The following is a 57671-nucleotide window of genomic DNA, read 5'->3' as shown; positions in this document are numbered from 1 at the left end:
GTATGTTGTGGATAAAAAATAACTCGCTTATGTGCGGATATAACACATAAGCGAGTTATTGTTATGAGCTCTTGCCAAGCTAACAAAGCTGATTAGCTATTGAGTTATTCAGTTATTCAAGCTCACTTCTTACGTGGCACGTAAATAACCGTGTCGATGAGCTTCTTGTAGTGGTTGACGATCTGTGCACGACGCGTCTTCAGCGAAGCCGTGATCATGCCGTTCTCGGTCGTCCACTCATCAGGCAGAATCTCAAACTTACGGATCGACTCTGCACGAGAGACGCCTTCGTTTGCGCGCTTAATAATGCGCTCAACTTCAGTACGAATAATTGGGTTCTTCGACAGCTCTTCGAGCGAATTTGCAGGAGTTGCGCCGTGGGATTCAAGCCATGCGTTAGCATCGGCAAGATCCAGCGTGACCAGTGCTGCTACGAACGGTTTGCGATCACCAATAATCAGCGCCTGAGAAACGACCGGAGAAGTCATCACTGTTGTTTCAAGAACGGAAGGGGAGACGTTCTTGCCACCTGCAGTAATAATCAAGTCCTTCTTACGGCCGGTGATCGAGATGAAGCCCTCGTCGTCGATGTCACCCAAGTCACCCGTGTGAATCCAACCGTCGCGGATCTGCTGAGCCGTGATCTCTGGCTGGTTGTGATAACCGAGGCACACGCAGTCGCCCTTGAAGCACAGCTCGCCGTCGTCAGCGACGCCAACCGTCGTGCCACACAGAGGCTGACCAATCGTGCCAATGTGGTTGTTTTCTGGCAGGGAGACGGAAACAGGACCGGAAGTCTCAGTCATGCCGTAACCCTCGAGCACAGGCATGCCAATACCGTTGAAGAAATTGGACAGGCGAGCGTCCATAGGAGCGCCACCCGTAATAGCGAAGTCAGCGTTAGGGCCGAAGATCGTGCGGATCTTCTTGTAAATGACCTGCTCGTAGAACGAGTGCTTCATGCGCAGCGACATCGAAGGCTTCTTACCAGCCTGCTCAAGTGCTGACCATTCAATAGCGCACTCAGCGGCGGCGGCAAACATCTTGCCAGCAACGCCAGTACCAGCGCGCTGAGAAGCAGCGTTGTACACCTTCTCGTACACACGTGGCACAGCGAGCAGCAGCGTAGGGCCGAACGACTCGAAGTCCTTGACAATCGTCTTCATATTGCTGCTCAGGCCCAGCGTCAGCGTACCTGCGAAGCCAACAATAGCCATGAAGCGTGCGAACACGTGGCTCATTGGCAGGAACAGCAGCAGACGGCGATCTGGAATGTTAATGGCGCGAGGCATGTACTGCAGAGCGTCCTTGCACTCAGCGGCCATATTGCGGTGCGAAATCTCAACACCCTTTGGCGTACCCGTGGAACCAGACGTGTAAATAATCGTGGCCAGGTGATCGCCGTGGCAAGCGTTCTTGCGCTCCCAGAACTCGCTCTCATCAACGTTCTCACCGAACGCGATGATGGCGTCAATAGCGCCACCAGAAATCGTGAATTCACCACGAAGCGATGGAATATCCTCGTTCACCGTTTCGATCTTGGCGGCCTGATCGTCATCTTCAGCGAAGGCCAGCACAACTTCGGAATCGTTGAACACAGTGCGAATCTGCGAAGGGGAGTTCGTCTCATACACAGGAACGGTCACGCAGCCAATTGCCATAATGGCCAAATCGAGTGCAACCCACTGCCAGCTCGTATGCGCGATAATTGCGATCGACTCACCTGGACGAGCACCCCAGCCAATCAGGCCGCGTGCAATCGACTTAATGAGATCGCGGAATTCGGTTGCCGAATAGGACTGCCAAGCGCCGTTCTCGTCCTTATAGCAAACCATGTCGGAATCAGGAAGACGCTTAACGCGATCTTCGACAAAATCGTAGAGGTTGATATCTGCGTCAACTGGCTCCCTAACAGGCGTGGTGTAGCGCTTCACAATGCCATCAGCGGCGTCTGGAGTCAGCATAACTTCTGCAGAATTTTCGTATGCATCTACCGAAGGATCTGCAGACGAAATCGTGGTCATTTCATCATTTGCCATACTGTATGGAATACTCGAAACTCCCTACAAAATCCAGCGTTTTCGCGAAGAAGAATCTTTACATTTCGCCCCCAACTTTTGCTGCGTGGGGCTTAAAACCTACGATTGCGTAGGTCTTACCTTACGTTTCCGTAGGTTCGGCTCGGAGTGTCCACTAAGTGACCATTTACGCCCGTCACTGAAACATAGTCGCGAACGTTGTTGCCGAATGCAAGACTTATGCCATAAAATGACGCTAGGTTCGTCTAACCCCTTGAGTTCAAGAACTTGGCTTGAGTTCAGGCTTCAGAATCAATGTTTGAATGATTTCTGAGAGAATTCCAGTAAGGTTCTCCTGCTTCGCGCATGGGATTGGATGCTATAAGGAGGAGCACATGATGACGCGTGACCGTTGCATTTGCGGCGCCTCGCTAAAAGGCCTTGATGTTGAGGGTTCGTCGCGCTTCGGGTTCATTCCTGCCTCATCGCTTGCTCACTACAATTACGACATTCCTTTTAGTACTGGTGTAACGCTGCTTGGAGCGCGCGTATTTGAGCGCTGCCCAAATTGTGGCGCATTAATTGAATGCGAGTATCCAACGTTGGAGGGGCAGACTCGCGTTGATGATCCGCTGATTACGTATGGGCCAGGCACGGTATATGAGGAATGCGATATTTCTTCGGTGCCAACAACGTACCGCTCATTTAGGGCATTAATTACGTCTGGTGTTACGGGCGGCCTGATGTATTCAGGCGTGTTTAAAGAGCGTCTTGCTGAGCTTTATAAAACGACAATTCTTGATTTGCCTGGTTGGAAGGTTGTACGAGACACGATTCTTGACCCGGCATATCTGACGCTTGATGAATGGTGGAGTGCAGCAATTGGCCGCAACTTCATTGTGTTATATGAGAACACCAAGGTGTTGCGCCTTGTGGCTGCTTGGCATCGCGTTGAGGGTACGCAGCCTCGGAATGAGCGCATTGAAAAGTTGCAGCGTATGCGTACCGATGAGCTGTCGGATGATGCAACCGATACCGATGAGGTTAGTGAGTTTAAGTCGCAGCTGATTTTGCCGGATGCTAAGAAGCATTTGCTGCGCATTGGTAACGAAGCACGTGAACGTCTGATTGATAATTCGGTTACCGTTGGTCGCCACTTGTTTGACCTGCGCTTGTGGGCTTCGCAAAACGTGGTTGCCGAAGGCAATGCGCTGTTTTCAGCCAATGCTGTACACGACGCGAATGAAACGCGCTACGGCATTTGGCATGCCGAAGTTGATACGCCTTCCTCAGATGGTGAGGGCAATAGCGTTGATATGTTGTTCCGCCACAATCATGTGGTGCGCGTGACATGCTCGTGCGAGCAGGGTAGTAACGGTGAGATTTGCCCGCATATGGTTGCTACTGCTTTGGAAATTGCAAGGCATTTGCAGATCAGTGTGCGACTGCCTGATGCAACTTCTTCGCGTTCAGTTGGCATTATGTCGGCAACTGATGAAGTGGATAGCGAACGCTACCAGCACTATGCCGATGTCATTGCGATGCTGCGCCAAGTGCAACCAACGGAGCCTCGCTACGAATGGTTGACGAGCTTTATTCAACCATTGAAAGAACCAGCAGAGCCATTACATCGTGTTGAATTTGCGCCTGTTGATTCCATTGGCATGCAGCGCATTGGGTATTCGGTGTACTCCGAAACGGTGCTGTCGTTCGTAGAAGCATTGCTGCATAACAACAATGACGAGCAGTATCAGAAGGTATTGCATCGTTACGGTCTTGATAAAGATGTGCCGATCGATATTTTGAATGCGGACAACCTTGATGACACGTTGATTGTGGCATTGCTGACGATGCTCGTACATAAGGAACGTCGTCATGAAGGCGTTATTGCAGAGGCTCTCGAAGACGGCTCGATCGTACGCTTGCTTGAGCGACTCAAAGACGTGGATGATTCGCGTGGTACCAGAGAAGTCAAACAAGAACGACGTCGTCATCTGGTCGAAAGCCCAATCGGTCCGCGCGGCCTCGATGCACCAAGCTGCAAACTCGAGGATTAAGTACGGCGTGAGTTGCGGGGGCTCTCGAACTCGAGTCTTTCGCAACTTAAGTCACCAGAACTTGAGTACTTGAGCCTTGAGAGACCCATAACCTGAGGTACCCGGGACTTGAGAGACCCATAACCTGAGGTACTCGGGACTCAAGCTACTCAAAACCTGAGTTAGTCGAGACTCAAGCTACTCAAAACCTGAGTTACTCGAAATCTGCTTCCTCCATGACCCCCCGAAAGATGTGGGGAAGTGGCTTAGTTCCTACGGAAATCTGATGACTAATTTCGGGAACTGTTGTGCCGTGCGCTAGACGCGTGTCGCATAGGTGTGCGTTTTCTTATGATGAAAGTATGACACAGAACACCTCGACAGTCTCATTCCGCTTGCTGGAACGCGACGATTATCCTGCACTTATTGAGCTCGTGCGCCAAGCTTGGTTCTCCGATGTGGAAGACGACAAGCTTGCTGAAGAGTTAGCTGAGCTCGACTTCGAACACTGCCTTTCGCGCGCCACGCTTGCTCAGGTGGCTGTGCGCAATGGTATTCCTGTTGGTCTGATTTTGGGTCGTGTGGACTCGAAGGAGACTCGTTCGATTATCAACACGCACCACACGAACGTTGTGCGCTTGACAATGAACGTGCTGCAGACTGCTGAGGGTCGTAAGGAAATGCGCAAGCTGCGCCACATGCTGAGCGAGCAGATGAAGCTCATGCGTCAGGCAAAGCAGCAGGGTCGCGCATACGACGCTGAAGTGGTTATGTTCATCGTGGATCCAACGCTGCGCGGTTACGGCATTGGTAAGACGCTGTTCGATTGGCTGCTGGGCGAGTTCGACGCTTCTGGCGTGAAGAACTACTTCCTGTGGACTGATACGACTTGCGACTATGGTTTCTATGAGCACCGCGGCCTGAATCTGGCTGGCGGGCAGGAGCCACTGCCACAGTCCCCATCGGAGAACATGTCGCTCGATGATCACCTTCGCGTGCTCATGTACGACAACGAAACCGATTTCGCAAACGAAGGTGTGAACCCTCTCGGTCGCGACTGAGGTAGTAAGCGCGAGATGGCAATAGTCATCAAGCTGAAATGAGGCTTAGAGCGAGTTAGCAATTTTTTACTCGCACCATAAAGGCCGCGGGTGGGCAGAATAACTGCTCTTCCCGCGGCCTTCCATTTATATTTCCGGGTCCATTGATTTAGGACCTGTTGTCTAGAACTTTCTACCTAGGGTCTTTCACTCAGGATCTGTTATTTAGAACCTTCAACTTGTTCCTTTGATTTACTTAGCCCACTGGCGTTCGAGCCAGGTCTTGAGTGCGACAGCGTTGTTGTGCTCGGTATCCTTGGCACCGAAGAGCAATGTGACGTTACCGGTCTTGAGGTGATCGGCAATTTCTTGTGCAAAGGCCTGAGCATCGTCGCGCTCATCGAGTTCATTCCAGAAGCGTTCCTCGAACTCTGGGAACTTTTCAGGATCATGACCGAACCACTTGCGCAGATCGCTTGATGGGGCAACCTGTTCCTTATCCCATTCATCAAGATCGGCACGATCTTTAGAGATGCCGCGTGGCCACAGGCGATCGATCAGAACGCGGAATCCATCATCCGGTTCTTCCTGTTCGTAAATGCGCTTAATACGCAGCTCGTGTGCTGTTGCTTCTGCCATCGTGCATGCTCCTGTCATACGTATTACCAATACGTAATCTCGATGCACGCTTGCAATGCGTACCCTCGATACGTGTCGTGTATACGTATCTTCAATGTATGTTCTCACCGGTTACCCGGAACTCGTTCAATGGCTTCATTGTGCATCGTTTCTCTTTGGATATGCAGAACGTTCGCGAAGGGAACAGCAAAAAGGTCACACACTCGTGAAATAGGGAACAGCACAAAAGTTGCATACTCGGGAGAATAGGGAATAACAAAAAGGTCGCACACTTGGGAAAATGTGCGACCTCAAAAGTCTTGATGAGCTTGAGTATTTGTTCTCAGTGCTGTTCAGATAGTGCAGTCAACGGGGATTTGCGTATTGACTGCAGCCAGGGTCTCGTAGCTCTTGTGTGCTGGACGAGCGTAGAACATTGCGCGAAGGCCTGGCTCACGCTTCTGGAATCCGAGCGAAGTGTAGACCTTCTGACCGGCTGGTGTGGCGTTGAGACGAACAGCTTCGCAACCAAGTGGTCCGGTTGCATCGTCGATAAGCCTCTGCATAACCTGGCGGGCAAGTCCCTGTCCGCGATACTCAGGCAGCGTCAGCACATTAAACACTTCGCCAACGTGGCCGGTTGGGAATTCTGGACGTGGTGGCTTACGCTCGATCAGCAGCCATGCTGTCGAAGCAATTGCGCCAGTCTCGGTCTCAGCGATGTAAATGTACAGATCCTTAGTGAGGTGTTCCTCCATATAACGAGGAATAGCCTGCTGCATAAGGTTGCGCTGATCTTCAGTTAATGAACCATGTTCCGCATCCATGTATGCCATACGCAGTGCGGTGAGCTGCTCGATATCAGCGGGGGTTGCGAGCCTGATTTGCATGTAGCCTCCTAGGAGAAGTTAGAGAAGTGAGCATACTCGCGTTGTTCTTAGTGCGAGTGGTTCATGTCCACAGTTCAACCGATGAACAATAACAGATGTTCCGGCGACACGCGAAGAAATCGTGATTTCTTGTTTTCGTGTTTGGCTGCTGTAAGAATTCGCACAAATTCCTAGTATTTTCAGGCTTCGTTAGCTATGTTGAAGCTATGCATATGACTGAGGATGAATTCGCGAATACTGTTCACGAGGCTCTTGAACTCGTTCCCGATAAGTTCCGTAAAGCCATGCAGAATATTGCCATCACGGTTGCTGATGAGCCAAGTCCTCAACAATTGGCCGAATCGAACTGCACACCGCGAGGCGAATTATTGGGCTTATACCAAGGCATTCCACTACCAGAACGTACAACGGGATACGCGGGTGTGATGCCTGACGTTATTACGATTTTTAAGGGTCCACACGAGCGTGTGTGCCGCACTCATGATCAAATGGTGCATCAAATCGAAATCACTGTGTTGCACGAGCTTGGTCACTACTTTGGCTTCGACGACGAATACCTGCATTCGCATGGATATTAGAGCACGTCGAGTCGCCTACGTGTAGCTAAAGCTGGCTCGTCCGGAATACGAGAAATAAATTAAAGAACCTGAGCGCCGAACGGCCACAAAGCGAGCTTGGCCATCTTAAATGACTGAATACCGAACGGGATTCCAATAATCGTGATGCAGTTCAGGAAGCCGGCAGCAATGTAGCCGAAAGCCAGCCAAATACCAAGGAAAACAACCCAAATGATGTTGGCGATCGTGGACGCAGCGCCGCCACCGTAGATCACCGTCGAGCCGAATGGGGTGAGTGTGAGACTGGCCATTTTGAAGGCCTGGATGCCGAGCGGGATACCGATGATCGTGATGCAGAGGGCAAGGCCGATGATGGCCCATGCCAAGGCGAGTACAAAGCCGCCAAGAATAAGCCAAAGAATGTTGCCTAAAAGTCTCATAATGCTGAGTATAGAGCGGTTTTGGCGGGTTGGGAATGTCGCGTTCCTATGATGGCATAAATCGAGTGAACCCTCGAAACCCACGGAGGAACCCCCGATGAGTGAAATCAAGAGAGCAACAATACGCGAGGCAGTGCGAGAAGCGGTGCGCGAAGAAGTGCTGGGAGCAGTGCACGGAACAGTGCACAGAACAGTGTTGAGCGAGGAGAAGCTGCGAGAGATGCTGCAGGATCCGAGCGCGGTGGAGACGCTGCCGCCATTCGCGCGAAGGCTCCGCAAGGCCGCGGCGGACGTCTGGCAAGAGGGCTACGAGCAGCCGTTCGTGCAAGAGCTCGGCGCGGGAACGCTGACGTCGGATCGATTCGCGTTCTACTTGATCCAAGACAACCTGTATCTCAACGATTACGCGAAAGTGCACGCGCTCGCGGTGACGAAAACCGACGACGTGGATGTTATGCGATTCATGGCGCAAGTGCAGATGAATATTTTCGCGGTAGAGCAGGATCATCACGATGAGACGCTGCGACGCTTTGGCATGGATCCGGTCGCGGCGGCGAAGGTGGGGCAGTCGGCGTTCGCGAGGGCGTATACGTCGAATATCATGCAGATCGCATATGAGAAGGATTTGATCGACATTCTCGTGGCCGTGCTGCCATGCGCGTGGGTGTACGCCGATTATGGCAAGAGGCTCAAGAAGGATTTCGCGGAGGAGCTGGGTGCGAACCCGTATGCGGACTGGATCGACATGTACGCGGCGCAGTCGTTCTGGGAAGGTGGCATATGGCTGCTCGAGCATATTGAGCAGATGGTGCAAGGTCTGCCAGAGTCGAAGCTGGCCGAGCTTGAGGCGATTTTTGTGCGTGGTGTGCAGAACGAGTATTTGTTCTGGGCTACGGCTTATGACAAGCAAATGGGATGGAAGCCGGGGTGGCGGTGAGTAATTGAGTAAACAAAAAGTCTGCAGATTCCTTGTATGTATCTTGTATGTATCCCCGGATCTGCAGACTTTTGTTATAAAGCGCCTTGTTTGGCGTAAGTATTACTCGCGGACGAGCTCGATGTGCTTAATGTCGGTGCGAGAAGACTTACGGAACAGCACGAAGCGGTTGCCGATAACCTGAACGATCTCAGCACCAATCTGGCCTGCGAGCTTCTCCGCGCACTCAGCAGCATCGTAGCCAGCGCCATCCATCACCTGGCACTTGATGAGCTCGCGCTTGTTAATCGTCTCAGCAGCCTGCTTGACGACATTGTCGGTGATGTCGTTCTTACCGATCTGCACGAGTGGGTTCTCGTGGTGAGCGAGGGCGCGCAGCTGCTTGATTTGCTTCTTAGTTAATGCCATTCCTAATCAATCCTTAACGATCGTAAAGCTATCGCTTTAGTGCTTAAAGTCTTCGAATGCTTCTTTGTAGTGATGCCTAATGGTGCTTAATGCTTGGGGCTAAGCATGAATTAAGCGTTGTTAAGCGTTGAAGTCCAAACAAGCTGATTGTAGCCGTCGGGCAGGCCATCGATTTTAGATGACTCGGGCATAGTGAAATTACAGGCAAAAAGCATTGTGTGCGTGAAGGCATGTTTGCACGTATATGGCGATACAACATGCGCTAAAATCCATGAATTTTGCACGGGTCTCGGAAAATCAGCACACTGCTATGAGGTTGTGCGTTCGATTCAGTGTGATTCAACGGAACTGGAATGTTGATATTCTGCCTTTTGCGGTGACTGGTAGCGCACGGCAAACGAATATTGCGCCGTAACAGTGTGAATCGAAAAACACTGTTACGGATGGGATTGTAGTAGCAGTGAAGATCGTGATTATAAAACCGCAGAACTCTTAATCTTAGGTGATTCTGGAACACACGCTTACGGAAATTAAACACCGTAACAGTGTGCCAATTTTTGGAGACTAGATCAGTTTGAGCATGTTAGGGAAGCAAATTGACGTGAATTTGATGAGCAGATGGGGAAGTGGATCTGCTAGGAGCTATCGATGGCGGGCTGATATCAGCAATTGCTCATGGTTTGGAATAGAACGCGACACGGGATCTATTTGAAAGTTGCTGTGGAGACCGTTTAATGTCGAACCATGTATAGGCAAGAAGTTCAACGTAGACGCAACCAGACATACAACGATGTACAAGCTAGGTTGCCAAAGTCAGCATCGCGAGCAGTGATCTCGCATGTGACAGCAATGAAGCTATATGGGGCTGATGCACCAGAGTCACTGAAACTATCCAACGAGAAAATACATGTGACAGTGCCGCTTGAGAAACAGAAGTTCTCTCATATGGGTGATGTTGTGTATCACTCTTGGTCCCATGAAATGTGGGCGGTAGATTATGAGGGGCTCAATGTCATGGCACCGGAGCCATTGGTGGCTCAAATGGCTCGGTTTATGCATGTAGGAGAGTTGGTAGAACTGGCGAGCGTGCTGTGTTGTCGCGATAAAAAGTTTCGAGTTACTAGTGTTGAGCAGATTCGCCAGTATGCATTGCGAACGCACAAGTTTCATGGCCGTCGCACATTGCTGGAAGCGTTGAAATGCATGCCGGATAATACTGATTCACCGCAAGAGGCAGCGGTGATGTTCTGGCTGGTCTCAGAGGGGAATCTACCAAAGCCGGAAGTGAATCATAAGGTCACTGATACACAAGGAACGATGTATATCGATTTGGCGTATGTCAAGGAACGCTTGGCAATTGAGTATCAAGGTGAACATCATTTCCGCGGAAAGTATCCGCGTTTGGATGTTGAACGGTATAAGCGCTTGCAAGCCTTGGGCTGGGAAGTCGTGTATGTGACTGCTGATGATTTGCGCAGTAGTAAGGCAATCTCACAACTGATTGCTCGAATCCAAATATTGTTACAGCAGCGGAGTTCTATTGCATATCTGTTAGGTCAAGAAGTTGCATGTTGAACAGCCGAACGATCTTAGAAGATAAATCTTTTTAGAAGAGTACGGTGCCTACGAAATCTTCCAGCGACTTGATATTGGAGTCTAAATCGGTGGGCGCGTTTGCCTGAATGAGTACTTCCTTTAAACATTGTCTATGTTCTGCGAATGCATTGGCATGAATCGTAAAACCAAGATGACGGAAGTACGTGATCATGAATGTGGCGATTGCACACGTATTGCCTTCGTCGAAAGGATGTACGCGCCAGATGTTGCTCATAAATACGCAGAGCTGGTGTGCGACTGCACGTTTATCTTCGTGGAAGTATGAAAATTGGCGTTCCTTCTCTTGACGGAATAATGAACTTAAGGACGGTTCGATGAGAGGAGAAGGAACGAAGTTGGTGGATGGTTCTGCTTCTCCACTACGTGGTTGTTCTGGAGCTAAAAGGTCTTCTTGACGCCAATGACCGAGCTGGTCGTGAGGCAAAACATCTTGGAATAGTAACTGATGAATAACTGCAAGTACCTTCGGGGCAAATGCGAAGGTAGGGGTTTGTAGGAATTCACTAATACGCAAAGCAACTAGATCTGCTCGACGGTGTGCGGATTCATATGGATGATTAGCGTGATATTCCGCGATGCGCTGTTGCGCTTGAGCGTAATCGATATGGCCTGCAATATTTTGTTGTGCAATTTCACGTGCATATTGAGAAGGGGAGAGACCTTCAACTTGCTGCAATTCGAAGCTGATAGTCCAACCGAAAGAACGACTTGCCGTGTCACCGTTGCCGTTAATAACTTCGTAAGTACTCGCAAATAGCAAGTTTGTCGTTCCTCTCAATGGTTTGCACCCGAAGAGCTCTATTCATTGAGCTTGTAAGCATGAAATATAGCAATGGGTACCGCTCTGGTAGAGCAGTACCCATTAAATCTTTACTGGTTCAGGAAGCTAGTAAGTATTGACTGCGAGAACCTTATATTGATCAGAAGTCGAAGTCGTGGCCAGAGACACCAACGCGCTTGTTGATGCACAGGTTCGAAACTTCGTGCATTTCTTCTGGCGTGAGCTCGAAGTCGAAGACATCGATGTTCTGTGCGATGTGAGAAGCGGACGTCGACTTTGGCAGAGGGATGACGCCGCGCTGCATGTGCCAACGAACGATGACCTGAGAAGAAGACTTGCCGTACTTCATGCCAATGTCGATGAGCTTCTGGTTGCTCAGCAGCTTCGTGTTGAGACCACCCAGTGGGCTCCAAGCTTCGACAGCGATACCCTGCTCGTGCGTGTAATCTACGAGCTCCTGGTTAGGGAACTGTGGGGAAGACTCGATCTGGTTAACAACTGGCTTGATCGAAGAGTGCTTGAGTAGCTCCTCGAGCTGATCCATCTCGAAGTTGCAGACACCGATTGCCTTAACGCGGCCCTCGGAGTACAGCTCCTGCATTTCGTCCCATGCCTGCTGCCAACCGTCAGCTGGCCAGTGAATCAGGTACATGTCAACGTAGTCGAATTCCATCGTCTTCAGGCTACGCTCGAAAGCTTCCTTCGTCTTGCCTGCACGAATGTCATCGTTCCAAAGTTTCGTGGTAACGAACACATCAGAACGATCAAGGCCACTGTTACGAATACCGTCAGCAACATCGTGCTCGTTACCGTAAATCATTGCCGTATCGATGTGGCGATAGCCGCAATCGAGAGCAGTCTTTACAGCTTCAACGGTGGTGCCACCTTGCTTAGTCTGGAAAACGCCAAATCCAATTTCTGGAATCTGAACATCATTGTTAAGCGTGACTACGTGTTCTTCGAATGCCACGGGTTCCTCATTTCTATATACCGTGGGCGCCTTGTGCGCTCGTTGGTTCTTATACACATCGTAAAGGAGCCAGCTGGGCCCTGTGAGAGGTTGTGCTGAGAAATAACTGGGAAAAAATCTGTACAATATTCGGTTTATTCGTCATATTCACAGCGTTCTCGTAAAAAACGCACACTGATATTGAGCGAAAACAACGTAACCGTGTTTCTAAATCGCTGAGAAACCGCAGAGTTCCACTGCTATTTATTGTCAGAAACACACGGCAACAAAAAGAAGCTTCGTAACCGTGTGAACACTTACACACTGCTACAAAGCTTCTCTGCGTAAGCGTGTGATGAGCATACTCAGGAAGCGCAGTAATACAACGAAGTTGAGATTACGAAATTCACGCTTACTGGTTTCAAAAGCATTAGCAGTGTGCTAATTTTTGGAGACCTCTCTGCACAGGACTCTTACTTGCTCACCAGTAATGATGAAAGTACAAGCAATTACAGTGCAAAACCTCGGCACAGCCACAAGGCCACACAAATAACAACAACACCACCAAGTAGCACCCAGTCACGAACACGCATACGCATTACACGCCAATGCGTGCGCTGCAGGCCTTCTTCAAAGCATCGAGCATCAAGCGCAAGACTCAGCGTATCCGCATGGCGCAAAGCCGCCGCAAAGACTGACATAATGATTGACAACAGCGCTCGCAAGCGTGCCAAGAGATTGCCAGACTCAACAGCGCCACCTCGGCAAGCCTGTGCAGTCCTTACAGCAATGGTTTCTCGAGCCAGCGTTGGCAGAAAGCGCAGTGCAAGAGACATAACCAAAGCGACTTCTTGAACATGCCAACCTAACCGGGCGAATGGTCTCATTAATGATTCGAATGCGTCAGTCATAGCAACTGGGGTAGTAGTTTCCAGCAGTACTGCGCCGAGCACAACCACGATCGTAAATCGCAGCGCATAAAGCACACCAAGCTTGACGCCTTCATCCGATATAACGAGCGGACCCCAGTGCAACAAGACTGTACCTGAATGCACAACGAGTACATTGAGCAATGCCACAAAAATGAACATGGCAACAAACCAGCGAATAGCATGCCACAGCCGAGCAGGCGTAATACGAGCTGCTGCAACAAGCCCCAGCGCAGCAACAAGACCAATACCAAGTTGAACCCAATTGGTCATCGTGAATGCTGTGCACATCAGTACAAGCAAGCCCAACATCTTGGATCGAGCATCAAGTGAAGCTACCCAGGAATACTTCGCATTCGTACTGGATGGCGCACCACCAACGTTTTCGCTCGGTGGCGTTGGAATACCGATGGAATCCCATGGAATACCAACCAGTTCGAGCTGCTTATGAAGATTATCCTCAAGCCAGCCAAGCACCAGTGCGTGATCAGTTGCCTGCTTTGCAAGCGCAACATTATGCGTAATCAGCAGAATGGTTATGCCTTGTGCCTGCAGCTCGCGAAGCACTCGCACAATAATGGCCGATGCCTGATCATCAAGTCCAGCAGTTGGCTCATCCAGAACGAGCACACTCGGCTTGCATGCCAGCACGCCAGCAATGGCAGCAAGACGCTGCTGACCTCCTGAAAGCTCGAAAGGAGAGCGCTGAGCCAGATGCTCAATACCTAATAGCTGCAGCGTTTCCGATACCTGAGCCTTAATCTGGTTTTCGTCTAAGCCCTGATTGCGCGGGCCAAAGGCAACATCCTCAAAAACAGTTTGCGCAAAAAGCTGCTGCTCAGGATGCTGCATCACAAAGCCAACCTTACGATGCAATTCCCTGAGCTTCTTTGTATTAGCGCGTTTCGATGGTTTCTTCGTATGAGAATCTGTAGCAATCGGTAATCCGGCAACAGTAATAGATCCAGATGTAGGTGTCACCAGTCCGCTCAGCAGCTTGGCAAATGTTGTTTTACCAGATCCATTTTCGCCAACAATTGCAGTGCTGGTACCTGCATCAATATCAAGATTGATTGCTTGTAACGGTGTTCTCTCAGCACCAGGGTAGCGGAACGAAACGTTCTTCATACTTATAATCGGCTGATCAGTATCTGTTTCGTTTTGCCCTACTTCAGCTGCGGCATCATCTTTGTGCACATGTGTGGTTTCAACAATGCCGCCACAAATCAGATGATATTCATGATGTTCTTTCAGCTGAGATTCTTCTGCTGCTACTCCTTCTGCTTCTTGGACTTCTTCTGAGCAGACCTTTGCCGCTAATTCGTGAGCAGCAGTCGATGCATCTGGAGCAGTAACGTTTTGCTGTTCATCAGAAATAACGTGACCATGTTCGAGTCGAACAATACGCGTTGCTGAAGCAAGGTCCTCCGGCAGATGCGTCACGATCACCAATGTGGTACCGCGAGCCTGCAACCAATTCAGTGTCGTAAGTACGTCAGCGCGCGAATCGGGATCCAGCATGGCTGTTGGCTCATCGAGCACAAGCACCTTCGAATCCATAGCCAACATGTCGGCAATACTGATGCGTTGCTGCTGACCGCCACTCATAAGCGTTGGATCATTATGACGCGAAGAGGCCATGCGCACAATCTTGAGCGACTTATCAATGCGATGACCGATTTCTCCGGTAGGAACAGCTAAATTCTCTGGACCAAATGCGACTTCGTCTTCAACAACAGTCGTAACGAGCTGATCTTCAGGATTCTGGAACACAGCGCCAATACTGCGACGTGCAGCACGATACGCATCAGGATTTACTCCAGATTCGTCGTCGCAAACGACCTGCCCCATAAGTGTTACCGAGCCATCATCAGGTGCAACAAGACCAGCAAGAACACGAGACAGCGTTGACTTACCAGAACCGTTTGGGCCAACAATGCAAATACGTTCGCCCTGATGAATAGTCAATGAAATATCATCGAGTGCCCAAGACTTGCCTTCGTCATAGGTAAACCGCACATGCTGCAACTGCGCAATCACAGAGCCTGCCACCGTAGTGCCCGTCATCGTGGCTCCCGTAGCCCCTGCGTCACCAGCAACCACGGCACCAGCACCCGCGCTGCCCGCCGTCACAGCAGAATCATTACTCACCATGTTCACCGTATTCATCAGCCAACAAGCTTAGAGATGGGCTTATAAATGAGGAACGTGACCACATCGTGGATTGCTAATTTAATTAAATTAAATGGCAATAAAATTGGCACAATCATTGCAGCAACTTGCATCATCGTCATATGCGCATATAGCGGCGTAATAAATAAATTGCAAACGATAGCAGCAATAAGCGCGCACACCGATCCAATAATCAGACCAGCCACAGCACGACCACGCGTTTTATGATTACGATACACGAGCGCTGCAGGCACAGACAGTGCCAACGCGCAAATCATTGCCATCAAAGCACCAAGTGGATTCGAAAACACATGAGGCAAGAATCCGATCACACTGACAATTGCGGCTGCAGAAGGACCAAACGCAAAACCAGAAACCAAGCACACAATGCCCGAAGGATCATATTTAAGCCATGGAGCAGCAGGCATTAACGGAATCTCAATAAAGCTGACAGCCATTGCCAGTGCTGAGAATAAAGCATAAATTGCAATGCGCTTCGACGACCATCGTCCCGTATCGCCAACACCCGTAGAGTGTGCATTATCCGGACGCGGCAAGTTAGCCGAACTTCCCGCAGTTTTCGTGCGTTTTTTCTGCACACCTGAAGTATGCGTAGATCGACCCATGTGGGTTCTCCGTTTCTTCCATCCGGACTGTAACCGTTGGCTTCGGAATTTCACCGAATCAGCCGCAAAAGCGGGTCGCGGGCTGTGCACAGCTCAATTATTTGTCATGTCACGTTTCGCTATCACGTCACGTTTTGCCGTGTCATGATGCTTCATAATTGGCTGCCATTCACCGCCAGTAAGGAATTGCACCTTCCCTGAAACACGTTGATTCACTCACTGTTCGTTCGCGAACCATATAAAGATGTTTGTTAATTTATTTGCCATTATATTTTGCCGAAGTAGTTTCCACCCCTCGGGCAAATTCAGGTTTACCTATATCTGTCGAGTAACAACAAATTAATTCCATAAAAAATCCACAACTTGGACGCATTCAGGGGTGTTGATATTGCAAACGTTTGCTACACTAGAACCCAGCGATTCCTGTGAATGCGGGGGTATTGCTGGTATGCGAGTGGTGCATACGTAAGCATTCCGCTTTTTCAGCAGGTTTTGGCTAGCCATACAAAACACTTGATGTGTTGAGCTACTGAGTATCGGCGCCGATATTTCAGTAGTTTCAACCGTCTCCATGTCCTCTCAAGAAAGGGTCCATCATGATTGAAACCGCGCAGGCGTTCGGTGTCGATATTGGCGGTTCGGGTATTAAGGCCGCTCCAGTCAACCTAGAAAAGGGTGAATTCGCCGAGCCTCGCCTCAAGATTGCGACCCCAGAGAATTCGACTCCTCAGGCCGTGGGTGAGATCGTCCGTCAGCAGCTCGAGCACTTCGAGGTTCCAGCTGATGTCCCTGTTGGTGTTGCTTTCCCAGCTCCAATCAAGCCAGGTGAGAAGCTCGACTTCATGGCCAACCTCGATCAGTCTTGGGTCGGCGTTGATGTCACCGAAGTGATTTCCGAAGCTTGCGGCCGTCCTGTGACCGTCGTCAACGATGCTGACGCAGCAGGTCTCGCTGAGCAGCAGTTCGGTGCCGCTAAGGGTCAGGAAGGCCTCGTCATCGCTACGACGCTTGGCACCGGCATCGGTACCGCTTTGATTTACGACGGCGTGCTCATTCCAAACACTGAGCTCGGCCACATTCAGCTCCTCAAGGGCAAGGGCGACGCTGAGAAGTACGCAGCATCCTCGGTCCGCGAGCAGCTCGACATGGGCTACAAGAAGTGGGCCAAGCGCCTGACGAAGTACTACAGCCTCATGGAGCTCTACTTCAGCCCGAAGCTGTTCGTTGTCGGTGGTGGCGTGAGCCGCGTTTCGGAGAAGTTCCTGCCGTACATCGACATCAAGACGCCAATCGTCGCCGCCAACCTCCGCAACGAGGCCGGCATCATCGGCGCCGCTTACTATGCCTCGGTTCAGCAGAACAAGGCTGAGTAAGTTCGCATACTAACTTCCGCGAGCCCGCTCGTCACGAAATCAAGTTTCTTTATTTTGATTTCTGTGGCTGGCGGGCTTTCGCATTACTGGCGACATGACGAAACGATGCTGTGTGGTATGCCGCGCATTACAGTAGAGTCGTGCGTTTTTCATCTCGTGTTAATACCAGTGAACCAAATCCAATTGCAGTTGCTGAAGCTCAGGCAAAGAGCCAAGGTATTGCTCTTACCAAGCTGAACGATTCCAATCCAACAGCACACGGTCTGGCTCCTGCATGCCTGAATACGTTGTATCGCGCAGAACCACGCGGTCAGGCAGAAGTACGAGAGGCTCTTACAGCATTCCTCAATGCTCGTGATTTCGGTACGACTGACAACGCTGTCCAAGAAGAAGTAACTGAGACGGGCTCGGAGTCTACAAACGACGGCGCATCTGAAAACATTCGCAAGCACCGTGCCGATCGACTCTATGTTATGAGTTCCACTTCGCAAGCGTATTCATGGCTGATGAAGCTGCTGTGCAATGCAGGTGATGCTGTGCTGGCACCAAAACCTGGTTACCCGCTTATTGAATCGATTGCCGATCTTGAGTGTGCACATACAATTACGTATCAGCTTGCTTTCGATGGATCTTGGACTGTTGATGTTCCAGCGATGCGCCGTGCAATTGAAGAATTCAATACGGAGCACGCATCTGAGGGAACTGATGAAAAGCCGGCTCCACGCGTTCAGATCATTGTGGTCATTAACCCAAACAACCCAACGGGTTCGTACATTAAGCCAGATGAACGTCAGGCCATTATTAAGCTTGCTCAAGAATTCGAATGCGCCATCATCGCTGATGAAGTGTTCTATGGCTACGATCTTGAACCATTTGACGGTAACCGTCGTTTCGCTGGTGAGCCACAAGTGCTGACGTTTGCATTGGATGGCTTCTCCAAGATGCTTGCTGCACCACATGCCAAGGTCGGTTGGATCGAAGTCAGCGGACCAGATGACGATGTGCATGAGGCTATGCGTCGACTTGATGTGATTGCAGATGACTTCTTGCCAATGAGTCAGCTAATTGCTCAGGCTATGCCAGCGCTTATTGAGCAAATCCCATCGCAAACCGCTAAGGTCCGTGAACGTACACAGTCGAATCTTGCTAAGCTGTATCAGATGCTCGAGGCAGATGATCTTGGTGTAACTGAGGTGCTGCGTGCTGAAGGCGGTTGGAATGTGCTGTTGCGTATGCCAAGCGTTATTGATGAGAATGAGTTGGTGTTGCAGCTCATTAACGGTCAGCAAACAACTGGCCAGCCTGGTTATTTCTTCGATATGACGTCGAATGGTTATCTTGCCGTATCGCTGTTGCCAGAACCAGAACAGTTCGAACGTAACATCACCACCGTGCTCAACGGCGTTCGCGCAGCACTACTAGGAGAGTGACCAACTCAAAGTGGCTGAGCAAAAGTGACCAACTAAAGATCGGTCAATGACTTATACAAATGCTCCGTGGCTTGCGAGATGGTATCTACCATCAGCAAACCACGGAGCATTGTTATACGCCAAAATATATGAGCCAGATGTATTAGCTAGTTGGAATCATGCACAAACAGGGGAGCTGCACTTTCAGGAAAGGAATGCATCCCTGTTATCAGTAGGGGAGGCCTGTTTCGAATTAGGTGAGCTTACCTGGAATAAGGTAACTCAGCTCAAACCGTGCATGACTTTGGCATACTTGCTGCGAATCACATCGGAGTAGTGTTCGCAAGCAGTTGCTGGATCACCATCGAAGACGATGCGCTGATCGTCAAGCACCAATACTCGGTCAATCAGATAATCAGCATTGCGCACCAAATCAATATCGTGCGTTGCAAAGATCACGGGCTTACCGCAATGGAATAGTGCCTGAGCCACATGAGCAGAACTGATCTCATCGAGGCCGCGAGTAGGCTCATCGGCTACAAGCACAGCAGGATTCATTGCGCAAGCATATGCCAGCGTTAACATGTGCAGCTGCTCAGCATCGAGTGCTGCCACGCGCATGCGTGCCAAATGTGTTAAATCAAACAGTGAAAACACTTGCTGAATCGTTGCCAGCATCTCAGTGGTTGGCACATGCAGACGCTTCAGCTCATGCTCAAGAGCATCCTGAATAGAATCTGCATGCTCAAACGAAGCTGGAACTTGCTCAGCACGAACGAGTGGCAGAATCTGCGCAATCTCATTGCGCTGACGCTTCGACGAGGTGGTCCACTTCTTGTCCTGTGCAGTAACTTGCACAGAGCCTTCGGTTGGTTGCATCTTGCCGGCAATAAGATCGAGTAGCGTTGACTTGCCAGCACCATTCAGTCCAATCAATGCTGTGTGACGTGCTGCTGGTTCAAACGTTACCGTCGTTGGCTGCAGACCAACATTGCCATTTGGGAAGCGCAATGCAGCCTGATCAAGATGAATCGTAACGTCCGTAACGCTATTGCGTTCGCGGCGGTGCAACATTGAAGAGAACATACTCATGCGCACCATTCTATGCACGAACCGTTCCCGTTTAACAGTTTCGAGTTTTGCTGAAAACAGTTTGACACAAGAAAACCACACATCAGCATCAATAAGAGAGGACTCGAGGTATCAATACGTAAGTTTCTGAAGTATCAACATATGAGGCTCCAAAGTATCAATACATAAGGTCCAAAGCATCAATACGTAAGGTTCTGAAGCATTACCATACGAGGCCCCAAAATATCAATATATAAAGCTCTAAAGTGCTAACACATGAGGTTTCGAACTGCCAATACATGACGTTTCAAGATATGCGTACACGAGGTTTCAGATTATCAATACATGACCTTCCAAAGTATTCGCGCGTGATGCTACAAGGAGTCTGCACATGAGGCTTCAAGACGTTAACGTCTAGAGCTTCGAGTGTCAACTACTTAGAGCAGCGAAACCCATGATTGAATGCTGTGGTACAGCGCAGTTTCGTTGGCGATCAGTGAATCTTCGCGGCCTATGGTGAAGCAGGAGAGTGCTGCGATCACCAACGCAAATATGACCGCAACAAACACAACCCAACGTCCTAAGCGATACTTCTGGCACCAGATTGCAGCAACACAAATGGCAGCGATCATAAGCAGCCAACCAAAGTCAGCCATGTATCGCCAGGAGAACCCGCCAACAACCGTATCGAAGACGAGCAGTACAACTGCCAACGTTAGCGATCCATAAATTAAGCCAGAAAGTCCCGTTGCACGAATCTTACGATGCATAAATGGCGCCACAAATGCGAGCGTTGCCAGAGGCATGAAGCACAGCAATCCACCGATGCATGGCTCGGTATACGACCATGCAGGCAACGGTGTAGGAGAAAGTGCCAAGAATGGGAACTGCGATTCAAACCTCAGCGGCAGCAATAAGTAGTAGAAGATCGTTGGCAGAATATTCTGTGCAGGTGAACGGAACGTAGTCATATCTGCAACGGTCATTTGATAGGCATTGCCGAAGTCAAACAGAGATCCAAATCGGACGTAGTTATACATGAGTACCGGGATCGTAACGATCAGTGCGGGAACGAATACGGCAATCACAATGTGAGCGAGCAGGCGGCCGGACCCGGCAACATGACGGGCAACCCAGAGTGCGCGGAGCTGTGGCCAGAAGATGGCGATGCCGAGCAGGGCAGCCAAAGCGAATGTTGGGCGGCAGCCGAACGTGGCGGCAATGCAGAGTGCGCCGCCGGCAACGTGAGGTAGCGAAAGCGGCTGAGCGCCCTCAACTTTCCAGATACCGCGGCGAGGGAAGCGAGCGGCCTTAGACTGGGCTTGGACTTCAGCTTCGACTTTGGCTTTAGTATTGCCTTCAACTTCAGTCTCAGCCTCAGCCTTGGCTTGACCCTTATCTTGATTCTCGTCCTTCGTTGCACCCAGCCAAAGCCACATACCGAGCATGAGTAGGAATAAGCCACACGAAATCGGGATCGAATAGAAGTTGACGCGATACCAGAAGTAGAGTGCGTCGGAGCCGAGCATAAATGCAACCGTGAGCATCGTTGCGGCGGCCACAGTGATGTGAGGGCGCACTCGCTTGAGCAGGCGCATGGCGAACAGCACGGCGAACACGGTGTATAGCGTCATGAACACTGGCTCAGCTGCTGCAGCCGGCAACATCATGCCGCCTGGAATCCAGATTGACGTAATGAGCTGGAATGGCAGGAACAACAGAACTGCTGGAATAACGCCAAAGTAGGAATACCAGTGGCCGTTATAGAAGGCAAAATCCCAATAAATAGGATTCACGCCATCCTTAATCAGCTGTGTGCGCGTTGCGATATCGTGCGGGCTCGCACTCTGTGCCAATGCATCAGGCACAGGTAAGTCAAGCCAAGTACGACCATGCAGCAAGGCATCAGCAACATAACCATATTGATTGAAATCGAAAGTGTATTGATGTGGCGTGCTCAATGCTGGCGCTGTGCCAACCATAAGCGCATGTCGTACGCGCGCGACCGCATACCAAATAACGACGCCGAAAATAGCGAGCAAAGCAAGTCGCTGCCACCATGAATGCGTATTCAATTGCGTCCGCCACAGTGGCGAACCAGGAATCCACAGCACAATTAATGCCCAAATAATGAGCATCGTCAGAACGCGAGCCCAATCAAATGAGAACGGCACGGTAACGTTCGCACGTACATTTGTTAACCGCGTTTTACTACCCGCGGGCTCTTGAATCCAAACGCGAACCGTCGATGCATTGCACTGCGGCACCTTGACGTACATCGAATGCTGCGACAGCGGACTGACCGAAATATAAGACGACGTGCAACCGTTACCAAGCGGCTCAACGCGCAGATGCACAGTGCCATATGTGCCCGACCAATAATTCGCATCAGGCTTCAGCGATTCCACACGAAGATACTCACTCGAACCGTCCTGATGCACCTCAAAATATGACTTCCGAGCATCAGTCACCTTGACGGCGCCGTTCTTCATACGCTCGAGTCCCGAGCCCGTTGTAGTGATAGCGGTGTCAGAATCCGTGCTCGCACCAATAGTGCGCCAATACGGCAAATTGAAAACCACGATTTCGGCAAGCACTGCGAGTACAACACCCACGACCATGAGCCAAGCGGTTCGGTACCATGCGCGTGTGATGAGCGTTGTCGATTCGTGTGAAGTCATGGTAGTCATTATATGAAGGCAGTCGTCTAGTGCTGTTCGATTCGGCCTACAGACTTTGCGCAGTCTGAGATAGCGTTATGTAAGCCTTAGCGCCGTCTGCATGGCTTAACGTAGAAATTAACGCGGGACTTACCGAAGCACTTAACGTAGGACGTAACGTAGGAATAGTACTGCACGTTCACTGGTTGAATGAGTGACGTCGTCTATATAACTAGAGTGGGAAATATGGCAAAGAGCAGCATGAATAGGAACGAAACGACTCCGCAAGCACGTCAGGCAGCGCAGCAGTCGTCATCCTCGGCTGCGTCCAAAAAGTCTTCGGCAGCGATGCCAAGTATGCAAGCCCTGCTTGAAATGTACGGCAAGAATCACATTGTTAAGCTTTCTCCGTTCATCAAGAAACGTATGTTCCGTACGTTCCCGGGTGTGCCAGATAATTTGACGCTGGGTTGGGCTCAGCTTCCCAAGCAGCGTGGGTCTGCATTTACGCTTGGTATTTTTATTGATGATCGTCGAATGATACCGTTGGCACGAGCTGATGCTCGTGGTCGCGTATTCCTAGGTTATGACCCATATATGGATACGCACGATGTAGAGCCAGCGTTTGCATTCGTCAAAGATCATGATGGCCATATGCCAGATTCAGATCGCTTCAATAGTCATCTACCAAAGAAGCATCAGCTTAAGCATTTTGGTAAGCAGCACAATAACGATCAGCAGATTGATCTGCAGCAAGTAGAGCAACTTGGTCTGCATGTTCCAGAGCAGAACGCTGACTCGAATGACAGCAAGCACAATCAGCACAAGAAGAAGTCAGCGAAGCAACCGGTTTCTCGTGCTGTGGTTGTTGGCAATATGGTCGGCCGCGATAACGATGGTCGTATGATCTGGCTCGCTTCGTGGCTCAAGAGCTCGAATCGTTATTCGCTCGAGCAGGTGCGTACGCCATTGCCACAGTCAATGCGCACGAACCTTGAGTATCGCGATGCCATTGCTATTGCATTCTTCGCAACCTATATGGTGCCGCAAACGCTTGGTTTGCTGATTGGCTTCGGCTCGGGCAACATCTTCCGTCGTCTGGGTCGTGAAGCTCCACTGGGTGCAGCTCGTCGTTCGGTTGAAGACACGATGAATGCTAAGGCTAAGGGTCTGCGTGTTTCTGGTTTGGAACGCTTCTTCGCGGATCTGATGGAAGAAGCAGATGTGCTGGAACCAGTCAATGGTTTGGAAGCAGAGCATGGTGCAGAACCACTGAGTCTGGTGTCTTCGCCACTGTCAGATACGTATGCACTGTACTGGTCTAAGGGCTTGTCGTTTGATGCAGCTCTTTCGGCATTGCAGTTCGAAGGCGCTATTAATCGTTTCTCATTGGTCAGCTCATGGCTGGAACACAATGATGTTATGGGCTCGCAGCCAATCGAAGACACGGTTACTCGCGAACAAGCAGCAATGATCGATCAGGCTCTGATCCGCAACCCAGCATTGCTCGCATTGGGTGCTCCTTCTCGTTTGGGTCGTTTGAGCGCTATGCAGCATGCCTATGTAGATCTGCTTCGCGAAGATGGATTCCTTGCAATTAACGATCTGATTAAGCTCGCCAATCGCGTGACTTGCGAATATGCTCAGGCAGATTCGGGTAAGGCTGCGAAGGTGAAAGCGGCTCAGAAGGCACAGCAGAAATCAGAACTTAAGAATGCGGAACTCAAACGCACGGAGCTGAAGCATACAGACCTGCAGAACGCAGAGTCAGTTAACGCAGGTTCGGCTAACGCAGACAACGCAACTCAGCAGACGAGCGCGTCAAAGCTGGATATGAAGAAGCTGGGCGCAGCAGCGGGCAGTGAGTGGGTGTACCGTCGTGCGCTCGCAACTATGCAGCGTAAGTTGCGTCTGCCATTCCGCTTCGATACCGAATTCAGGGTCAACCTGAAGGAAGGTCGCGTTGGTGTAGCCGTAACGCAGGCCGGACCGGCGTTGATGCCGAAGAGTGAATACGATGCTAAGCGCGATGCATGGCGTACGCTCGACGACACTGAACGCGCCGAGCACAGTGTCGATTACAACTTGCGCGTTGCACTGATCTTGGCAGCGCTCGCATTTGGTGCTGACGAAACGATTGAAGAAGTCGATTTGCGTATCGACTCGATCGGTTTGGAAGAAGCTATTAGCGAGCAGAACACGGCCATTGAGGCCATGGTTTCGGACGCGTTGAATACGTTTGAGCGCATGCAGCAGACGCCAGACTCGAAGACGCCAAGCAAGCATGTTACGCCATCGGCACCGGAATCGAAGACGCATATCACCACGTCGTCGGAAGATCAGATGTCGAAAACCGATGATCTGCTCAACCAGAGCGACGTGGACTCCGAGTTCGAGCGCCTTATGCAGGGCGCTGATATTGACGAAGTGATGTTCAACGAGCAGTTCGCTGCGCAGAACAATGACAAGTCGTCGGAGCCAATGAACGCCATCGAGTCGCAAATCGAGCAGCTCATGGGTTCGTCGAATAGTGACGATCCAATGTCTGGTTTGCAGCGTCCACCTGCAATGCAGCCACTCGTCAGCGTCACGTTCACGCGTGAGCGCTTCCTGAAGCGTATGGCTGAGGTCGGTTTGGCTGATCCTCGTACAACGATGCGCATGTTCGATGCGAAGTTGGAAACGAAGCCTGGCGTTGGTTTTGTGCCAACGGTGCCACCGTTCTCATTGCAGGATGAGCGCTTCGGTCCAGATAGCGCACAGCAGCCACCAGAGGAGCATAACAAGCAACTCGACGCAGCTACGGCTGATGTGCTGGGCACCGCAGACACGTTCGGCTTGGCTATTAACCGTGAGGATCTGCTTGCGTTCGCTATGCAAACGTTCCAACAGATGTCGCAGGATGAAACGCTTGATGCGGCAACGCGTGCACAGCGTGCATCGGAGCTGATCAATCGTATTAACGATCCTGAGCTGTATACGATGGCATCGTCGATTGCTTCGGCATTAATCGATGGTCAGGATCTGCAAGGCATGTCAATGCATTGGACGAATGAGCTCAACGAGGCTCGTAACGCCACACGTGACATGTTGTTCTCTGGTCGTTTTGAAGAGGCCATTGAGCAGCAGGAGCAGATTATTGCTGATTTTGACAGGCGCTTCCATGGTCCAGTGCCTAGTACTGCCGATCTGCAGCATGATGCTGAGTCTGAGCATCCGCTGAACACCCTGCCAAACAACGAGTACGTGCCGCGTTACTTCAATTCGTATGCAGAACGCGTTGTGTACAACAAGCTGTATGCAACAGCAGGTGAGCGTTTGGTGCTCGTGCCAGATGCACTCGTGTATATGCACTTGGAGCAGGCGGAACTGCTGAGCCAGCTGGGTCGTACCGATGCTGCAATGCGTCATCTGAACCAAGTCGTTGCATATGCGCCTGCCTTTGCACAAGGTCATTTACGCCTTGCTATGCAGATGCGTCGCATGGAGGACTGGGGCTCGGTTAAGGCCGTGGCATTGAACGCCCTGCGTGTCAGCTTGGATCGTGATGCTGCTTCGGCTGCCTACCATCAGCTGGCCTATGCCGCTTGGATGCGTGATGAATTTGAGCTCGCCATCGGTTGCTATGTGCTGAGCACGGCTTTGCAGCCGGCAAATCCTTTGCGTGCAGAGGAGATGCGTGAACTCGTGGAACGTATGCAAGCACAGTGCATGCCAATGCCAACGTCGATTGTAGATGTGGCCCGTGTGCTGACAAAGGCTGGCGTACCAATGTGGCCAGGCGATGAAATCGCTAACATCGTTGGTCCTGCAGCACGTGCCACAGTTGATCATGGTATGTTCGTGCCGGGCCGCACATTGGCTGTTGCACACGCTCGCATTGCTGAGGCCCGTGGCCAGTTGCTACCAACAACAGAGCCAATTCAAATGCAGTTCATCCGTTCTTTAACGGTCTGAGCAATAATTCAATACTTCAGTTCCGCGTAGCGCGTTGTGTGAATGCAACGCGCTACGCTTATATGAGGCTTATGTGGGTAAATAACCCACGCATGGGTAAATGACCCGAGCAGCTTGGGAACGCAACAGCATTACAAGCATTGCTTCCCATAGCTTGTATGGAAGGTGAATAATGGCGCAGCAAGAGGCCAAGGAATTCAAACCCGGTAGCGATCAGTGGATAGCAGCACTGACGCGTTCCGATCAAGATGCCATGCTGCTTGAGCTCGTTGACGTTACGAAGCTCGGCCCAGAACGTGCACGCACCTTGTGGAACAAGGTCGCTTCTTGGGTTGAAGCCGATCAGGTTGCGTACTACATCAACTCGGATCCAATTTCTTCTGATGCCGCCTACGACGCTCGTCTGCGCTTCCTCGAAGCACTCGAGAAAACGTGGCCTGAGCTCGACGTGCCATCGTCGCCAACGCATCGTGTTGGCGGCTCGTTCACGAATGAATTCCCATCGGTTCCACAGCCTTCACAGATGCTGTCGCTTGACGATGTGTTTTCGATTCAAGAGCTGCGAGAATGGTATGACGGTGTGCGCAACGAATTGCAGTGGCCAGAAAACAAGCCACTGCCAATGACCTGCGAAGTCAAAATCGATGGTCTCGCACTGAACTTGATTTACCGCGACGGCGTGCTCTACCAAGGCCTGACTCGTGGTGACGGCAAAATCGGCGAAGATATTACGCTGAACGTCCGCACGATTCCAACGATTCCAGGTAACCTCGGCACGCAAGAGACGAACCGCTCCGACATCCCTCACATGGTCGAGATCCGCGGCGAAGTCTTTATGCGTTGGGATACGTTCCATGACCTCAACGAGCGTAATGAAGACGAGGGTCGCACGCCATTCGCAAATCCACGTAACGCTGCCGCCGGCTCGCTCCGTCAGAAGGATCCACGCATCACGGCACAGCGCCACCTGAGCTTCTACGCTCACGGCATCGGCATTCTCGATTGGGGAGAGGGCCACGCCGTGCCGCCTATTGATGAGGTGCGCGATCAGTCGCAGGCTTACGACCTCTACAAGCGTTGGGGCATCCCGGTTTCGCCACACAACCGCAAGGTCGGCACATTCGACGAGATTCTCGACATGATCGACTACTACGGCCAGCACCGCGACGACATTGAGCACCCACTCGATGGCATCGTTGTCAAAGTCGATGATCTGGCATTGCAGCGTCAGCTCGGCCAGACCTCGCGTGCTCCTCGCTGGGCCATTGCATACAAGTACCCACCAGAGGAAGTGCACACAAAGCTGCTCGACATTATCGTCGAAGTCGGTCGTACGGGCCGCGTGACACCTGCCGCCGTGCTCAAGCCTGTATATGTTGCCGGTTCTACGGTTTCAAGTACTACGCTGCACAACGGTTACGAGGTTAAGCGCAAGGGTATTTTGATCGGTGACACCGTTGTCGTACGCAAGGCTGGTGACGTTATTCCTGAGCTCGTTGGCCCAGTGCTTGAGGCGCGCAAGGGTCACGAAAGTGAGCTGCGCGAGTTCCATATGCCAACGCACTGCCCGTCATGCGGCGCGCTGCTTGAGTTCGATAACGAGGGTGATAAGGATCTGCGTTGCCCGAACCACGAGAGCTGCCCGGCTCAGCTGACTGAGCGCGTTATTAATTTGGGCTCACGTAAGGCTTTCGATATTGAACATTTGGGTGACCAATCTGCGGTTGCGTTGACCAATCCTGAAGATCAACGCCCGGCAACGGTTGACGTGTATGCGCCGCATCTGCAGGAAATCATTGTCCATCCAGGAGAAGAACCGGAACCGTACGAACCTGCTGAGGGCCTGACTCTGCCGGCAGTGCAGACTCCAGTTTTGACGAGCGAGGCTGGTCTGTTCTCACTGACGGCTCAGCAGTTACGTGACGTTCGAGTTTGGCGAGAGATTCCTATTATTGAAGTTCGCAAGCATACGGACGCGAACGGTAAAACGCGAAACGTGCGTAAGCGTCTCGGCGGCTCGGGCCTGTGGCGTCAGGTGAGTGCGTTCTGGACGAAGCCTAAGTGGGCGACAGCGAAGAAGAAGACTGATAATCCGGCACAGGCCTCGCTGCTGGAAGCTGAGCAGGATTACGCGGCTGAAGAGCAGAACGAACCGAATGCTCCTGCAGAAGCTGCGGATTATGAGCGTCGTTTCCCAGATTTTGTAGTGCCAGCGGATGCTGTGATTCTGGACGAGCGCACAAAGAAGAATCGTGATGGTTCGCAGTCGGTTCAGCCTGAATACGTGTGCCCTTCGGCAACAACGCGCAGCATGCTCGAGGAAATCGAGAAGGCTAAGCACGTTGATCTGGATCGTGTGATTGTGGCACTGTCAATTCGCCATGTTGGTCCTCCAACGGCTCGTCTGCTGGCTCAGCGTTTCAGCTCGCTGGATGCGTTGCAGCACGCAACGAAGGAAGAGCTCGAATCGGTGTCTGGCATTGGTTCGGAAGTGGCTCAGGCCATTGTCAATTGGTTCGCTGACTCTGAGGATCCAACGTCGTGGCATGGTTCGATTCTGGCGCAGTGGACGGCTGCAGGCCTCGAGGCGAAGGCTCCAGAGAGCTCGTCGCTGCCACAGACGCTTGAAGGTAAGACCGTGGTCGTTACGGGATCGCTGCAAGGATTCACGCGTGACTCGGCTAAGGAAGCCATCGTTAACCGTGGCGGTAAGGCTGCAGGTTCGGTTTCGAAGAAAACGGACTACGTCGTCGTTGGCGAAGCCGCTGGCTCGAAGGCGAAGAAGGCTGAGGCACTGGGCATTCCAATGCTCGACGAAGCACAGTTCGTGCGCTTGCTCGAAACGGGCGAGCCAGGAGCTGCTGCAGTAGAGTAGCTGTCGCTTGGCGATATGTGATTTATACGAGCAATTGGTGATACATACAGTTGTGGCTAGGCCGTTCGGCCTAGCCACATTGGTATTTATTAGGAATTATCGCTGCGTTGCAGTTCACAGCTGTGGTGGTTCGATGAGCTTTTCTGCAAGATCCTTAAATGCCTTGGCGAAGTCATCATCGCGAAGCTTGCCGTTTTCATCAAGAACGGCTGGACGACCCGTTTCGCCAACTTCGCGGATTTCTGGGTCGAGTGGCAGCTGCGTAAGCAGCGGTACATTGTAATGCAGTGCATGCGTCAGCTGATCAGCCACGCGCTGGCCACCACCATGGCCGAAGATCTCAAGCTTTTCGCCCTTATGCTCGAACCAGCTCATGTTCTCAACAACGCCGCGAACACGCATTGGCACCTGCAATGCCACGAGGCCAGAACGAGCAGCAATATCAGAAGCCGATGGCTGAGGCGTCGTAACAACAACGAGCTCAGCATTTGGCAGAGCCTGAGCCACAGAAATGGCCATGTCACCAGTGCCAGGAGCCAAGTCGAGCAGCAGCACATCAGGCGAACCCCACCATACATCAGCAAGGAACTGTTCAAGCGAACGCTGCAAACGTGGGCCACGCCACAAAATAGCCTTCTCGGAACCAGCAAAGTTGCCGATCGACATGAACTTCACGCCCCAAGCCGTTGCAGGCATAAGCATGCCATTCAAGTTCACTGGTTGTTCAGAAGTACCAAACAGCTTTGGCAGAGAGAAGCCATAAATATCAGCATCAATGGCTGCCGTGTCATAACCAAGAGCCGAGAACGTGGCTGCAAGATTGGCCGTTACACTGGACTTGCCAACGCCACCTTTACCTGAAGCAATAGCAAAAATACGCGTCGTATTGCCCGGCTTATTAAACGGATTCTCGTGACGCTCAGCCTTCAACTGTTCAACAAGCTTGGCGAGCTTTTCTTGGCTCATAGAGCCCACTTCAATATGAGGAATGAGCTTTGCTTCAGTGTATGAACCAACTGCAGCATTAATACGATCCGTAATAGTTTTTGACAGCGGGCAACCAGGAACGGTTAACTCAATCGAAATCGAAACATCATAAACATTCGTCGTATTCGAGTCTTCGCCCTCATGCGGAGTGACACGAACACCCGTGACCATGCCGATTTCGGTAATAGATTTACCAAGTTCTGGATCGATAACATGACCCAGACGATCGTAAATATCTTGTTCTATTGCGTTCACTCATTACTCCTCAACGAGGCTCAAAGATTCATCCGTGTTCATAGCATTACCCGACGTGATGCCTTGGTAATAATGCTTACGACACAGCGAAATATAGGTGCCAGTGCCACCGAAAACAATCTTGTCACCAGCACGAATAATGTTGCCCTGATTATCAATTCGTGCATTGAAGCAAGCTGCACGACCACACCAGCAAACGGTCTTAATATTCTCAATCTTGTCTGCAATCAGCAGCAGGCGAGTAGCACCTTCAAAACCTTCGCCTTGGAAATCAGTGCGCAGACCATAGCAAATGACGGAAACATCGTAATTGTCAACGATTGCAGCAAGCTCATCAATCTGTTGCGTCGTCAAGAACTGTGCTTCATCAACAATAACGACGTCAAAATCAACCTCATCACCCTGATGATGCTTCATCGACTCGAGGAAGTCCTCAACAAAAGCGCACTCAGCCTCCAGACCAATGCGTGAACGAATCGTGTGCTCACCATCGCGGCATTCCATGCGAGGCTTCAACATAACAGGCACCTTGCCGCGCTCAAGATAGTTGTATCGCACCATTAACGCATTTGCCGTTTTAGATGCACCAACCGCACCGAACTTGAAATAGAGCTTGGCCATGGGCCGCGATTCCTCTCTGTCGAAATTAGACCGAACGTCATTGTAGTGCACGGGGTACTGCGCGAAGTGTCCCAAATCACCCCCGTTTCATTCATTCGAGGGAATTGTGCCCAGTATTTCGCCCGAAACTTGAGATACAGCTGAGGGCGGTTTGACAGTTTCAGATCCGCTCGCTAGGGTTCGAGACATGAAGCTCTGACTTTTGCCAACAAACACATTCTTATTTCTGCATGACCACACGAGTCAATTCATGGCAAAGGAACTTCATATGTCGCAAATAACGCTTAACCATATCACCGCACAGTACGACGGTAATGCTGATGTCGTTTTTGAAGATTGTTCCGTAGTTTTTCCACAAGGTTGGACTGCTTTACTCGGCGATAATGGCATAGGAAAGACAACGCTCGCATCAATCGCAACAGGAGACCTCACGCCTGAGCAGGGCAATGTTTCCAATGCCAACTTACGCGCTGCATGGATTCAACAAGATGCCTCATGTGCACCAGCAAATATTGAAGACTTCGGCGCCGACTGGTCCTCTGCAACCATTCGCATGCGCGATACTTTAGGCATTGGCGATGATTGGCCATACCGATGGGAAACACTGTCAGGAGGCGAACGCAAGCGATTGCAAGTTGCCTGCGCACTAGCTCTAGAACCAGAAGTACTGGTAGCCGACGAGCCAACGAATCATCTTGACCAGCCAACGCGTGATGCCGTCATAGCAGCATTGCGTCAGTATCGCGGCATCGGCATTGTTATTACACACGATGTTGCAGTAATCAATGAGCTTGCACAGCGTAGCTATCTCTTGCATCGCATCCACACGAACGCGGGGAACAAGACGGCTGTTGACCTATTTGAGGGTACATGGGAAGTCATTCATCATGAACTCGAACAGCGCAACGCAACAGCAACAACACAACTCAAACTTGCCAAAGCGGAAACGCGACGCTTACATGCCGAACGGCAGAAGCGCATTGAGAAAACGAACCAAGCCGCAGCGGCCAGCATGCGCACGCCGGATCGCAAAGATCATGATGCTTGCAAACGTAAGAAATTCGCTAAAGGTGGGCTTGATGCGGGCGTGAGTCGCAATGTTGCGCGCCTCGAAGGCCGCATTAATCAAGCAGCACAGGCAACAACGGGCATAACAACAGAAGCAAAGCGGCGAACGGGAGCCGTACAATTCGACGTCGAGCCAAGTAGCAGGCGTGAACTGATGCATCTTGAACCAGGCATTATTGATTTCGCAACAGCACAGTGGAGCGCTGCAGATGGCCAAGTAACGCAGTATGCGGCGACGCTTGATGGCACAACGTTGAACCTTGATCGCAGTGGGGAAGCAGATACCGCGTTCGCGGCCGTAACTATTCCGAGAATAAGTGTCGGGCCTCGAGACCGTTTGATTATTACAGGACCAAACGGCGCGGGCAAGTCAACGCTATTGAAAGCGCTGGTAACCACATTGGACCAGTCGATTCCAACGCTCGTCGTGACGCAGCATACGGCGGATGCACATGCTCTGTTGCAGCAACTTGACGAGCTTAATGCGGAACAACGTCAGCAGGCGATTGGATATTTCGTGGCGCAAAACGGTAAGGCCCAGGCGTTACTTGATGAGTCGGCGCTGTCCCCGGGTGAGTGCCGCAAATTGCAGTTGGCTCTTGGACTAGTAGCGGGGCCTCAACTACTGATTTTGGATGAGCCGACGAACCATCTGGATTTGTCCTCGAAACAGGCCATGGTCACGATGTTGCAAGCGTATCCATGTGCAATGGTGTTGGTCACGCACGATCAGCTGTTGCTTGATGCATTTACTGAAGAATAGAGCTGTATAAAGAACATGCAGATTGCCTACTGTGCTGCGGAAGACAATCTGCATGTGATTCAAGGAAATAATTATGAGAACGATCCTGGGTACGTGGACCGCTTGACTCTCACTCTAACCAGATGCGATGGGATAGTTCGTGCATAACGAGGTTTTGGCACAAGCCTCATACGTGCTGTTTGCTTACACGTAACTTTGTTTCAATAGGTGCCTAAAAAGAGAAGCTCTTACCATTTCAATACTGCGATATGGTGATGCTAATTATTCCAGAATCCATGTGAATAATGCATTGAGCAGGCATTGCCAAATACAATGATGGGCATGGCTAATAGAATATGTTGGGCATGTGGTGCTCACGCTCACATGTCATTGGTAAGTTCGCCTCAATATTCAGAAAATTCATGGACCAGCAATTATCCGTCGGGGATATGGTCTGGTCTGTTTCAATGCGATTCTTGTAAGAAATGCTCCATAGGAAGTATCCATAATTCGAAACTTAATGATCCTAAAGATGTGGCAGACCTGATGAATACTAACGATGTGACAATGTTATGGCATCCGCAAAGCGCCATATGGAAAGAATTCGCTGATGTTCCTGACCCAATTGCAAAAGCAGCAAGTGAAGCAAATGCTTGTTTGTCTATTGGTGCATACCGGGCTGCCATTCTTATGGCACGTACTGTTATTGAAGCCACTGCGACAGATAAAGGAATTGGCCGAGGTACCCTCGTCCACAAAATTGATGAATTAGAATCTCGCGGCATTCTGAGTGATCAAATTAAACAAGAAGCGCACGAGATTAGGTATCTCGGCAATGACGTAGCACATGGTGGCTTTTCTGAGCCGGTTTCAGAGGAAGAGGCCACCGATATTCTCGGATTCTTAGATACATTTTTGGACTATGTTTATCAGATGCCATTAGCTATTCAAAGGCGTAAGGAAAGTCGAAAACAAAGGCGTGAATCGGCGCAAAATATCTAGAATAGTGTTTCCTGGCCGATGAATATGGCCCACGAATATATGCTTTAAAACCGACAATGGTGCCGGTTTATTATTGCTCAAGTCACAGCGTTCATCGTTCAATGCGCATAAATACAGAAAGCCCTTGGAATTATGCGTAACCTTCTCATAATTCCAAGGGCTATCTATAACAATCGCTACTTCACGTAGTTGCATTCACTACGCAGTGCGAACTCCAAATCAAATGTGGAAGTAAAGTTCATACTCGAGTGGCGTTGGCTGCAGACGAGCCAGATCAATCTCACCGCGCTTCAGGTCAATCCACGTCTCAATGAGATCCTCGGTGAACACGTCGCCTGCGGTCAGGAAGTCGTGATCTTCTTCAAGAGCATCCAGAGCTTCACCCAGCGAGTTTGGAACCTGCTTGATGCCTGCGTGCTCTTCTGGTGGCAGCTCGTAGAGATCCTTATCCACAGGAGCTGGAGGCTCGATGTGGTTGAGGATGCCGTCGAGACCAGCCATGAGCTGAGCCGAGAAGGCGAGGAATGGGTTGCAGGATGGATCTGGTGCACGGAACTCGATGCGCTTTGCAGCTGGCGAGGAACCTGCCAGAGGAATACGAATAGCAGCCGAACGGTTACGAGCCGAGTACACGAGGTTGACTGGAGCTTCGTAGCCTGGAACCAGACGGTGGTAGGAGTTCAGCGATGGGTTCGTGAAGGCAAGCACCGAAGAGGAGTGCTTGATCAGACCGCCGATGTACCAACGAGCCATGTCGGACAGACCGCCGTAGTTCTTCTCATCGTAGAACAGTGGCTTGCCGTCCTTCCACAGCGACTGGTGGCAGTGCATGCCCGTGCCGTTATCGCCAGCGAGTGGCTTTGGCATGAACGTTGCAGCCTTACCTGCGCGAGCTGCGACCTCGTGAACCACATACTTGTACTTCATCAGATCGTCGCCTGCGTGCTGCAGCGAGTTGTAACGGTAGTTGATTTCCTGCTGGCCTGCAGCGCCGACCTCGTGGTGGGAACGCTCAAGGATCAGACCGACCTGCTGCAGCGTTGCAACCATGTCGTCACGCAGATCCTGCGTGTGATCAACAGGTGGAACAGGGAAGTAGCCGCGCTTCACGCGGTTCTTGAAACCAATGTTTGGCGTGCCGTCTTCTTCTTCGTCAACGCCGGAGTTCCATGGAGCCTCAATCGAATCGATCTCGTAGAACGAACGTTCCATCGTGTTATCGAAACGAACCTTATCGAACAGGAAGAACTCTGCCTCAGGTGCGAACGAAGCCGTATCAGCCAAGCCCGTAGCCTTCAGGTAAGCCTCAGCCTTTGCAGCCACCTGGCGAGGATCGCGGGAGTATGGCTCGTCGGTCAGAGGATCAACAATCGAGAAAGCAACATTGAGCGTCTTGTGCTTACGGAATGGATCGATGTAAGCGGTCTCAATGTCTGGCACGAGCTTCATATCAGATTCGTTGATGGCCTGGAAGCCTTCAATAGAAGAACCATCAAATGGCATGCCCTCGTCAAATGCGTCCTTGAGGAACTCGCTGGCCGGGACGGTGAAGTGCTGCTGCACACCAATCAAATCAGTGAATCGGACAGAAACGTATTCGATGCCTTCCTGATTAATCAGTGCCTCAGCATCCGCCTTGGTCTTGAGTGTGGTCACGAGACCGCTCCTTTCAAAAAACTTTGTAACGTCTCTCAGCTTAGGAGCCAGAGTTTCACTTCCTCGCCGTTTACGTTACGACCATGTTTCATACAACGGTGAATTTGGTCTAAATGCCCATTACTGTAGGCAAATCTCGTTCATCTGTACTTGGTTGTGATTATAGGAGGAAGTCCGTAATACGAACCGCCCGTCTCCGTAATAGTGGGAGACGGGCGGTTTAGTAAATAAGCTCTGGGTAAATCAAGCGTTGAACTCGCAGTCAAATTGCCGATTTACTCAATGCGATGATCAAATCGATCAGCGGCCGCGCATGGCCTTACGGCTAATCTTGCCTGGGTGCATTGGGTCAACACCCTTTGGAATGCCATAGCCCTTCTTGCGCTGCAGCGTCGAGAGACGCTCGTTCAGTGTCAGCAGCTGATCCTTGGTCATCATGAAACGACGCTTCGAATGCATCTTCTTAGCCAGTGCATTCTTGTGCTCGGTTGGCATGTACGTCTTCTGCTTGACGATCGTACGGCGCAGGTTCTTCAGACTGACCTGCTTAGGACCGTTACCAACAGCAATGCGGTACACAGGAATACGCGAACCTGCAGTCACACCCTTAACCGTCTTCTCCTGACGATCCATTGCGCGCATAACCTGGCCGTAGTCACCCTCACCAACGAGGTAGATGCCTGCGTAACCAGTGCCGCGCCACACAGCAGCCTGCGTGCGTGGATCCACCCACACTGGCTCCTGAGGGAAGGTGTAACCAGCCTTCTGCATGTTGCTCAGCACGCTCACTGCTGCACCTGGCTTGCCATCAAGCTGCTTATAACCAACAACATCAGCACGACGCGTCAACACAATCGTGAACAGCAGGAAGCCGACCATCACACCGATCAGGACGGTTGCGATCCAGCCCAGCCATCCCCAGTGCAGCACAATTGCCAGCACAACGAACACAATCACAGGCAGTGCAAAAGCTACAGCCAGCAGATAAGGCAATGCTTTATCTTCGCGGTGCGTAAATTTATAGATCTGCGCGATCTGTTTGAACATGCCGTTCTTCTTGGGTTTCTTTCCCTTTTCCGGCTTACGTTCCGCCATGTGGAACCTTTCTAACTCGTCTGGTAAAGCACCGCTTAAGAAGGATCTCTGTTGATCCGACTTCGCAAGGCATTACTACTGTAACGCGCCCATGCGAAGACGTTCTACTGTGAACAGCAACCATTGCAACGATGCAGCGTTGGTTTCTCTCTTCTCAAGCGTCATTGCTGCTTTCTAGCTTACAACGACTTTACAGTGTATTGAACGGCCGCCCGTCGGCCTTGAGCAACGCTTCACCAAACATCTCCGAGAACGTTGGATGAGGCTCAATAAGACGAGCCGCATCACTTAGTGGCGTATGAGCTCCCAGAACATGTTCTGCTTGGCCAATAAGTTCGCTCGCCATTGGTGCCACAATATGAACGCCAAGCACCTCACGCTGATCAGGATGACCAGGCCTGCAACCAGTAACAACAGCCATCGAACCATTGGCTCGTTCCATAACCATGCGTGCATTGCCCATAACTGGGTAGAGTGTTTCGGTCACATCAGTGCAGCCATCAATAGTCTGTGCTTCTTGTACCGTGCGACCAACAGAAGCAAATTCAGGTGTCGTAAAAATAACCGAAGGAATTGTGCGCTCATCAACTGGCTTTGGATTTAATCCAGCAATAGCCTCAGCAATCGTAATGCCTTGTTCAAATGCGCGATGTGCCAAACCATGACCCGGCGTAATGTCGCCAACTGCCCACACATGAGGCATGCTTGTCTGACCGAGATCATCGGTCACAATCAAACCAGCATCAGTAATATCAATATCCAAATCTTGCATCCATGGCATGTCAGTATTTGGATCACGACCAATAGCAACGAGCAGCACATCAGCATCAATGCCGTAGGTCTCGTTGTCAAGCGACGACGTATAAGTCACATGAACGCCTTCACCGGATTCACCTGGCGTAGTTTCTGTAACCTGCGAATGAGCAACGATCTTAATACCGCGGCGCTTTAACTCACGAGTTAGCACCACTGCAGAACGATGGTGTGCATGCGAAAGTGGCGTATCGTGACGGACAAGCAGTGTTACTTCAGCGCCCATAGAACGCCACATCGAAGCGAATTCCAAAGCAACTGAACCTGCGCCCACAATTGCAGCGCGCTTTGGCAGATGTTCCAATCCAAGAGCAGCAGTGGAATCAAGAACAGCACCACCAAATGGCACATTAGGCAGTGGGCGAGGGCGACCACCTGTTGCCAGCACCGTATCGGTTGCTTGAATCGTTACTTGCGTACCGGCATCGTGCAAAGCATCAAGGCTCTGACCCACACGTACTTGAGTTGCATCAGGTGCAGGTGTTACGAGAATCGTGCCATCGGATTGCAAAGCAGCCTGACCATGCACCATCTGAATATGACGAGCAGCAAGCAACTCAGCCAAACCAGAGGTCATAGTCGTAACAGTCTGCTCACGGTATTGCGCAAGCTTCGCTTCATCAACACTTGGCGCAGTAACCTGAATACCCATAGTGGCTGCATGGTTCATCGCATCCATGGTGTGCGCTGCAGAAATTAAGGCCTTAGAAGGAATGCATCCTCGCAACAAGCATGTACCACCAACATGAGCATCACGCTCAATAAGCGTTACCGATTTACCCAGTTCCGCCGCACGTAACGCAGTTGCATAACCGCCAGGGCCGGCGCCAATAATCGCCACATCTGTTTGCAAAGTCGAATTCATAACCACTCCTTCACGCCATCATTGTTCAGTTCAAGGTCGTTATTACTTCAATCAAGACTTGTATTGCCCCAAGCCTATCGGCCGATATAGGGGTTACGCGCAAGAAAACCTCAAAGAAACCTGAGAATCAATGTGTTGTTGAGCAATATTCCACGCAATTTTTGCAATTCGCTTATGTGGGGGGGGGGAGAATCAACTGGCTTATGTGCGTGAGAAGTAACTGGCTTATGTGTGGGAGAGCATCAAAGGGTAGGGAAATAAAAAATCCCGCAAGTGGGTACTTGCGGGATGAAGACTGGTTATTTAATAGGCCTTACTTGATGATGCCGTTTTCAGCGTATTCGCTGCGCTTTGCATACCTTGGCTTTGGAAGGCGCCAGCGACGCATCTGGATTGCGCGGCTCCATGCGTACGAAGCGGAGCGCATGCCCTTAGCAACAGCCTGCTCGCCGTACTTGGCGATGAGCTTCTTCTTCAGGCGCTTCCACATCACGGCTACGTCAATAACAATGGCGATCAGGTACACGTACATCAGACCCATAAGTACAATCGAAACAACGCCGTTTGGCCAGATTGCCGTGAACAGCACGGACAGCAGCAGAATGGCGATGGCAACAGGAATGAAGTACTCGCCAATGTTGAAACGAGCGTCAACATAGTCGCGAATGTACACGCGCCATGGCAGGCGCTCGGACTTTGGCATGTTGTTAATATCGCCCGTGCGCATTGCCTCATACTCACGGTTTTCACGTGCGCGCATGCGTTCCTTTGCACGCTTACGCTGTTCCTTCGTGTTTTCAGGCACGAGTGGACGAAGTCCCTGTGCTTGCGCAACCTTGCGCTTTGGTGTTGGACGACCCTTGCCCTGCGTGGTGTTTGGGGTCGAGTTCGACGCGTTCTTAGCGTCGGAAGTTTGTTCCTCAGAATTCTTTGCTGCCATGAGGCATTAGCGTACGAGAACGGTAAGACGCTTTCCGCTGAGCAGTACGCTTTTCGTCAGTTCTGCGGTATTCCTACAATGATTGCCAGCGTAGTTTTTTGTTTATGTGCGGTAGAGCAAACCTGTATTGCCTGCCATATGAGTAAAAAACTTGAGAGAAACGACTTCACCTATGAAGTACTTCAACTGACATCGATGAAAGGTGGGAAATCAACATGGCTCAGTTTGATGAAGCCCGCATTCGTGAGAATGTAGCCGAGCACTGGAACGAACTTGTTGAACTGCTCAACCAGAAGATTGCACTCAAATCTATTTCTGCTCAGGGCATTGCCGGCGAACAGATGAAGCGTTCGGCAGATTTCGTGGCCGAGCAATTCCAAAAGCTTGGTGTCGATGCCAAGGTGGAGCAGGCTGTAACGGAAGACGGCAAGCCGGGCGCATGGGAAGTTATCGGCTCGCTTGTTGTGGACGAGAACGCACCAACCGTGCTGCTCTACGCACATCACGACGTGCAGCCAGTTCCTGGTCCAGAAGGTTGGACGAGCGAACCATTCGTCGGCACGGTGCAGGGCGACAGGCTCTACGGCCGTGGCTCGTGCGATGACGGCGGCGGCATCATTATGCACGTCGGCGCACTGCAGGCACTCGGCAAGGAACTCAACGTCAACATCAAGCTCTTTATTGAGGGTGAAGAGGAGATGGGCTCGCCAAGCTTCATCCCATTCATTGAGGCACACCGTGACGAGTTTGAAGCTGACGTCATCATCGTGGCTGACTCGGGTAACTGGGCTCCAGAAATTCCATCGCTGACGACGAGCCTGCGCGGTAATGCAACCTGCGATGTGCACGTGCGCGTGCTCAAGCACCCAGTGCACTCCGGTCAGTACGGTGGCCCAATTCTCGACGCCGTCACGCTGGCCAGCATGTCGATCGCATCGCTTTACAACGAGAACGGCGAGCTTAAGGTGCCTGGGATTGCTTCGCAGGAGCCAGTTGGCGGTCTGCAGCAGGACGTGACCGAGGAATCGGTGCGCAAGGACGCTGGCATTGTTGATTCGTACAAGCTCGCTGGTACGGGTTCGCTGGCTTCCCGCCTGTGGACGAAGCCAAGCGCTACGGTCATCGGCTTCGATGCCCACCCAGTTGAGGGTTCGTTCAACGTGATCGCACCAGAAGCAACGTACCGCCTCAGCGTGCGTACGGCTCCTGAGCAGGATCCAAACGAAGTTAACGCAGCTCTGAAGGCATACCTTGAGTCCAACGCTCCATTCGGCGCTGAGGTTGAGGTGACGCCACTCGAAGCAGGTCGCGGTTGGGCTATGGATCCAACGGCAACGGCTACGAAGGATGCTCTTGAAGCAATGCGCGAGGCATTCGACGTGGATCCAGTCAACATGGGTCAGGGCGGTTCGATTCCATTCATTCCTGAACTGCAGCGTCTGTTCCCTAAGGCACAGGTGCTCGTCACGGGTCCTGAAGATCCTCAGTCGAACGCTCACAGCCCTAACGAGTCGGTCAGCCTGCCAGGTCTGCAGAAGAACGTCGTTGCTGAAGCTTTGCTGCTCGCTAAGCTCGGCGCTGATGACGCTCGCTGATGACGCTTGCTGATCGTCGTTCAGTTTGGCTAGCTGAATAATTTTTGATCAAAAAGGTGCTGTTTTGTTCATTTGATGAACACAGCACCTTTTTTCATCCCGACGTACCTTTAGGATGTGTGGCTGACACGGGAGCCTGACTTCAAGAGTCGTAAAGGCTGAGAGGGGAGCAAGTCTCCGACCGATTGAACGTGAATCCGGATAATGCCGGCGCACGGACGTCGCTCATTCCCGTGCCTTGTATCCCATTCATTACGGGGTTCATACGGCACGTTTCTGCCGGCTGAGCCTCGCTACGGAAAGAGGCACTATGGCCACGCACAACACCACTTCTTCTGCAACTCCTATTTCGTCCGCTCCTCAAAAACTGCGCTTGCGTTGGCGCGTTGTGGACATTGCCGTTGCTTCAGTTATTGGTGTCGCATCCGCTTTGATTTATTGGGTTGCTGCAATCGCAACTTATGCGCCATGGGGCGTGCTCGAAGCTATTCTTCCTGGTCTCGCTGGAATCGTGAATGGCTTGTGGCTGTTCGCAGGACCATTAGCTGCAGTTATTATTCGCAAGCCTGGCGCTGCTTTGTATGCCGAAGTTGTTGCTGGTGTGCTGGAAGCACTGCTGGGTAACCAGTGGGGTGGCATTGGCACGCTGATTATTGCATTGGCTCAAGGCGCTGGTGCAGAACTCGCTTTTGCTTGCTTCAAGTATCGCAAGTGGAATCTGCCAACCATGCTGCTCTCGGGCGCATTGGCTGGTGTCGGTTCTTGGGCATACTCGTTCCTGACCAATTTGCAGGCCGTTGATGTGGCTAGCAGTTACGGCATTGTGTATCTCGTAACTTCAGTTATTTCGGGCATGCTGATTGCAGGCGTTGCAATGTGGTATCTGTTCACTGCAATCGCACGTACTGGTGCACTTGATCAGTTCAGCTCGGGTCGTGAACAGCGCGCTAAGGCTTTGAAGCGCATCAACAATAAGTAATGAATTCTGCAACCAACCAACTTGCTCATACTCCTATGAACCTCATGCAAGAAGAAAACAATCAACCTATTGCCATTAGTTGGCAAAACTGGGGTTACCGTCACGCCTCACGTAACGAATTTGCCGTTCGTAATCTGAATCTCGATATTCATGAAGGCGAACACGTGCTGTTACTCGGTGCTTCGGGTATTGGAAAGTCCACAATTCTCGAAGGTGCTGCCGGCATTCTCGGTGACGAAGTAGCAGTGGCACAGAGTGAACCTGCAGCAGAAGATGCAGTTGCAGCTGATGATGATGCAGCTGTTGATGATGCAGCTTGCGCAGAGTGTACTGCTGGTGCTGATGATGCTGTTGCTGATGTTGACGCTGAGCCTCAAGCTCTTGTCGATGCAGACGGTGGTATTACCGAAGGTTCGATCAGTATTTATGGTGCCGATGCTCATCAGGCGCATGGGCAAGTTGGTTTGGTATTGCAGGATCCTGATGCGCAGGTTGTTTTCCAGCGCATTGGTGACAACGTAGCCTTTGGCCCAGAAAATCTGGATGTGCCACGCGAACAGATTTGGCAGCGCGTTGCCGAATCGTTGCAGGCTGTTGGCCTTGAAGATATTCAGTTGACTCGTTCGGTCTTGCACCTGTCTGGTGGTCAGATGCAACGTCTGGCATTGGCTGGTGCTTTGGCTATGCAACCAAAGGTGCTGCTGCTTGATGAGCCAACAGCCAATTTGGATCCTGCTGGTGTCACCGAAGTTGTACAAGCAGTCAGCGATGTCTTGCAGCGTACAAAGGCCACAATGGTGCTCGTTGAGCATCGTGCAGGCGCTTGGATCGATTGTATTGATCGCGTTATTGTGCTGGGTAATGCTTCCGATGAAGCCAAGCACACCGTAGTTGTTGCCGATGGCACTCCAGAAGCCGTATTTACGAATCCAGCTATTGACTTTGCTGAGCTCGGTATCTGGGTCCCAGAACAGTATCGCCGACCAAGCGATGTAATTCGTCCACTGAGTCAAGCAGCAGCAAATACAACGAGTGCAGCAACGCATCATGAGGTTGTGCTGCATACTGAAGACCTTGCCATTGGACGCAATAACGAAGCCATTGCTGACCATATCAATCTTGAATTCCGTACCGGTGAGATCACTGCATTAGTTGGTGCTAACGGTGCAGGTAAATCAACACTGTCGTTAACTCTGGCAGGCTTGCTCGAACCAGTTGCTGGATCAGTAGTCGCATCGCCAGCGCTTGCTGAAGGTACGAAGCATACGGAACCTTGGCCAATTCATTGGACGAGTCGTGAACTGGCAAGCCGTATTAGTTATGTGTTCCAAAATCCAGAACATCAGTTCGCTTGCTCAAGCGTGCTTGACGAAGTCATGCTTGGACCAATTCGTACGGGCATTGATGAGGATCAAGCTCGCGAACAAGCAATGCAGTTACTCGAGCAATTCCGTCTCGATCAGTATGCGCAGGTTAATCCATACACGCTGTCTGGCGGCGAGAAGCGTCGCTTAACCGTGGCAGCAGCACTCGCATGCGCACCAAGCGTGCTGCTTTTGGACGAACCAACATTCGGCCAGGATCGTCGTACATGGATGCAAATCGCACGACTTATTGATTCCTTACGTAACGATGGTGTCAGCATTATTGTCGTCACACACGATCGCGATCTCGTCACTGCGTTAGGCGCTCGCGTCGTTGAACTTGTCCCAGAATTCAGTACCGAAGAATGGGGTAGTAGCAGCAACCAATCGATCGAAGCTTCCCATACAGAAAAAGCCGCAGCTGTTGCAACTCCATTACGTGCGGGAGAAGCAAAATCTGTATCAGCCTTACGTGCGGGAGTGGAATCTGGTGCAACTTCCTTACGTGCGGAAGTGAGTTCTGATGTATCTGCCTTACGTGTGGGAGAGGATGATGCAACCGCTTTACGTGCGGGAAATGAGGTCAATACCGCATTTGGCTTAGGTGTGGGTGAGACGACGGTGCCTGTGAGTGCGGTGCGCGATCGCGTCGAGGAGCCTCGGCAGTCGAGTCGATCATCGTTCTTGGCATCGCTGAATCCTGTGTATCGTCTGATTGGCGCATTCCTTGTTTCGCTGCCATTGTTGTTGAGCTTGGATGTGGTGTCGGCAAGTGTGGCGCTCGCTATTGAAGTGATTGTGCTGTGGTTGCTGGGTATTACGCCTTGGCGTGTGGTGCGCAGTACGTGGCCTATTTTTATTGGTGCTCCAACATCGGCTTTAGCGGTGTTGCTGTACGGTAAAAGCGGCGGCGCGGTCTGGTGGCAGTGGGCTTGGATTAACATCACCGACCGATCTGCCATGCTCGCACTCGCAACGATGATCCGTATTCTTGCGATTGGTATTCCAGCGATTGTGCTCGTGCTCGGCATTGACGCAACTGATCTCGCCGATGCATTCAGTCAGATTCTGCATCTGCCAGATCGTTTCGTGTACGGCGGCCTCGCTGGCATGCGTTTGTTTGCTGTGTTGCGTGACGACTGGAGTGCGTTGACGGCGTCGCGTCGTTCACGCGGCTTGGGTGATGAAAGTGCTTGGCGTGCGTTCTTCCCGCAGGCATTTGCACTACTCGTGCTCTCGATCCGCCGCTCCACGATGTTGGCAACCGCTATGCAGGCGCGTGGTTTCGGCGGCTCCGGCCCGCGTTCGCACGCTCGAGTCTCCACAGTTCACGCTCGCGACTACTGGTTCGTTGTTGGTGCTCTTTTGATTCCTGTGGTTGCACTCGTAGCCGCTGCTTGCATGGGAACGTTTGCCTTTATGGGTGGCGAATAAACCGTTGAAAACAACAGAAGCCTAGGTTCAATAACCTAGGCTTCTTTGTATTTCAGCACTTGTTGCAGTACGAATTTCAGACTTTATAATCCGCATTGTTCTTTACGAATGAGCTTGTCATACTCAAACGTACAGCGAATATACGCAGGTGCTGTGCGATGCACGATGTTCATAGGAGCCGTGTGCCGTCGGGGTGATCGTGCTCCGACATACCAAATGTATTGTTTCTGCAGTGCATCTTCTGACTGCAGCATGCCTTCTGAACCGAGTATTTGTGCAACATCGTGGTAGCTCATGCCTAAATTAATTGTGATGTATGCAGAGCGAATATGCTTTTCGTGCTCTTCATTTTTTCGACTGCGCAGTAGAGCAGAAATAGAAATTGCAATAGCTACTAAACAAACAACAACAACAAAACCAGGGAACCACGTGGTCGTTGATGGTGAAAACGGATCATATAGTCTGTGGTGGTGCATGCACGCTCCTTTGCTCTGGAACTATATTTGCGCATAACATGCTCGGAGCAAAACTATGTTAAGAATCGATACCACATTCTGGGCGCGATTATAGAAACCAGTGCCATTCCAGTAAGTTGAATTGAGAGCACGCAAAACAGGCGTACCAACCAGTTGTGGTAACCAGAGCTTGTAGCGCAGCAGCATCATGAACTTCACAGTCATGAATACCATGCACTACTCAACAAGCATCCATTCCACACCGGTGGTGAACCTAAACATGATGCAGCCGCAATGTTGCGATGCGTCATAGTGCGTGAAAACAGAAGCATCGAGTTAAAGGTGACTGGAATGAGTAAAGCAGCAAAACGCAAAACTGCTACTACCAATCAAACACGAGCATGGACGTGGACTGTCTTAAGCATCATTGTGGCTGTGGCCTTAGCTGTAGGAGCGTGTGCATTATGGCTTCCTGATCGAGCGCCATCATTACTTGCACAAGCTCATGCTATGCGAACTGGGCCAGCGGCAATTCAGCAGTACACCGACGCAAAAGAAGTGAATGTTATTCCAGTTGTTGCTGCGGACCGAGAGATTCTCTCAAATTCGAGTGGTGTAGTCACCACGAGCTCTGATGTCAATGAATTGCGATCAGGAGCAACGGCGTTCACCGTAAATAATCGCGCTGTTATTGCATTACATACCGAAACACCGTTATACAGAAGTATTCAAGAAAACGACGAAGGCCAAGATGTACTGGCGTTGAATAATGAACTGGCTCGACTCGGCTACGCGAGTTCGTTGGGATCAACGAAATATACTGCAGCAACCAAGCTCGGCTGGAAGCAGCTCATGCTGGAATCCGGAACCAAGTGCGATGGCCAACTTGACTTAGCTGATACGCTGTGGATTCCTGAAGAAACTGTGTCAATCGCTGGATGGACAGCACAGCAGGGCACTGTTGTTAATCAAGGTGCACCAGTCGGCAAAATTCCGGGCGGACTCGTCAAAATGACGGTCCGTAACGGGCAACCATCCGATCGAGATCGCACCATTACGATCTGTAATATTGCAACAACGTTGCCAGCAAACTCAATTGATATAACTGATGGCAAAGTTCTCGCCGATATTGCTGCTTCGGAAGCGTATCGCAATATGCAAGAGAGTGATCGCGCAGCAGGTATTTCAGCCAAGCTGATGATGAGCGAACCATTTGATGTACTGCGTGTACCAGCAGCAGCCGTATTCAATATTGAAGATACGAAAGCCTGCATTGCTGTGCAACAACACAATAAGCTCGAGCCAATTGCTGTAACCATAGTGAACGGTGAACTCGGTACAAGCTATGTGCAAGCAGAGAACGCTGATACGGGCGCTATTCACGAAGTCGTTATTGGCCCAGAACTGACGACGCTCAAGTGCAGGTGAGCTATGCATATTGCCATACATGACGTAGCACACCGATTCCCAGGTACGGAATATCTGTTCGAACATGTCAACTACCGGATTGACCCCGGCCAAACCGTAGCCCTGTGCGGACCATCGGGCTGTGGTAAATCCACATTGCTGTCGATTCTGGCTGGATGGGAGAAACCCACACAAGGCACTATTGAGAAACATGAGATTGGCCGCATTGGTTGGGTATTCCAAAACCCTTATGGTGTAGCCCGACGTACAGCACTGGACCATGTGGTGTTCCCATTACTCGCCAAAGGATGGGATCGCAATGATGCAGAGGCACAAGCATATGAAGCGCTCGATCTGTTCGATTTGGGCTATGCCGCAGACCGTCGTTTTAGCGCACTATCTGGTGGCGAAGCGCAACGACTCATGCTGGCCCGAGCTGTGTGCTCACATCCAGACATGCTGCTCGTAGACGAGCCAACAGCACAGCTTGATACCAAAACAGCACACTCAGTCAGCAATGTGCTCGGCAACCTCGCAGGCCAAGGCATGATCGTTATCGTAGCAACGCACGATCCAGATACGAGAAATGCTTGCGGTCGCGTTATCGATCTTGCTGACTATGCGCCATCAGAAACGCAACCTGAAGTAACAGAGACTGAAGCAATACAGATTGAAGAAATAAAGACTGAAGCAACAGCAACTGAAGCAACAGTATTTGAGGAAACGAGCACCGTATGAAGCTTCGTAGTATATGGACCGAAAGTCTACGCAATATTGGCAGTGGTACATCGCATGCCATATCACTCGCTCTTGCATTCCTTATTATTGCAACACTACTTGGCGGCTATGGTGCGTCCACTGTTATAGCAATGCAAGGCGAAGCGCAAGAACGCATTGCAACACTTGGTGATACCGACGCCATAATGGGCGGCACTGTTGATGGCGTGACCTGTGACCAACTCTCAAAACTGCATCACAGCACAATCCAACAATCAGGAGCCTTGAGTGCGAAGGCTGATCTCATAGAAATGAAAGCAACACCTGGATCGCAAGTACAAAGTTTTACAGTCTCACCAGGCATGATTGAACTCGTCGCATCAGCGTCAGGTAAGGGTGGTGATCAGACTGTTGACACCTCAGGTACATGGGCTTCGCAATCGGTTGCTGAAGAATTCGGGCTCACCACAGGCAGTATTATCCAAACAACGCAAGGCGAAGAACGTATCGCAGGAATTTACGACTGGCCAAATGATGGGCGAGATACCAAACTCGGATTTGCACTCTTGATGCCACACCCTGCATCGCAAAATGATTATGGCGAATGCTGGGCACGGCAATGGCCGCATAGCGATCGAACCAGCGAATTACTCTACAGCACTATTGCTGATGCTGATCCACAAAACCCATCAGGTATTCTTCCTGTGAATCGCACGCTCTCGAGCAATTATGATGCCAATAACAGCTATCTCAAACGTGATACTGCATTCATGCCCGTAATTGCGCTCGCAATCGGTTGCTTCATCGGTGTAGTCGCCGTGCGCTCGCGACGACTTGAATATGCAGGTGCATTGCACTCAGGCCAAACCAAAGCCTCGCAAATTGCAGGCATAGGTATTGAAGTTACGATATGAGGTTTAGTCGCAACAGTGGCTGCCATGGCGTTGATTGGAGCATTCTGCGTGCGGTGTGCCATCAGTGATGCCGCCATGGTGTATGTTCAGGCAATTCGAACACCAATTGCAATGTTTACTGGACTTATTGTTTCGGCTCTGATAACCGCGCTAACCATACGAGAGTCGCGACTCTTTAAGCTGTTTAAACAGCGTTAGTCGGACGGCGTGGCATCGAGTAACGCAGTGATATAGCGCGGTTTAGCACGCTACTGTTGCAATCACAGAAATAATTCAAGACGGCAACGGGCGTTACGATGGCCGCATGCCTATGTATGACGAAGTGCTTAACCACGCAAATTCAGAACGGTTCAAGCGCATCAGAAGTTTAACCGACCATAAGCGCCGCGAAAAAGCAAACCGCTGCGTTGTTGAAGGACCACAAGCTGTTCGTGAGCTGCTGCAGTGGATGCCACAAGCAGCACTCGATCTGTATGTTGCTGTCGATTCGGCAGAACCAGACGCAGCATTTTTGAACCCAACCATTGGTCAACTGGCCGGAATGGGCTTGCGTGCGAACTGCTACGTGCACAAGGCAACGCTGCAGGTGCTGCATCATGTCAGTGCCGATTGCCAAGGCGTGTTTGCTATTGCTGACTTGCGTGAGCTGCACAGCGCCACGGAAGAAGCCATGAACGCTGCTATGGAGTCGGCAGCTCACGCTGGTGAGTCTGATGAAGCACAGACCGCACCAATGGTGGCTGCTTTCTGGCAGATTCGTGACCCAGGTAACGCTGGTACGGCAATTCGTTCGGCCGATGCTGCAGGCTGCGCATGCGTTATTTTCGTGGGCGACTGCGTAGATCTCTATAACCAAAAGGTGATCCGCAGCACTACGGGCTCGCTGTTCCACCTGCCAGTCGTCACGATGAGCGAGCAGGAGTTCGACGAGTGGCGTGCAGAGCATAACTTCAAGCTCATGGCTGCCGACGTGTACGGCACTGAGGATCGTAAGCCGCAGATGCTGCCAACGATCCTGCAGCAGCGCGCATTCACGCACGAACCAACTTGTGTGTTGTTCGGTAACGAGGCTCGCGGACTTGAAGCAGACATGCTCAACAAGGCCGACGAAATCGTCTCCATTCCTATTTATGGCAAGGCAGAATCACTGAACTTGGCAACCAGCGCATCAATTCTGTTGATGAGCATGGCTATGTCGAGTCGTGTTGAAACAATCTAGTACGTTAAAACGCTGAAAATACAAGCATTTTCCGCACTGTATGGGTGCTAGACCCTTAAGGAGCGGAGCTTGAAGGAAGGGCTCTTGTGGCAGAACAGATGAGCTTCGACGCTGAGGCCGTAACCGCTGCGGTTGCGGAAGGCATCGAGAAAATCAACCATGCCTCCACAATGGAGGAACTCAAGGCCATCAAATCACAGTATGCAGGCGCACAGTCGGCAATGACTATGGCCAGCAAGGCAATCGGCGGACTCGATAAGCCCCAGAAGAAGGACGCAGGCAAGCTCATGGGCAAGCTGCGCGCCGACTTCGGCCGTGCTTATGGCAAGAAGGAAGCTGCTGTCAAGGCAGCTGAAGAAGCTGCTGCACTTGCTGCAGAAACTGTGGATATGACTCTGCCTGTGGAACGTAAGCCTCTGGGCGCACGTCATCCACTGGCCAAGCTTATGGAAGATGTTGAAGACTTCTTCGTGGGCATGGGTTGGCAGATCTCTGATGGTCCAGAAGTTGAGACTGAGTGGTTTGACTTTGACGCTCTTAACTTTGGTCCTGATCATCCAGCACGTCAGATGCAGGATACGTTCTATGTGAAGGGCAACCAGACGAAGGATGCTGCAGGCTTCGTGGGCTCGAACATGGTGCTGCGCACGCAGACGTCATCTGATCAGGTTCGTGGTCTGATCAAGAACGGTGTGCCACTGTACATTGCATGCCCAGGTCGCGTGTTCCGTACCGATGAGCTCGACGCAACGCACACGCCTGTGTTCCACCAGATTGAGGCACTGGCAGTTGATAAGGGCCTGACGATGGCAGACCTTAAGGGTGTGCTCGATAAGCTCGCTGTGGCAATGTTCGGCCCAGATGCTCACACGCGTCTGCGCCCTAGCTACTTCCCATTCACCGAGCCTTCTGCAGAGCTGGATCTGTGGTTCCCAGATAAGAAGGGTGGCCCAGGCTGGCTCGAGTGGGGCGGCTGCGGCATGGTCAATCCAAACGTGCTGCGTTCTGCTGGCCTTGATCCAGATGAATACACGGGCTTCGCATTCGGCGTCGGTGTTGAGCGTACGCTGCTGCTGCGTTCCGATATCAACGATATGCACGACCTCGTTGAGGGCGACGTGCGTTTCAGCGAACAGTTTGTGATGGGGGAGTGAGCCACAAATGCCAATGGTAGATATTGATTGGCTGCGCGAGCACGTTGAGCTGCCACAGGATCTGACCTACGAGCAGCTCGCCAAGGATTTGGTGCGCGTTGGCCTCGAAGAAGAAGAGATTCACCAGTCCCAGCTGACTGGCCCAATCGTCGTCGGCTACGTTGTGGATGCAACGCCAGAGCCACAGAAGAACGGCAAGACGATTAACTGGTGCCACATTGACGTTGGCGACAAGTACAACGACGTTGACGAAAACGGCAACAAGGTGCCACGTGGCATCATCTGCGGCGCTCCAAACATGGCTGCAGGCGAGAAGGTTGTTGTGACGCTGCCAGGCGCAGTGCTGCCAGGCGACTTCCGCATTGAGCCTCGCAAGACGTACGGCCACATTTCCGAGGGTATGTGTGCTTCTGAGCGCGAGCTCGGCCTCGGCGACAGCCACGCCGGCATTATTCTGCTGCGCGACTACGGCTTCTCTGAGGAAGAGTACGAGAACTTGAAGCCAGGCGACGATCTGATGCACTTGCTGCACCTTGATCAGCCACTGCTCGAGATCAACGTGACGCCAGATCGCGGCTACGCATTCTCGTACCGCGGTGTTGCTCGTGAGTACTTCGATTCGACGGGCGCTAAGTTCACGGATCCAGTGACCGAGCTGACGGCTCAGGCACCTGAGTCCGCAGGTACGAACGGTGATATTGAAGTCATTATTAACGATGAGGCTCCAATTCACGGCGTTCCTGGCTGCGATCGCTTCTATGCTCGCGCTGTGCGCAACTACGTGCCAGGTAGCAAGACGCCAAACTGGATGCGTCGCCGCCTGTCCCGCGCTGGCATGCGTTCGCTGTCGCTGCCTGTTGACGTGACGAACTACGTTATGCTCGACCTCGGCCAGCCACTGCACGCTTACGATCTCGACAAGATCGAGGCTCCAATCGTGGTGCGCCGCGCTAAGGCCGGCGAAAAGCTGACGACGCTTGACGGCAAGGAACGTGATCTGAGCACCGAGGATCTGCTGATTACCGATTCTCCAAACGGTGAGCAGGGCTCGCGTGTGCTCGGTATTGCAGGCGTTATGGGTGGTCTCTATGGTGAGGTCACTGCAGAGACGAAGAACATTCTGATTGAAGCTGCTCATTTCGATCAGGTTTCGATCGCTCGTTCCGCTCGCCGTCACAAGCTTCCTTCCGAGGCTTCGCGCCGCTTCGAGCGTGGCGTTGACACTCAGCTCCAGCCAGCTGCCGCTCAGATGGCTGCCGATATGCTCGTGCGTTTCGGCCAGGCTGAGGCTTCGTTGACTCCAACGGACATCAACAATGTTGCTGCCCGTCCTGCAATTTCATTTAAGACTTCTGAAGTTGCACGTGTAGCCGGTCTGGACCTTACGGATGATGTGATCGTTGCTAAGCTCGAAGCCGTTGGCTGCAAGGTCACCGACGAGGGCAATGGCAACCTGCTTGTTGAGGCTCCAACGTGGCGTCCTGATCTGACGATGCCATGCGATCTCGTTGAAGAAGTGGCTCGCTTGGTGGGCTATGACGAGATTCCAACGCGCGTGCCATCGGCTCCAGTTGAGGGTCATGTTGGTCTGACTGTTCCACAGCTGCGCAAGCGTCAGATTGCTGACGAGCTTGCTGAGTACGGCCTTGTGGAAGTGCTGACCTACCCATTCGTTGGTGATGCAGACTTCAAGGCATTCCAGTACGACGCTGAAAAGGTTGCTCCTGTTAGCGTGCAGATCGTCAACCCACTGGCTGGCGACCGTCCATACCTGCGTCGCTCGATTCTGCTGACGCTGGCTCAGACCGTGCAGCGCAACATTCACCGCGGTATTGAGAACGTGAGCCTGTACGAGCTCGGCCATGTGTACCTGTGGGATCCACAGGCTCCAGCAATTCCAGCACTGCCTGGCGGCGTGCGTCCAACCGATGAGCAGATTGCTGCTCTGAACGCTGGTCTGCCTGATCAGCCAATGCACGTTGCTGGCATTATGACGGGTAAGGCTGAGCACGATGGTTGGCTCGGCGATGCACGTGCTGTGGATTGGACCGATGCTGTTGAAGCAGTGCACCGCATTGCTGATCGTATTGGCGCAAAGATTGCTCTGGAGCAGCCAAAGGCTGATGATGCTCCAGCACAGTGGCACCCAGGCCGTGTGGCTTATGTTGTTGCTGATGGCAAGAAGCTCGGCCTTGTTGGCGAGCTGCATCCAAAGGTGAACGAAGCCCTTGGCTTCCCAGCACACAGCGCTGCATTCGAGCTGGATTTGACGGCTCTGTTTGAGACGCTGAACAACAAGCCAGTGCAGGCTAAGCCAATTTCGACGTTCCCACCAGTCAAGCAGGACTTGGCATTCACGGTGTCGGACGACGTGACGGCAGAGCAGCTGCGTGAAGCAATTGAGCGTGGCGCAGGCGATATGCTCGAGTCGATTGACCTGTTCGATGTGTTCACTGGAGAGCAGGTTGGCGAGGGCATGAAGTCGTTGGCCTATGCAGTGACATTCCGCGCCGCGGATAAAACGCTGACTGGTGACGACAGTGAAGCACTTCGTGAGCGTATTGTTGCAGAAGCAGCAAAGCTCGGTGCACAACTGCGCGCATAACTTCAAGCGCATCGCAGCTCCACTTGCTGCGATGCGCTTTTTGTTGTTTTCAATTGAGTAAGGACATAATGACACAACACGATCCACTGCCTCAGTCGGACTCCCAGGCAAACATTCCAACGAATGCCAGTGCCAACGAGTCGTCTCAGGCAACGAAAGAACAGAAGCCTGTAACACAGAACGTACCGCAAATGCCATCAGTGCCTGCTGTGCCGAATATAGCCAAGAGTTCTGTTGTGCCATCATCTACTACTCATGAAGAGTCGTCTGAAGCACCAACTATGGAATTCGCTCAGTTCAAGGCTTCGAATGCAGCTGCAGAGCCAGCTGCAACGTCGGCGCCGACGGCTCCAGTGATGGCAGCAGCTCCTGCTACGTCAAACGAAGAATCTGCATCGACGGCATCGTCTGCTCATGCAGCAGCATTGCCATATGGTGTGCTGGCACAGGATCTTGGCGAGAATCCAAATGGTCTTGAATATGGTGCTATGGCAAACGAGTTCCCAGCGAACTATGACCCATATCTGTATGGTCATCCAGATACGCCAGCAAGCGAAAATGCTCAGCAGCATACGCCACAAGAGATGCAGCCGGTGCAGCATACGCCGCAGCCACCTCAGCAGGGTCCAAACCATCCTTACTACAACCCTGAGTTCTACCCATTTGGTCTGCCAGATGACGCAGCCCAGAATGGACAGAGCAATTACGGTGCACCTCATCCAGATGATGGCATGCATATGCCCCCTCAGCAGCATCACGAGTTCCCACAGGGGCCTATGAATGCTCAGCAGAAGCCACACCGCATTATTAACGGTATTGATCTCGATGATCCACAGCAGAATCCTGCTTATGGTCACTGGGATCCAGCTTCGATTATTTCGTTTATTCTGGCACTCGTATTCCCATGCCCAATTCTGCCAGCCATTCTTGGTGGCATGTCAATGTGGCGCACCAAGGTCTTTCATATGAAGGGTTTTGGCCTTGCCGTTGCAGCAGTCATCATTAATGTGCTGTATTCCATCTCGTTCTTCTATCTGATGGCACATGGCATCAGCATGAATGATTTGGCAAACCAGATGCAATCAGTGCTGCAAACTGCAACGGATTCAACGAAGGCAATTAAGGCCTGACGCTTGATTTAACAGCGTATACCCCCTAAAGTGTGAATAACATAATTTACATGGGGCAAAGGAGCCGGTTCCTCACCAATTTTGGTGAGCCGGCTTCTTTGTATTTTGGGGGAGAGAAGCAGTGTCGCATATTACGGTGAATTTTAAGTCCAAAGCGCTGATGCGAGCAGTAACCTATCATGTGTTGCTGCCTACCGATGAGGCATCAGGCGTCATGGCTGAACCGCCTTTTAAAACACTGTATTTTTTAAACGGGTTCACGAGTTCAGCTCAAGAGCTCATTGAGTATTTACCATTCCGCAAACAAGGTGAACTCAAGCACATAGCCGTTGTTATGCCCGATGGTGAGAATTCATTCTATTTAGATCATGCAGAGCGCTATAGCAATTACAGCTCGTATGTAACTAAAGAACTTATTGAAGAAACACGTAGATTGCTGCCACTGTCTACGAAGCGTGAAGACACTTTCCTTGGCGGTCTTTCTATGGGCGGTTATGGTGCGCTGATTAATGGCGCATTACACCGTGATCTATTCAGCAAAGTAGCCTGTATGTCTCCCGTCATTGACATGTTCCGCATGTCTCGAGAACTACCAGCAATTGCACTCAAAGATTCTATGCTTGACGCATTATTTGGTACCGAAGAGCAGTTCAAGTCTTCGCCAATGTATCCAATTAACGCATGGTCAGAAGGCAATCCGAACGATCTTCCGGAACTCTATATGTGCGTTGGTCAGCAGGATGCTATGGTGCATGACCAGATCAAAGAGTTCTATACCCAAGTTCGTGCCATAGGCGCATCGGTACAACTTGATGAAGCACCAGGTGAGCATGACCTTGGTTTCTGGGATCCATTAATGGATGATGTGTTCTCATTCCTCGCCGGTATTGAGCCAGGTACGAAGAACCATATGTTCTGTGATCTGAATAATGGCGACCCAACGAGCGGCCTCCATATGGATCGAGTTATCGACTCAGCAAGCTAATGACAATGTTCACATCGTGGCATGCATAATATTCATTACTTTGCATAGTGTGTATGCTGTGGGCATTACGACTTCAAGCTGAAGGAGCGGCCCAATGGTCTACTCAGTTGCAGTAGCGGGAGCTACTGGATATGCGGGTGGAGAAGCAATACGAATTCTCGCAGCGCATCCAGAGTTCAACGTAACTACTGTTGCGGGGCATTCATCAGTGGGCCACAAGCTTGGTGAGTATTTGCCACATGTGCCACAACTTGCTGATCTGGTTATCCAAGATTCAACTCCCGAAGTATTGGCACATCACGATGTGGTTATTTTGGCGTTACCGCATGGTGCTTCTGGCCAACTCGCTGCGCATCTTGATGAACATACCATAGTTGTTGATTTAGGTGCAGACCATAGGCTTGAGCAGCGAGAGGCATGGGATGCGTTCTATGGCGGTGATTTCTATGAGCACTGGACCTATGGCATGCCAGAGCTCATCACCGGAACAACCGCATCAGGGCAGTATCTACGTCAGCGCGAAGCATTAGTCGGCGCTCATAGAATTGCTGGGCCGGGCTGCAATGTAACAGCAGTAACTTTGGCAATACAGCCTGCTATTGCACAAGGGCTTGTTGATGGTTCTGCCATTGTGGCTGATCTTGCGGTGGGCTATTCGGGAGCAGGCAAGAATCTCAAACGCATGAACCTACTTGCAGCCGAAGCTTTTGGTTCAGCAACGCCTTATGGTGTTGGCGGTACGCATCGCCACATCCCAGAAATCCTTCAAAATCTGGCACATGCAGCAGGAAGAACTGCGCAGGATGTCAATGATTATGCTGTTTCGTTTACTCCAATACTCGTTCCAATGGCACGAGGAATTCTAGCTGTTGTCAGTGCACCAATGACCGAGCAAGCCATGCAACTCAGTGATGAAGAATTGCATGGCATATGGCAGCAAGCCTATGCAGGTCAACAATTTATGCAGGTATTACCTCTGGGTGTACTTCCCGCCACACAAAACATTGTGGGCTCGAATGCGGCACATCTTCAGGTTGTAGCTGATAGGCCAGCACAACGACTGATTGCATTTGCTGCAATTGACAACTTAAACCGAGGCACAGCAGGTCAAGCTGTTCAGGCATTGAACCTGAGTCTCGGCATTGATGAAGCATGTGGTCTCACACAGATTGGAGTAGCTCCATGAGCGTTACATTTGCACAAGGTTTCCGCGCTGCAGGAGTCGAAGCAGGCATTTCAGCCAAAGAAGGCAAAAAGGATCTTGCTCTCGTCGTCAATGATGGTCCAATCAAGGCTGGTGCAGGCGTTTTTACCGTCAATCGTTTCTGCGCAGCACCAGTGCAATGGACACGTAATGCTATTAAGCAAGGCCGCGTTGATGCCGTTATTTTGAACTCAGGTGGCGCAAACTCTTGCACAGGTACCAAAGGCTATGCGCAGTCGCAAGCCGAAGCAGAACTTGTTGCAAACCTCGTACACACTGAGCCGCAGTATGTAGCCGTATGTTCAACAGGCATGATCGGAGAACTATTGCCGCTCGCCAATGTGCTTGATGGTGCACGAGAGGCCTATGCACAACTCGATTCCACTGAGCAAGCTGGTGTTGATGCATCGCATGCCATTATGACAACCGATACCGTGCCAAAAACCTGCACACGTCAGGGTACTGGATACCGCATTGGTGGCATGGTCAAAGGCGCTGGCATGATTGCGCCACAGTTAGCGACGATGCTGTGCGTTATTACCACGGACGCTCAGGTCAGCGCAGGGCAGTGCCAAGCAGCACTGGCCTATGCCGTAGATCAATCGTTTAACCGTATTGACGTAGACGGTTGCATGTCTACGAACGATACGGTACTGCTGCTGGCCTCAGGCGCCAGCGAATGCGAACCAGATCCAGATGAGTTCAACCAACTCGTTGCAGAAATTTGTGCTGATCTAGCAGCGCAAATTGTTGGCGATGGTGAGGGTTCGAGTCATACAATCCGAATTACAGTCAATCGTGCAAGCAGCGAAGAAGCAGCATTGGCATGTGGTCGCGCAGTTGCGGCATCCAATCTCCTCAAGTGTGCCATCAGCGGTAACGATCCAAACTGGGGACGCATTGTGAGCTCATTGGGCACCGTACCAGAAGATGTTGCTCCATATGATCCTCAAAAGGTCAGCGTTGCTGTGAACGGTGTTTGCATTTGCGACGGTGCAAAACCTGCGCATGATCGATCAGAAGTCAATATGGAAAACCGTGAAGTGCAGATCGATATCACGCTGAACTCGGGTGAGGCGTTGGCAACTGTCTGGACCGACGA

Annotated in this window: 41 protein-coding genes, 1 pseudogene and 1 riboswitch (1 of these 43 running past the window's edge); of the genes and pseudogenes, 24 read left to right on the top strand and 18 right to left on the bottom strand. The window is 51.3% G+C overall.

Translation table 11 applies throughout. The annotated features are described in order from the left end of the window. Window positions 1–122: 122 nt before the first annotated feature. Window positions 123–1964 carry an AMP-dependent synthetase/ligase gene (locus D2E26_RS03825; RefSeq protein ID WP_164515865.1) on the bottom strand — a complete coding sequence of 614 codons (1842 nt, stop codon included), beginning with the start codon at window positions 1962–1964 and terminating at the stop codon, window positions 123–125. A gap of 449 nt (window positions 1965–2413) precedes the next feature. Here D2E26_RS03825 and D2E26_RS03820 point away from each other — a divergent pair, with 449 nt between their 5' ends. Next, complete coding sequence (locus D2E26_RS03820; RefSeq protein WP_125963312.1) at window positions 2414–4075, top strand: DUF6508 domain-containing protein; 1662 nt, start codon at window positions 2414–2416, stop codon at window positions 4073–4075. Window positions 4076–4416: 341 nt separating this feature from the next. Further along, entirely contained in the window at window positions 4417–5115 is a 699-nt protein-coding gene (locus D2E26_RS03815; RefSeq protein ID WP_125963311.1) for a GNAT family N-acetyltransferase, read from the top strand. 231 nt (window positions 5116–5346) lie between these two features. Here D2E26_RS03815 and D2E26_RS03810 read toward each other — a convergent pair whose 3' ends face one another. After that, on the bottom strand, window positions 5347–5733 hold the full coding sequence (locus D2E26_RS03810; RefSeq protein WP_125963310.1) for a DUF488 domain-containing protein: 387 nt from the start codon (window positions 5731–5733) through the stop codon (window positions 5347–5349). Between the two features lie 332 nt (window positions 5734–6065). Next, window positions 6066–6602: a GNAT family N-acetyltransferase gene (locus D2E26_RS03805; protein WP_125963309.1), complete on the bottom strand. Its 537-nt coding sequence runs from the start codon at window positions 6600–6602 to the stop codon at window positions 6066–6068. 206 nt (window positions 6603–6808) lie between these two features. On the opposite strand from D2E26_RS03805, the gene D2E26_RS03800 reads away from it, so the two are divergent. After that, window positions 6809–7180, top strand: a complete 372-nt coding sequence (locus tag D2E26_RS03800) for a metallopeptidase family protein (protein WP_125963308.1) — start codon at window positions 6809–6811, stop codon at window positions 7178–7180. Window positions 7181–7239: 59 nt separating this feature from the next. Here D2E26_RS03800 and D2E26_RS03795 read toward each other — a convergent pair whose 3' ends face one another. Beyond that, window positions 7240–7599 (bottom strand): YccF domain-containing protein, encoded by a 360-nt coding sequence (locus D2E26_RS03795; protein ID WP_125963307.1) that lies wholly within the window; start codon window positions 7597–7599, stop codon window positions 7240–7242. 220 nt (window positions 7600–7819) lie between these two features. Here D2E26_RS03795 and tenA point away from each other — a divergent pair, with 220 nt between their 5' ends. Beyond that, complete coding sequence (gene tenA / locus D2E26_RS03790; protein ID WP_125963418.1) at window positions 7820–8536, top strand: thiaminase II; 717 nt, start codon at window positions 7820–7822, stop codon at window positions 8534–8536. Window positions 8537–8638: 102 nt separating this feature from the next. On the opposite strand, the gene yhbY is transcribed toward tenA, so the two are convergent. Continuing rightward, window positions 8639–8944 carry a ribosome assembly RNA-binding protein YhbY gene (gene yhbY, locus D2E26_RS03785; protein WP_125963306.1) on the bottom strand — a complete coding sequence of 102 codons (306 nt, stop codon included), beginning with the start codon at window positions 8942–8944 and terminating at the stop codon, window positions 8639–8641. An 840-nt stretch (window positions 8945–9784) separates the two neighbouring features. Here yhbY and D2E26_RS03780 point away from each other — a divergent pair. Continuing rightward, window positions 9785–10519, top strand: a complete 735-nt coding sequence (locus tag D2E26_RS03780) for a hypothetical protein (RefSeq protein WP_125963305.1) — start codon at window positions 9785–9787, stop codon at window positions 10517–10519. A gap of 31 nt (window positions 10520–10550) precedes the next feature. On the opposite strand, the gene D2E26_RS03775 is transcribed toward D2E26_RS03780, so the two are convergent. The 4 genes from D2E26_RS03775 to D2E26_RS03760 form a co-directional block, all read right to left on the bottom strand. Continuing rightward, complete coding sequence (locus tag D2E26_RS03775) at window positions 10551–11321, bottom strand: Fic family protein (RefSeq protein ID WP_164515849.1); 771 nt, start codon at window positions 11319–11321, stop codon at window positions 10551–10553. A 160-nt stretch (window positions 11322–11481) separates the two neighbouring features. Further along, a complete protein-coding gene (locus D2E26_RS03770) occupies window positions 11482–12312 on the bottom strand; it encodes an aldo/keto reductase (protein ID WP_125963303.1) in 831 nt (276 codons plus the stop codon). Window positions 12313–12800: 488 nt separating this feature from the next. Continuing rightward, window positions 12801–15287 carry an energy-coupling factor transporter ATPase gene (locus D2E26_RS03765; protein WP_125963417.1) on the bottom strand — a complete coding sequence of 829 codons (2487 nt, stop codon included), beginning with the start codon at window positions 15285–15287 and terminating at the stop codon, window positions 12801–12803. Window positions 15288–15388: 101 nt separating this feature from the next. Beyond that, window positions 15389–16018: an ECF transporter S component gene (locus D2E26_RS03760; protein ID WP_125963302.1), complete on the bottom strand. Its 630-nt coding sequence runs from the start codon at window positions 16016–16018 to the stop codon at window positions 15389–15391. 6 nt (window positions 16019–16024) lie between these two features. After that, window positions 16025–16227: riboswitch (FMN riboswitch) on the bottom strand. A 387-nt stretch (window positions 16228–16614) separates the two neighbouring features. Between D2E26_RS03760 and ppgK the strand changes: the two genes are divergently transcribed. Next, the gene (gene ppgK / locus D2E26_RS03755) at window positions 16615–17391 is read left to right on the top strand and encodes a polyphosphate--glucose phosphotransferase (protein WP_125963301.1); all 777 of its coding nucleotides are present in this window, start codon (window positions 16615–16617) and stop codon (window positions 17389–17391) included. A gap of 140 nt (window positions 17392–17531) precedes the next feature. After that, window positions 17532–18821 (top strand): pyridoxal phosphate-dependent aminotransferase, encoded by a 1290-nt coding sequence (locus tag D2E26_RS03750; protein WP_125963300.1) that lies wholly within the window; start codon window positions 17532–17534, stop codon window positions 18819–18821. A gap of 261 nt (window positions 18822–19082) precedes the next feature. Here the strand turns inward: D2E26_RS03750 and D2E26_RS03745 are convergent. Continuing rightward, a pseudogene (locus D2E26_RS03745) lies at window positions 19083–19742 on the bottom strand (ATP-binding cassette domain-containing protein); the annotation flags it as partial. 566 nt (window positions 19743–20308) lie between these two features. Then, a complete protein-coding gene (locus D2E26_RS03740; RefSeq protein ID WP_125963298.1) occupies window positions 20309–22552 on the bottom strand; it encodes a glycosyltransferase in 2244 nt (747 codons plus the stop codon). A gap of 240 nt (window positions 22553–22792) precedes the next feature. On the opposite strand from D2E26_RS03740, the gene D2E26_RS03735 reads away from it, so the two are divergent. After that, window positions 22793–26488, top strand: coding sequence for a tetratricopeptide repeat protein (locus D2E26_RS03735; RefSeq protein WP_125963297.1), 3696 nt, complete (start codon window positions 22793–22795; stop codon window positions 26486–26488). A gap of 172 nt (window positions 26489–26660) precedes the next feature. Continuing rightward, a complete protein-coding gene (gene ligA / locus D2E26_RS03730; protein ID WP_125963296.1) occupies window positions 26661–29363 on the top strand; it encodes an NAD-dependent DNA ligase LigA in 2703 nt (900 codons plus the stop codon). A 114-nt stretch (window positions 29364–29477) separates the two neighbouring features. Here ligA and D2E26_RS03725 read toward each other — a convergent pair whose 3' ends face one another. Continuing rightward, window positions 29478–30605, bottom strand: a complete 1128-nt coding sequence (locus D2E26_RS03725) for an Mrp/NBP35 family ATP-binding protein (protein WP_125963295.1) — start codon at window positions 30603–30605, stop codon at window positions 29478–29480. A gap of 3 nt (window positions 30606–30608) precedes the next feature. Continuing rightward, a complete protein-coding gene (locus D2E26_RS03720; RefSeq protein WP_125963294.1) occupies window positions 30609–31226 on the bottom strand; it encodes a thymidine kinase in 618 nt (205 codons plus the stop codon). Between the two features lie 250 nt (window positions 31227–31476). On the opposite strand from D2E26_RS03720, the gene D2E26_RS03715 reads away from it, so the two are divergent. Both D2E26_RS03715 and D2E26_RS03710 read left to right on the top strand, forming a co-directional pair. Next, a complete protein-coding gene (locus D2E26_RS03715) occupies window positions 31477–33057 on the top strand; it encodes an ATP-binding cassette domain-containing protein (RefSeq protein ID WP_125963293.1) in 1581 nt (526 codons plus the stop codon). Window positions 33058–33378: 321 nt separating this feature from the next. Next, a complete protein-coding gene (locus tag D2E26_RS03710; RefSeq protein WP_164515847.1) occupies window positions 33379–34038 on the top strand; it encodes a DUF4145 domain-containing protein in 660 nt (219 codons plus the stop codon). 219 nt (window positions 34039–34257) lie between these two features. On the opposite strand, the gene glnA is transcribed toward D2E26_RS03710, so the two are convergent. The 4 genes from glnA to D2E26_RS03690 form a co-directional block, all read right to left on the bottom strand. Then, complete coding sequence (gene glnA / locus D2E26_RS03705) at window positions 34258–35694, bottom strand: type I glutamate--ammonia ligase (protein ID WP_125963291.1); 1437 nt, start codon at window positions 35692–35694, stop codon at window positions 34258–34260. A 300-nt stretch (window positions 35695–35994) separates the two neighbouring features. Next, a complete protein-coding gene (locus tag D2E26_RS03700; RefSeq protein WP_125963290.1) occupies window positions 35995–36789 on the bottom strand; it encodes a DUF4191 domain-containing protein in 795 nt (264 codons plus the stop codon). 190 nt (window positions 36790–36979) lie between these two features. Further along, entirely contained in the window at window positions 36980–38467 is a 1488-nt protein-coding gene (locus D2E26_RS03695; RefSeq protein ID WP_125963289.1) for an FAD-dependent oxidoreductase, read from the bottom strand. 313 nt (window positions 38468–38780) lie between these two features. Then, a complete protein-coding gene (locus D2E26_RS03690; protein ID WP_125963288.1) occupies window positions 38781–39407 on the bottom strand; it encodes a DUF3043 domain-containing protein in 627 nt (208 codons plus the stop codon). A gap of 215 nt (window positions 39408–39622) precedes the next feature. On the opposite strand from D2E26_RS03690, the gene D2E26_RS03685 reads away from it, so the two are divergent. The 3 genes from D2E26_RS03685 (at window position 39623) to D2E26_RS03675 (ending at window position 44779) form a co-directional block, all read left to right on the top strand. Next, a complete protein-coding gene (locus tag D2E26_RS03685) occupies window positions 39623–41002 on the top strand; it encodes a dipeptidase (protein ID WP_125963287.1) in 1380 nt (459 codons plus the stop codon). A gap of 346 nt (window positions 41003–41348) precedes the next feature. Next, complete coding sequence (locus D2E26_RS03680; protein ID WP_420897202.1) at window positions 41349–41981, top strand: ECF transporter S component; 633 nt, start codon at window positions 41349–41351, stop codon at window positions 41979–41981. Window positions 41982–42016: 35 nt separating this feature from the next. After that, window positions 42017–44779, top strand: a complete 2763-nt coding sequence (locus tag D2E26_RS03675; RefSeq protein WP_241218864.1) for an ATP-binding cassette domain-containing protein — start codon at window positions 42017–42019, stop codon at window positions 44777–44779. Between the two features lie 83 nt (window positions 44780–44862). On the opposite strand, the gene D2E26_RS03670 is transcribed toward D2E26_RS03675, so the two are convergent. After that, window positions 44863–45255 (bottom strand): hypothetical protein, encoded by a 393-nt coding sequence (locus D2E26_RS03670; protein WP_125963286.1) that lies wholly within the window; start codon window positions 45253–45255, stop codon window positions 44863–44865. Between the two features lie 330 nt (window positions 45256–45585). Here D2E26_RS03670 and D2E26_RS03665 point away from each other — a divergent pair, with 330 nt between their 5' ends. The 10 genes from D2E26_RS03665 to argJ form a co-directional block, all read left to right on the top strand. After that, window positions 45586–46662, top strand: a complete 1077-nt coding sequence (locus D2E26_RS03665) for a hypothetical protein (RefSeq protein ID WP_125963285.1) — start codon at window positions 45586–45588, stop codon at window positions 46660–46662. Between the two features lie 3 nt (window positions 46663–46665). Then, a complete protein-coding gene (locus D2E26_RS03660) occupies window positions 46666–47379 on the top strand; it encodes an ABC transporter ATP-binding protein (RefSeq protein ID WP_125963284.1) in 714 nt (237 codons plus the stop codon). Next, a complete protein-coding gene (locus D2E26_RS03655; protein ID WP_125963283.1) occupies window positions 47376–48272 on the top strand; it encodes a hypothetical protein in 897 nt (298 codons plus the stop codon). The genes D2E26_RS03660 and D2E26_RS03655 overlap by 4 nt, the downstream gene beginning before the upstream one ends. A 304-nt stretch (window positions 48273–48576) precedes the next feature. Next, the gene (locus D2E26_RS03650; RefSeq protein ID WP_125963282.1) at window positions 48577–49491 is read left to right on the top strand and encodes a TrmH family RNA methyltransferase; all 915 of its coding nucleotides are present in this window, start codon (window positions 48577–48579) and stop codon (window positions 49489–49491) included. A gap of 98 nt (window positions 49492–49589) precedes the next feature. Beyond that, window positions 49590–50645, top strand: coding sequence for a phenylalanine--tRNA ligase subunit alpha (gene pheS / locus D2E26_RS03645; RefSeq protein ID WP_241218863.1), 1056 nt, complete (start codon window positions 49590–49592; stop codon window positions 50643–50645). Between the two features lie 7 nt (window positions 50646–50652). Further along, the gene (pheT, locus tag D2E26_RS03640) at window positions 50653–53250 is read left to right on the top strand and encodes a phenylalanine--tRNA ligase subunit beta (protein ID WP_125963280.1); all 2598 of its coding nucleotides are present in this window, start codon (window positions 50653–50655) and stop codon (window positions 53248–53250) included. A gap of 356 nt (window positions 53251–53606) precedes the next feature. Next, window positions 53607–54380, top strand: coding sequence for a hypothetical protein (locus tag D2E26_RS03635; protein WP_125963416.1), 774 nt, complete (start codon window positions 53607–53609; stop codon window positions 54378–54380). 121 nt (window positions 54381–54501) lie between these two features. Further along, a complete protein-coding gene (locus D2E26_RS03630) occupies window positions 54502–55365 on the top strand; it encodes an alpha/beta hydrolase (RefSeq protein ID WP_164515846.1) in 864 nt (287 codons plus the stop codon). A gap of 94 nt (window positions 55366–55459) precedes the next feature. After that, window positions 55460–56551, top strand: a complete 1092-nt coding sequence (gene argC, locus D2E26_RS03625) for an N-acetyl-gamma-glutamyl-phosphate reductase (protein ID WP_125963278.1) — start codon at window positions 55460–55462, stop codon at window positions 56549–56551. After that, on the top strand, window positions 56548–57671 hold the 5' portion of the coding sequence (argJ, locus tag D2E26_RS03620) for a bifunctional glutamate N-acetyltransferase/amino-acid acetyltransferase ArgJ (protein ID WP_125963277.1). The gene runs 46 nt beyond the window's last position; only the first 1124 of its 1170 coding nucleotides appear in the window; it begins with the start codon at window positions 56548–56550; its stop codon lies beyond the right edge, outside the window. Before argC ends, argJ begins: the two co-directional genes overlap by 4 nt.

The sequence above is a fragment of the Bifidobacterium dolichotidis genome (genome assembly GCF_003951975.1).
Classification (GTDB): Bacteria; Actinomycetota; Actinomycetes; order Actinomycetales; family Bifidobacteriaceae; genus Bifidobacterium; species Bifidobacterium dolichotidis.
Note: the sequence above shows the minus strand (reverse complement) of the source record. Positions and strands in the feature narration are given on the sequence as shown.

Coding starts and splice junctions, on each gene's coding strand:
- D2E26_RS03825 (WP_164515865.1), bottom strand. CDS start 1,964: ATGCTGACTCCAGACGCCGCTGATGGCATTGTGAAGCGCTACACCACG.
- D2E26_RS03820 (WP_125963312.1), top strand. CDS start 2,414: ATGATGACGCGTGACCGTTGCATTTGCGGCGCCTCGCTAAAAGGCCTT.
- D2E26_RS03815 (WP_125963311.1), top strand. CDS start 4,417: ATGACACAGAACACCTCGACAGTCTCATTCCGCTTGCTGGAACGCGAC.
- D2E26_RS03810 (WP_125963310.1), bottom strand. CDS start 5,733: ATGGCAGAAGCAACAGCACACGAGCTGCGTATTAAGCGCATTTACGAA.
- D2E26_RS03805 (WP_125963309.1), bottom strand. CDS start 6,602: ATGCAAATCAGGCTCGCAACCCCCGCTGATATCGAGCAGCTCACCGCA.
- D2E26_RS03800 (WP_125963308.1), top strand. CDS start 6,809: ATGCATATGACTGAGGATGAATTCGCGAATACTGTTCACGAGGCTCTT.
- D2E26_RS03795 (WP_125963307.1), bottom strand. CDS start 7,599: ATGAGACTTTTAGGCAACATTCTTTGGCTTATTCTTGGCGGCTTTGTA.
- tenA (WP_125963418.1), top strand. CDS start 7,820: ATGCTGCAGGATCCGAGCGCGGTGGAGACGCTGCCGCCATTCGCGCGA.
- yhbY (WP_125963306.1), bottom strand. CDS start 8,944: ATGGCATTAACTAAGAAGCAAATCAAGCAGCTGCGCGCCCTCGCTCAC.
- D2E26_RS03765 (WP_125963417.1), bottom strand. CDS start 15,287: ATGACGGGCACTACGGTGGCAGGCTCTGTGATTGCGCAGTTGCAGCAT.
- D2E26_RS03760 (WP_125963302.1), bottom strand. CDS start 16,018: ATGGGTCGATCTACGCATACTTCAGGTGTGCAGAAAAAACGCACGAAA.
- ppgK (WP_125963301.1), top strand. CDS start 16,615: ATGATTGAAACCGCGCAGGCGTTCGGTGTCGATATTGGCGGTTCGGGT.
- D2E26_RS03740 (WP_125963298.1), bottom strand. CDS start 22,552: ATGACTTCACACGAATCGACAACGCTCATCACACGCGCATGGTACCGA.
- D2E26_RS03735 (WP_125963297.1), top strand. CDS start 22,793: ATGAATAGGAACGAAACGACTCCGCAAGCACGTCAGGCAGCGCAGCAG.
- ligA (WP_125963296.1), top strand. CDS start 26,661: ATGGCGCAGCAAGAGGCCAAGGAATTCAAACCCGGTAGCGATCAGTGG.
- D2E26_RS03720 (WP_125963294.1), bottom strand. CDS start 31,226: ATGGCCAAGCTCTATTTCAAGTTCGGTGCGGTTGGTGCATCTAAAACG.
- D2E26_RS03715 (WP_125963293.1), top strand. CDS start 31,477: ATGGCAAAGGAACTTCATATGTCGCAAATAACGCTTAACCATATCACC.
- D2E26_RS03710 (WP_164515847.1), top strand. CDS start 33,379: ATGGCTAATAGAATATGTTGGGCATGTGGTGCTCACGCTCACATGTCA.
- D2E26_RS03700 (WP_125963290.1), bottom strand. CDS start 36,789: ATGGCGGAACGTAAGCCGGAAAAGGGAAAGAAACCCAAGAAGAACGGC.
- D2E26_RS03695 (WP_125963289.1), bottom strand. CDS start 38,467: ATGAATTCGACTTTGCAAACAGATGTGGCGATTATTGGCGCCGGCCCT.
- D2E26_RS03690 (WP_125963288.1), bottom strand. CDS start 39,407: ATGGCAGCAAAGAATTCTGAGGAACAAACTTCCGACGCTAAGAACGCG.
- D2E26_RS03685 (WP_125963287.1), top strand. CDS start 39,623: ATGGCTCAGTTTGATGAAGCCCGCATTCGTGAGAATGTAGCCGAGCAC.
- D2E26_RS03675 (WP_241218864.1), top strand. CDS start 42,017: ATGAACCTCATGCAAGAAGAAAACAATCAACCTATTGCCATTAGTTGG.
- D2E26_RS03670 (WP_125963286.1), bottom strand. CDS start 45,255: ATGCACCACCACAGACTATATGATCCGTTTTCACCATCAACGACCACG.
- D2E26_RS03665 (WP_125963285.1), top strand. CDS start 45,586: ATGAGTAAAGCAGCAAAACGCAAAACTGCTACTACCAATCAAACACGA.
- D2E26_RS03660 (WP_125963284.1), top strand. CDS start 46,666: ATGCATATTGCCATACATGACGTAGCACACCGATTCCCAGGTACGGAA.
- D2E26_RS03655 (WP_125963283.1), top strand. CDS start 47,376: ATGAAGCTTCGTAGTATATGGACCGAAAGTCTACGCAATATTGGCAGT.
- D2E26_RS03650 (WP_125963282.1), top strand. CDS start 48,577: ATGCCTATGTATGACGAAGTGCTTAACCACGCAAATTCAGAACGGTTC.
- pheS (WP_241218863.1), top strand. CDS start 49,590: ATGAGCTTCGACGCTGAGGCCGTAACCGCTGCGGTTGCGGAAGGCATC.
- pheT (WP_125963280.1), top strand. CDS start 50,653: ATGCCAATGGTAGATATTGATTGGCTGCGCGAGCACGTTGAGCTGCCA.
- D2E26_RS03635 (WP_125963416.1), top strand. CDS start 53,607: ATGGCAGCAGCTCCTGCTACGTCAAACGAAGAATCTGCATCGACGGCA.
- argC (WP_125963278.1), top strand. CDS start 55,460: ATGGTCTACTCAGTTGCAGTAGCGGGAGCTACTGGATATGCGGGTGGA.